This window comes from Streptomyces gilvus (assembly GCF_022513565.1).
Lineage (GTDB): Bacteria > Actinomycetota > Actinomycetes > Streptomycetales > Streptomycetaceae > Streptomyces > Streptomyces gilvus.
Genome location: NZ_JAKWBE010000010.1, coordinates 230,687 through 274,132, shown reverse-complemented (window position 1 = coordinate 274,132; position 43,446 = coordinate 230,687). Strand labels below are relative to the sequence as shown.

Below are 43,446 nucleotides of genomic sequence, written 5' to 3'. Positions count from 1 at the left end.
GAACCCCGGCTCTGTGCGACGGCCGATGACCAGTCGGCTCACTCCCTACTGCGTGGGAACGGCCGAAAGTGTTACTGGGGGGGGCGAGAAAACTTCGCGGCTTGCGTCTGCGCAGGTCAGAGCGGGTCTGACGGACGGTTCAGAGGGCGGTGTACGTCGGGGTCGGCGCCGGGGTGTGCGCGGCCAGGGGTGCGGCGGACGTGAGGAGGCCGTCGCCCGAGCCCGTTCCGCTGCCGCCGGGGCCGGGGGCTATGTGGTTGCCTTCGTCGTCGCCGCCGTGGCCGCCCTGGTCGCCCTGACCGCCGGAGCCGTTGCCCTCGCCGTGGCTGCCTTTGCCGTTTCCCTGGCCGTTGCCCCGGCCGTCGTTGCCCTTGCCGTTGCCGTTGCCGTTGCCCCTGCCCTCGTTGCCCTTGCCGCCTGTGCCGTTCCTGCCGTCACGGGCGTTGGCGTTGGCGTCGGCGCCGAGGACGGTCTTGCAGTACTTCCAGACACGGTCGGGCGTGGCGCCGCCGGCCGCGTTCTGCAGGGCCTGTCTGCGGTGGGCGTCGAGTGCCTTGCCGCCGAGCGCGTCGCGGCAGGTCGAGGGGGCCTGCTCGCGCCACCAACTCCCGGCCTCGGCACCGGACTTGGCCGTCGGGTCGTCGTTCGGCGTGCCGCCCGGCGTGCCCGCTGCGGGGGTTCCGCCGGTGGCGTCGTCGGGCGTGGGCGCGACCTGGTCTCCGCGCGGCGTGGGCGAGATCAGCGGACGGTCGGGCGTCACGCCGGCCGAGACGGCCGGGCTCGGCTCGTCACCGCCGAACGGCGTCGGCAGGATTCCGCTTGTCACCGCGGCGGCGACCCCGCCGACCATGCCGACCGCCAGCGCGGCGGCCATCCCGAACCGCGCGGGCCGGCTCCAGCGGGACCGCCGGGCGGCACTGCCGGGTGCGCCGATACTGACGAGCCCGGCGTCATGACCACCCACGGGAGGACCGCTGTGACCTGCGGGATGATCGACATCGGAGCTCTGGCGTTCGGGACCGGGACCGACGGCGGTGCTCCGGTCCGCGGTGCGGGCGGCGGACCGTTCCGCGCTGCCCGCGGTGGCGCCCCCGGCCGAGCGTGCCGCGCGGAAGGCGGCCAATGCGGCTGCCTCACCCGGGAGTTCGGCGCTGCCGGATGCTTCCGGGGTGAGCGCCTCCAGGGTTTTCGCGAGCCGTTCGGCTTGATCGCGGGCGGCGGCGTCGACAGCGTCCAGTGACCCCCCGCGCAGCAAAAGCTCCGCTGTTTCGCGGTCCAGCCACCTGTACTGCTCGTCGGCCATCACATGTCCTTCTGCGTCCGCGCGCGCAGATGCGTCACACTCGCGGACGTCACCGCACGCCCGTGCGGTTCTCGCTGGGGCGGCAGCGCGTCGAGGCCACCGCTCGATTCCGGATCCTCGCCGAGCAGTTCGGCGAGACGCTTCAGACCGCGGTGCGCGGCCGTACGGACGGCGCCCGGCCGCTTGCCGAGCGTCTCGGCCGCGCTCTTGGCGTCGAGGCCCACGACCACGCGCAGCACGACCGCCTCGGCCTGGTCCTGCGGCAGCCGGGCGATCAGGGAGAGGGTCTGGTCGGTGGCCAGGGCCTCCATGGCCTCGCCCGCCGTGTCGGACTCCGCGGGCTTGGCCGTCAGTTCCGTCTCGTCGCCGCCGATCGCGGGGCGGCGGCCGCGCATCCGTATGTGGTCGAGGGCGCGGTTGCGGGCGATCCGGGCGGCCCAGCCCCGGAAGCGGTCCGCGTCTCCGCTGAACCGTTCCAGGTCGCGGGCGATCTGCAGCCAGGCCTCGGAGGCCACGTCCTCCGCGTCCGGGTCGCCGACAAGGGTGCGGACGTATCCGAGCAGCCGGGGGTGCACGGTCCGGTACACAGCACGGAACGCGGTCTCGTCCCCGTCCTGCGCCGCAAGCACCGCGGCGGTCAGCTCCGCGTCGTCCCCCAGCACCCGTAATTCCTCAGTCGACGGTCGGCCGGTGGTCACGGCGATCATGCGAGAGCCACGCCCGGCGCGAAAGGCACGTTACGACCTGAAACCGCTGCTCGTCCATGTCCGTACAATTCTCAACCACTCCGTTACGGGACTGCTCGCACCCGGGGTGTGACAGAAACCGCACTCATGGCGCTGTAGGAGATACGGGCCGCCGCGCGGCCCGACCGCGCGACGGCCGGGGCCTCTCCTGTGGGGGGTGGCGGCCCCGGCCGTTGCTTCGGTTCCGCTCCGTACGGGAAGCCGTCGGGCCAACCTGGGGGCGCTTCGCTCGCTGCCCTCGTCAGCCGGCGTAGAGGGCGGGCAGACTGACCAGAACGAGGTCGTCACGACGACCGGCCAGGTCGACCAGGTCGGGATGGAAGCCGTACAGGGAGTACAGGGCCAGGGTTGTGCCGGCGGTGTCGTATCCCTGATCGGCGAGCAGGGCGCGGACACGTTCCAGGCGCTCCAGGACCATTCGGGTTCGAATGTCAGCCGTTCTTGCCATTGCCCTTGTCGGCGTTCTTGCCGTTGTCGGACTTGCCGGAGTCGTCGGCTCCGTTGCCCTTGCCGTTGTTGCCCGGTGCGCTCGCCGACGGCGTCGTCGTGGCCGTCTGGAGTCCCAGCTGTTCGGCGCAGTACGCCGGGACGTTCGCCTCGCCGCCCGCGGCCGTGATCAGCCGTTGCCAGGCCGTCGACTGGAGTGCCTTGCCGTTGCCCTTGACATGCTCGTACGCCTTGCAGTGGGCCTCGGTGTCCTGCGCGGTGGACGGGCGGTCCGGATGCGCGGTGCCGGGCGCGGTCGAGCCGCCGGACGGTTTGGGGGAGGCGTGGGTGGTGGGTGCGGTGGGCCGCGCCTGGGGCGGGTTGTTGTGGTCGCGGCCGGAAGAGCCGACGGTGCCGATCGCCGCGAACGCGACGCCGCCCAGGGTGAGGCCGGCCAGCGACAGGGTGAGCGTGGCCCGCAGCGAACGGCGGGCGCGGGTGCGCTGACGCGGGCGCCAGTCGTCACGGCGCCGGGTCCGCGCCCGGTGCGCGCCGGCGTCCCTCGCCTCCCGGAACGCGGCCACCGCCCGCCGCTCGGCCGCGCCGTCGACGCCACCGGACCGCATGACCCCGGCCAGCAGGAACTCCAGTTCTGGTCCGTCCGCCCGCTGCCCGGCCCCGGACACGCTGCCGTCATGGTGCGCACGCCGACGACCGGGGGCACCGCCCTCGCCCTGCCGTTCACCCATGCCCGCATCCATCCGTGTCCGACGGCCGTCCGCCGTCGCCATAACCGTCACCACCAGCACCGACCCGAAGGCCGAGCCGCGTACCCGCACAACCACCCAAGCCGCCGCGCAAGCCACCACCGACACCGACACCCGCGCCGGTTTTTGAACCGACACGTGCGCCGATCCGTGAACCGACACCGGTGCCCACGCCGGCCCGTGAACCAACACCGACACCCGCGCCGCCGACCCGCCGGCCAGGACCAGCACCAGCACCAGCACCAGCACCAGCACCAGCACCAGCACCAGCGTCACCGCCGCACGCGCCGACACCGGCATCCGGGCCACCGACCCGCCAGCCGGCACCGGCACGCGCACCGCCGACCCGCCAGTCGACACCAGCACCCGCGCCATCACGGCACGCGCCGACACCAACAGCCGCGCCACCGACACACGAGCCGGCACCGACCGCCCGGCCGCCCGACGCACCGGTGCCGATCGCCGCCCCGCCGCCCCGCGTGCCCGCGTCGATCGTCGGTCCGGCCCCGCGCGTGCCTCCGCCGCTGTCGGCTGACGTGTGCGCGGCGTCCTCGGGGGGCCCGCCGAGCCGTGCAGTCGTTCCGGTGCCGGAGTCGGTGGGTGGGGTCGCCGTGGTGTGATCGTGTGTCGGGCGGCCGGTCGGGGTCGCCGCGTCGCAGGCGTCCTCGCCGTGGTTGACGTACCTTCCGTCGCTGACGTTCATTTCGACTCCCCCAGCGTCCGGGGGTCGTCATTCGTCACACCCGGGGTGCCGAGCAGGGCGGCCAGGCGCCTCAGGCCCCGGTGGGCGGCCGTGCGGACCGCGCCGGGGCGTTTGCCGAGGACACGGGCCGCGGCGGGGCCGTCGAGGCCGACGACCACCCGCAGCAGCACGGCCTCGGCCTGGTCGCGGGGCAGCCCGCGGAGCAGTTCCAGGGCGCGCTCGGTGGACAGCGCCTCCAGGGCCTGGTCGTGGGTGCTGTGCGGCCCGGGCAGGTCCAGTACGTCCTGCTCCAGCCCCGCCGACCGGGGCCGTACCTTCTGCCGGCGCAGATGGTCCAGCGCGCGGTGCCGGGCGATGGTCGCCGTCCAGCCCCGGAAGCCCGCCCCGTCGCCGCGGAACCGTCCGAGATCGCGGGCGATCTCCAGCCACGCGTCCGACGCCACGTCCTCCGCGTCGTCGCCGACGATCCCCCGCAGATAGCCGAGCAGTCCGGGCTGCACGATCCGGTACGCCGCCGCGAACGCGGCCTCGTCGCCCTCCTGGGCCCGCGCGACGGCCGCGCCCAGCTCCCCGTCGGACGCCTGCGCGCGGCGGGGTTCCCGTCCCTGGCCCAACGACTGTCCTCGTTCGTACGCGTGCGAAGGTGGCCCTGCCGGGCCCGCCCCGTGCGGCACCTCCGTCCGTGCGCACACCTCCACGCTCATCAGCGCCAGGCGTCACGGAAGTGTCACAGCCCGTCAATCGAGGGCGCCCGAAACACCCGGGGTGACGTTTGGCCGTCGGTCAACGCTGTGTGTAAGTGCCACCTGTGCGACACGTGTGACAGGCGTCAGCGGTTTGACAGGTGTGGCAGGTGTGACAGTCACGGTCTTTCTTTTCTAGGGGTGGGGTAGTGAGTCCACGCGGCACGCGTGCGTACAGACCGCTGAGCTTCAAGCGCCGGGCGTGGCTGACGCTCGGCGCGGTGGTGCTGGGAAGCGGGGGCGTGGTGACGTACGCCGTCGCCGGCCCGTCCGCCGACCATGGCACCGGTGTCCGGGCCAAGCGCCCGGTGAAGGTCTACGACCTGGCGCTGAAGGGCACCGCGAGCGGGAAGCGGGCGCTGCCCCGCACCGAGACCAGGCAGTTCTCGATGCTCGGCGTCTCCTGGACGGGACCGACCCAGCGGCTGCACGGCACCGCCCAGGTCCGCACCCGCGGCCTGGAGACCGGCGCGTGGTCCGCCTGGCGCGACCTGGAGACGGACACCGCCCCGCTGGTGGACCCCGAGGCCGGTCCCGACGCCCGCGGCGCGTCCGAGCCGCTGTGGGTCGGGCCCTCCGACGGCGTCGAGGTCCAGGTCGTCCACAAGGACGGCTCCACCAGCGCGGGCCTGCCCAAGGGCCTGCAGGTCAACCTGGTCGACCCCGGCGTCGCGACGACCGCCGAGACGAAGGCCACCGAGCCGGCCGCGTACGTCGCGGAGGCGAGCCCGACGGACAGCACGTCCCCGAGCGACAGCACGAGCCCGAGCGACAGTCCCAGCGACTCCGTGTCGCCGACCGACTCCGTCTCCCCCAGCGACAGCGCCTCCGCGCCGGCGAGCGACTCGGCCTCCCCGTCCGCCAGTTCGTCCCCCACGGCGAGCGCGTCCGTGAGCGTTCCGCCGGCGCCGCCGTCCACCGTCCCCGAGCCGCCGATCGTCTCGCGGGCCGGCTGGGGCGCCGACGAGTCGCTCAGCCCCGATCCGTCGGAGTACAACGCCGATGTGAAGGCCGTGTTCGTGCACCACACGGACGGCTCGAACGACTACTCGTGCGCCGACTCCGCGGCGATCGTGCGGGGCATCTACGCGTACCACACGCAGACCAACGGCTGGAACGACATCGGCTACAACTTCCTGGTCGACAAGTGCGGCACGATCTTCGAGGGCCGCAAGGGCGGCGTCGACCGCCCGGTGCTCGGCGCGCACACCTACGGCTGGAACCGTGAGTCGGCCGGCATCGCGGTGCTCGGCGAGTACACCTCCACCGGCGCCTCCAACGCCGCGCTGGAGTCGGTCGCCCGGATCGCGGCCTGGAAGCTCGGCCAGTACAAGGCCGACCCGGCGACGACCGTGCAGCTCAAGTCGGGCGCCACGCAGACGAACTACTTCGGCACCAGCTTCACCGCGGGCTCTTCCTACACCTTCAACCGGATCTCCGGTCACCGCGACGGCTACAACACGCAGTGCCCCGGCAGCTCCCTGTACGCCCAGCTGCCGACGATCCGCGCCTGGGCGTCCGGCCCGGTGCAGGGCCTGAAGCTCACCTCGCTGTCCGGCGCGGCCCTGTCCGGCTCGACGTACTACACCAAGGGCGCGATCACGGCGAAGTGGTCGACCACAACGCCCGGTTCGCTGATCTCCCGGTTCGAGCTGCTGGTGGACGGCAAGGTCGCGGCCACCGCCTCCGGCACGGCCACCTCGGTCGGCGCCACGCTGCCCTCGGGCCGCCACGGCGTCGCCGTACGGGCCGTGCACCAGTCCGGCAAGACCGCGACGAGCTCCGCGCTGACCGTCGTCACCGACACCACGGCGCCCACCTTCCCGACCGCGCCGAAGATCTCCCTGCGCACCGGCACCGTCAACACCACCGCCGTCCCGGTCACGCTCGGCTGGAAGGCGGCCGACGACGCGGCCCTGAAGTCGGTGAGCCTGCTGTCGCCGACGACGGCCACCTTCGGCCCGACCACGACCAGCTCCAGCCGCACCGCCAAGTCCGGCACCGCGAGCACCTGGTCGATGAAGGCGTACGACTACGCCGGCAACACCCGCACCTCGTCGCCGTCCTACACGCCGGTGATCCTGCAGGAGACCTCGGCCGTCAAGTCCGGCAGCTGGACGGCCCGTTCGTCCAGCAGCTACCTCGGCGGGAAGTCGTACTCCAGCGGTTCCAAGGGCGCGAGCCTGACCTGGACCTTCACCGGCCGCTCGGTCTCCTGGGTGGTGTCGCGGGCGTCCAGCTCGGGTCAGGCGTACGTGTACGTCGACGGCGTGAAGGTCAGCACGGTCGACCTGAAGTCCTCGTCGACCCTGTACCGCCAGGCGATCTGGACCAAGACCTGGTCCGGGAGCGCCAAGCACACGGTGAAGATCGTGGTGGTCGGCACGAGCGGCCGTCCGACGATCACGACGGACGGCCTCGTGTACGTCAAGTAGCGCTGTCGACCGGTTCGGGCGTCCTCTCCTGCGCGGCTTGCGGAGTGGGCGCCCGGTCCGCGTTCACGACCACCCCGGCGATCAGCGCGGCCAGCAGCAGCGCGCCCATCGCCCACCAGGTGGCGACGTTGAAGCCGTGCACGGTGGCCTCGGCCGCGAGCTGCCGCCGGTTCGCCCCGGGGCCCGCGTGCGCGGTCAGATAGCGCGCGGTCACGGTCGCGGCGATGGTGTTCAGCAGCGCCGTACCGATCGAACCGCCCACCTGCTGCGCGGTGTTGAAGGTCGCGGAGGCCGCGCCCGAGTCGCGCGGCGGGACGCTTCCGGTGGCCAGCGACACGGACGTCATCATCGCCGTGCCCATGCCGAGGCCCAGCATCAGCATCGCGGGCAGGATGTGCGAGGCGTAGGCGGGTTCCACGCCCACCTGCGCGATGATCGCCAGCGCGCCCGCCGCCAGCAGCAGCCCCGGCACGATCAGCGCCCGCGGCGGCACCCGGTTCAGCAGCCGGGCGGCGACCTGCGTGGAGCCGGTGATCATGCCGACGGTGATGGGAAGGTAGGCGACTCCCGTCTTGACCGGCGAGTATCCGAGGATGCCCTGCATGTAGTAGGTGAGGAAGAGGAAGACGCCGAACATGCCGATGGTGGTCAGCAGCACGGTCAGGAACGCCCCGACCCGCTGCCGGTCCTTCACCACCGACATCGGCAGCAGCGGCACCCGGGCCCGTGTCTGCCACCATCCGAACACGGCGAGCAGGACGACCCCGGCGGCGAGCAGCGTCAGCACCAGGCCGTCCCTCCAGCCCCTGGACTCCGCCTCCGAGAAGCCGTACACGAGCGAGAGCATCCCGGCCGACCCGAGGATCGCGCCGGGCACGTCCAGACGGGCGCCGGGGTGGCGGTCGCCGGGGGCCAGCAGGGCCATGGCGCCGAAGAAGGCGATCAGGGCGATGGGCACGTTGACGTAGAGGCACCAGCGCCAGTTCAGGTACTGGGTCAGGAACCCGCCGGCGAGCAGGCCCACCGCGGCGCCCGCGCCGATGATCGCGCCGAAGATGCCGAACGCCTTCCCGCGGTCCTTGGGGTCGGTGAAGGTCGTGGCCAGCAGCGACAACGCGGACGGGGCGAGCAGCGCGGCGAAGGCGCCCTGCAGGGCGCGCGCGCCGAACAGCATCCCGGAGTTGGCCGCGGCACCGCCGAGGGCGGAGGCGGCGGCGAAGCCGAGCAGCCCGATGACGAAGGTCGTCTTCCGGCCGACCAGGTCGGAGACCCGGCCGCCGAGCAGCAGCAGCCCACCGAAGGCCAGCGTGTACGCGGTGATGACCCACTGCCGGTTCCCGTCCGACATGTGCAGCGCGGACTGGGCGGACGGAAGGGCGATGTTCACGATGGTCATGTCGAGGACGACCATCAACTGGGCGAGCGCGATGACGACGAGGGCCCACCAACGACGGTTGTCAGCCATGCCTCCATCGTGCTCCGCGTCACACTCGCTTGGGAACGGCCCCGTCTCTTATTACGGCGATTTTGCCCCCGCCCGTCACGGCGGTTCGGCTCCCGCCGATTACCGCGCCCCGGTCGCCTCCCGGCACAGCAACCGCAGCGACCCGTCGCCCAGGAAGCACCGCCTGGCCTCGTCGAGCGGGTCCCACAGCAGCCCGTCCGGCGTGCGCAACCAGTGCTCGCCCCCGGTCGCCCACCACTCGGCACCGGTCTGACGGACGATCACCTCACCCGCGTACGCCCCGAAGCCGCGCAGCACCCGCTCCACGGCGGCGTACGGCGCCCCGTCCCGGCGCATCTCGTCGATCAGACGGTCGACGCGCCACAGGCTCTGCGCCGAGTAGTCGAGGCGCAGCCGCGCCCCCTCCCGCATCGTCGCCACCGCGTCCGCCGCCCACCGCACGGGCTTCGCCGCCGCGTTCGGCCTGGTCTCCTGGAAGGTAGTCACATAGCCATGAGCGGTCCGGGCGTGCGGTGTGTCACACGAAATCCGGCCCGTCCCCGGGACCGGCGCAGGACCGCCCCAGCTCCGCCCCACCACGGTCACAGGAACCCCTCAGCTGCGCGTTCCGCCCGGGAGTGACGCCTGGCCGGTTCCGTGCGCTCCTCTCACTGATGAGCCTGTACTTCCATCTCCGCGCGGTGCCGCCCTCGGCGCTGCGCAACAGCGCCACCTGGTTGCAGCGGCTGTTCGAGGACGACTGGGACACCGTGCGCGAGCGTATGGACCGCCACCGTGAGGAGGTCCTGGACACGACCTACCTGGACCAGCACGCCCTCTACGGCCCGGAGGCCGACGTGGTCCTCGGCGGCACCTCCGTGCCCCCGTTCCTGCTGCTGACGGCGGCCCAGGTGGCCCGGGTCAGCACGTTCCTGCAGTCGAGCGACTTCGAGTCCCTCTGGCAGAAGGCGAGGGAGGACCTGCTGGCCGACTACGGCGGGCCCGACGCCGAGCCGGAACTGCACGCCCTGTTCGCGGCGGCCCACCGCGACCTCACCGCCTTCTACGCCCGCACGACGGAGTACGGCGACGCGGTGGTGAAGTGTTTGCTGCGCTGAGGGCAGTGCGTATTGCGCTCGGGGAGTGCCTACGGCACTCAGGGAGTGCCTGTCGCGCTCAGGGTCGTCGCGTCCGTGCCCGCCGCGAGACGACGGCACGCAGCACCCGCCGCCCCTCCACCGACACCTCCAGCGCCTGCCGCAACCCGGCGGGACCGTGCCCGGCGAGCAGTTCCAGAACGGTCGTCTGCCGCCGCAGCTCCGCCGCCACCAAGGGCGACATCCCCTCCGTCAGCCCCTCCCGCCGGCAGTCGACCGAGGAGGCGGCGTCGGCGAGCGGGTCCAGCAGCCGGTGTATCTGCAGCGCGGCGACCGAACACCCGTCGGCCCACACCCGCGTCTCCCTGCCCGACCGCTGAGCCGGCGCGGCGGCCAGCATCCGCCGGGCCAGCAGCGCCGCCTCGTCCTCGACGGACCCGGCGTACTCCTCCGCCCCGGCCAGCTTCCCCCGCGCCTGCTCCAGCAGCGCCCCCCACTCCGCGTCGTCCCCGGCGTCGGACAGGCTCCCCCACAGCGGCCGCAGCACCTCGTCGTCGCCGCCCAGCAGCGGCACGCAGCGATCCAAACAAGCCAGCCCGCTGGCGGCCAGTCCGCGTTCGTCGGCCTGAGCGATCAGCTCCACCAGGCTCATCCACGCCTCCCTCTGCGGGCCCCTGCGAGGCTCCACCGGGCCTTCAGCGGGTCCTTCCTTAACGGAGCCCGCACTTCCCCTTACTGCGCGCGACGGCCCGGGAGTGTCACAGGGGCACCACGCCGAGCCGGTCGAGCAGCCGGAAGAAGAGGTTTTCGGCCAAGGGGTCGGGCTCCGCGCTCAGGATCTCGACCAGCGGCTCCGCGGCCACCGCGTGCCCGGCCTCCGCGGCCCAGGCGACGGCCCGCTCGGCGGCGTCGCGCGGCTCCAGGAAGTAGTCCTCGAGGGTCAGCCCCTCGTTCCCGGCGCCGAGGTACCCGGCCATCGCGGCCCGCGCCAGACACGTGGTCCAGGCCCCGCTCCGCGGCGCCGCCGCCTCCACGACCACCGACGCGCTGTCCATGACGTACCCGAAGAGCGCCGGTGCGCCGGTCTCGGCGGCGAGGACGTTCATGTTCCCGAGCTCGCCGTCCTCGCTCGGGTACTCCCACACCTGCCAGCCGCCGGGCGCCTCGACCCGCAGCTCCATGCTCTCCTTGGCGCCGGACAGCGCGCCCAGCCCGGCGAGCGGCCGCTCGCCGCGCCCCACGACGTAGTACCCCCAGTAGCCCATGTCCGCAGCCCTACGGGAGAAGGGGGCCGGCGTCAACCCAGCCGGTTGGCCAGCGCCTTGAACCGCGTCCAGGACAGCGCCGGCCGCCCCGGGTCCCACAGCTTCTGGACGGTGGCCCGCAGCGGCATCCGGATGCCGGCCGCGACCTGGTCCTGGGTCTGTGAGTTCGACAGGTCGCACCACACGGCGAAGGAGCCGCCGAGGATCTGCCCGTCGTACCGCGAGGGGACCGCCGTGGTGCCGCGCACCACGAGCGGGGTCCACTGCTCGTAGATGCGCTGCCCGGTCGGGTAGACGAAGTTGTTGGGCTGTCCGAGCACGTAGTACAGGTACTCGTCGTTGTAGTTGACGACCTTCCGCCCCGCGCTCAGATACGCGAGCGGCTGCCGGGCCCCGTACTCCTTGCCGGTCCAGTACCCGACCTGGAGGTCCTTGGCGGGCTGCACGGAGGTGCCGCGGAGGAAGCCGTCGTTCCAGGCGCGCATCGTGCGGTCGTGGGCGCGGATCGTGTTCGCGCGGTCGTTGAGCCACCCGGTCGCCAGGTCGGAGACGGTCGCGCCGGAGCCGTACTTGTCCCGGGCCGCGGTGGCCAGCTGCGGGAAGGACGCCTCCGGGTCGGACACGACCAGCGCCTGGTACTCGTCACCGCCCAGGTTCCACTGGCCGCCGGGGAAGAGACCGGCGTACTCGTTCAGCAGGTCGTCGACGATCTTCGCCGCGGCGGGCTTGGAGATGTCGACCGCGCCGCGCACGGCGACACCCCGGACGTTGCGCAGCTGGAGATCCGGATGAGCGGCGATCACCGCCCCCAGATGCCCCGGCGAGTCGATCTCGGGCACCACGGTGATGTGCCGCGAGGCCGCGAGCGCGACGATCCGCTTCACCTCGGCCTTGGTCAGATGCGGCTGCGAGACGACCTCGGGATGGCTGCTGGACTCGATCCGGAAGCCCTGGTCGTCGGAGAAGTGCAGGCCCAGCTCGTTGAACTTCAGGTCACCGAGCTCCCGCACCCGGTCCTCGATCCACTTGGCGGTGAAGTTCTTGCGCGCGATGTCCAGCATGAACCCGCGCACCGGCTTGGCCGGCTGGTCGCGTACGACGCCCTCGGGCGCCGTACCCCCGCCGTGCACCTCCTGCTTCAGCGTGCGCGTGCCGTAGAACACCCCGGAGTCGGCGGGCCCGCTGATGCTCACCCGCCCGCCGCGCACGGTCATGACGTACGACTCCGGATTCGCGCCCTGGCCGCCGCCCAGCGCCAGCCGCACGTCCCCGGCCTTCACGTCGTTCTTCTCGCCGGCGTACGTCAGTCCCAGCTCGGAGGCGATCAGCCGGCCCTCGTCGGCCAGCCGCGGATCGCCCACCACCACGCGCTCCCCGCGCGCGGGGCGCCAGCCGGGCCCGCGCGCCGCGGTGTGCGAGCGCACGGCGGGAATGGTCTGCGGGGCCTTCGAGAGGGGGTACGTGCGGGTCGGGCTCGGCGTCGGGGTGCCCGCGCGGGGCGCGGTGGACGAGGGGTCCGAACCGCCGCCGGACTGCTGCGCCTGCTCCCGCGCGGACGCGGCGGGGGCGCTGTCGCCGCCCCCGGAGGCCCACAGTCCGAGGCTCACCCCGGCCCCGACGGTCACGGCGAGCGCCGCTCCGATCACGATCCCTGGCTTCACGTTCCGCGCCGGCCGCCGACGCCGCCTGTGCTGACTCACACCGCCAACCTAAGGCTCCCAGGCGGACGCGACGGTCCACCAAGCGTTCCGAAACTCTCCCCTGCGGGTGAAATTCGGGCATCCGTCGGACACGTCATGCCCACTGTCGATAACGTGAGGTCACACCTCTCACAGCTTCCCCTGTCGAAACACACGTGACGCCCACACACCTTCCCGGCCGAGCGGCCATACCGACGCTGCCCACGCTCCTGGACGTCTTCAACACGGCCCCGGCCGACGACGCCCGCAAACTCCTCCTGGACTGCCTCCGCAGCCCCCGCTGGGCCCACCGGGTGGCGGACCACCGCCCCTACCCGGACATCGCCGCGCTGCTGGCCGCCTCCGACGAGGCGGCGTACGACCTGAGCCCGGCGGACCTCTCGGAGGCCCTGGCCGCCGAGACCCTCCCCACGCTACCCGACGGCACCTACTCGGCCGCCCATACCGCAATGAGAGCGGCACAAGCCGCATACGAGACAAAATTCGGCCACGCCTTCGTGATCTGCGTCGCCGGCCTGACCCCGGACGAGGTCCTGGACCACGTCCTGGCAGCCATCCGGTCACGTTTGACAAACGATCCGGAGGAGGAGCGGGTGGTGGCAGCAGAGGAACTCCGGCGCCTGGCAAAGGGGCGGCTCGGCGATCTCCTGAGGGGCGCGGGGCTGTGACATGTGCGGCTACCGCCGCGTGGGCGCGACCAGCCACAACGACCCCGCACCCGGCGAATAACAGGACCCCCCTCCCCAGAAGCCGCAAAGCTCACCCATCCGCGTGCCACTTTGATCACACCGGTAGGCCCGGCGTAAGCGCCGCAGGCAACCGTCGTTAGGATGCTGGGGGCCGGTGGACCGTACCCGGCCGGGCCCGACCGACAGCACAAGCCGGCGCGGCCCCAATCCCCGCTCCCGGAGGGACTTCCGTGCCGGCTGGAACGCTGTACCGCGGCCGGGAAGGAATGTGGTCCTGGGTGGCTCACCGAGTCACCGGCGTCCTCATCTTCTTCTTCCTGTTCGTTCACGTGCTGGACACCGCTCTCGTCCGTGTGTCTCCCGAGGACTACGACAAGGTCGTAGCCACGTACAAGACCCCGATCGTGGGACTGCTGGAGTACGGCCTCGTCGCCGCCATCCTCTTCCACGCGCTCAACGGCCTGCGCGTCATCGCCGTCGACTTCTGGTCGAAGGGCCCGCGCTACCAGAAGCAGATGCTCTGGTCCGTCGTGGGCATCTGGGTCGTGCTGATGATCGGGGCGATCTACCCCGTCCTCGGCCACGCCGCTCGTGAACTGTTCGGGAGCTGACACCGATGGCCACCACCGAATCCACCGCTTCCGGCGTCGGCCCGGTCGAGGGCGCGTCCCTCTACAACGTCGACAACCCGGCACCCCTCATCGAGGTCCCGCGCAAGCGCACCAAGAAGACCCCGAAGTCCACCCGGGGCAACTTCGAGATGTACGGCTGGCTCTTCATGCGGCTGTCCGGCATCGTCCTGGTCGTCCTGGTCCTCGGCCACCTGCTGATCCAGCTCGTGCTCGACGGCGGCGTGTCCAAGATCGGCTTCGCCTTCGTGGCCGGCCGCTGGGCGAGCCCCTTCTGGCAGGTCTGGGACCTGCTGATGCTCTGGCTCGCGATGCTGCACGGCGCCAACGGCCTGCGCACGGTCATCAACGACTACGCGGAGCGCGCGAACACCCGGCTGTGGCTCAAGGGCCTGCTCTACACCGCCACGGTGTTCACCATCCTGCTGGGCACGCTGGTGATCTTCACCTTCGACCCGAACATCCGCTAGGCACGGGGCTGCGAGAATCATGAAGATCCACAAGTACGACACCGTCATCGTCGGCGCCGGCGGCGCGGGCATGCGCGCGGCCATCGAGTCCACCAAGCGCAGCCGCACCGCCGTGCTGACCAAGCTCTACCCCACCCGCTCCCACACGGGCGCCGCGCAGGGCGGCATGGCCGCCGCGCTGGCGAACGTGGAGGAGGACAACTGGGAGTGGCACACCTTCGACACGGTCAAGGGCGGTGACTACCTGGTCGACCAGGACGCCGCCGAGATCCTGGCGAAGGAGGCCATCGACTCGGTCCTCGACCTGGAGAAGATGGGCCTGCCGTTCAACCGCACCCCGAACGGCACGATCGACCAGCGCCGCTTCGGCGGTCACAGCCGTAACCACGGCGAGGCGCCGGTCCGCCGGTCCTGCTACGCGGCCGACCGCACCGGCCACATGATCCTGCAGACGCTCTACCAGAACTGTGTCAAGGAGGGCGTGGAGTTCTTCAACGAGTTCTACGTCCTGGACCAGCTGATCACCGAGGTCGACGGCGTCAAGAAGTCCGCCGGTGTCGTGGCGTACGAGCTGGCGACCGGCGAGCTCCACGTCTTCCAGGCGAAGGCCGTGATCTACGCGTCCGGCGGCTGCGGCAAGTTCTTCAAGGTGACGTCGAACGCGCACACCCTGACCGGTGACGGCCAGGCCGCCGTCTACCGTCGCGGGCTGCCGCTGGAGGACATGGAGTTCTTCCAGTTCCACCCGACCGGCATCTGGCGCATGGGCATCCTGCTGACGGAGGGCGCCCGCGGTGAGGGCGGCATCCTGCGCAACAAGGACGGCGAGCGCTTCATGGAGAAGTACGCGCCGGTCATGAAGGACCTCGCGTCCCGTGACGTCGTCTCGCGCTCCATCTACACGGAGATCCGCGAGGGACGGGGCTGCGGTCCCGAGGGCGACCACGTCTACCTCGACCTCACGCACCTGCCGCCGGAGCAGCTGGACGCCAAGCTGCCGGACATCACCGAGTTCGCGCGCACCTACCTGGGCATCGAGCCGTACACGGACCCGATCCCGATCCAGCCCACCGCGCACTACGCGATGGGCGGCATCCCGACGAACGTCGAGGGTGAGGTCCTGGCGGACAACACCACGGTCGTCCCCGGCCTGTACGCGGCCGGCGAGGTCGCCTGCGTCTCGGTGCACGGCGCGAACCGTCTGGGCACGAACTCACTGCTCGACATCAACGTCTTCGGCCGCCGGGCCGGCATCGCGGCGGCGGAGTACAGCCAGAAGGCCGACTTCGTCGAGCTGCCGGAGAACCCGGCCGAGCTGGTGGTCTCGACGATCGAGCAGCTGCGCACGTCGACGGGGACCGAGCGGGTCTCCGTGCTCCGCCGTGAGCTGCAGGAGACCATGGACGCCAACGTCATGGTGTTCCGCACCGAGCAGACGATCAAGACGGCCGTCGAGAAGATCGCCGAACTGCGCGAGCGCTACAAGAACGTCGCGATCCAGGACAAGGGCAAGCGGTTCAACACGGACCTGCTGGAGGCCATCGAGCTGGGCAACCTGCTGGAGCTGGCCGAGGTGATGGCGGTCTCCGCGCTGGCCCGCAAGGAGTCCCGCGGCGGTCACTACCGCGAGGACTACCCGAACCGCGACGACGTCAACTTCATGCGCCACACCATGGCGTACCGCGAGGTGGGCGACGACGGCACCGAGACCGTGCGCCTGGACTACAAGCCGGTCGTCCAGACCCGCTACCAGCCGATGGAGCGTAAGTACTGATGGCAACTCCGACCCTGGAGAAGGCGGACGCGGCCCCCGAGCCCGGCTTCGCCGACTCCCCCTACATCACGGTCACCTTCCGGATCCGCCGCTTCAACCCGGAGGTCTCGGCCGAGGCGGTCTGGGAAGACTTCCAGCTGGAGATCGACCCGAAGGAGCGCGTCCTCGACGGCCTCCACAAGATCAAGTGGGACGTCGACGGCACGCTGACCTTCCGCCGCTCCTGCGCGCACGGCATCTGCGGTTCGGACGCGATGCGGATCAACGGCAAGAACCGGCTTGCCTGCAAGACCCTCATCAAGGACATCAACCCCGAGAAGCCGATCACGGTCGAGCCCATCAAGGGCCTCACGGTCCTGAAGGACCTGGTCGTGGACATGGAGCCGTTCTTCCAGGCGTACCGGGACGTCATGCCCTTCCTCATCACGAAGGACACGAACGAGCCCACGCGCGAGCGGCTGCAGACGGCGGAGGACCGCGAGCGCTTCGACGACACGACGAAGTGCATCCTCTGCGCGGCCTGCACCTCCTCGTGCCCGGTCTTCTGGAACGACGGCCAGTACTTCGGCCCGGCCGCCATCGTCAACGCGCACCGCTTCATCTTCGACTCGCGTGACGAGGCGGGCGAGCAGCGCCTGGAGATCCTCAACGACCGCGACGGCGTCTGGCGCTGCCGCACGACCTTCAACTGCACGGACGCCTGCCCCCGAGGCATCGAGGTCACCAAGGCGATCCAGGAAGTGAAGCGGGCCCTGATCACCCGCCGCTTCTGATCGGGCGTCCTCGGCGCTCGCGCGTCAAAAGCCCTACGACGAGGGGCCGTTCCTCCCAGCCGGGGAGGGGCGGCCCCTCGCTCGGTATAACCTGATCCGGTTACGGCGACAGACGGGGGACGAGCATGAGCGAGCCGAATCCGTATCAGGACGGGACGGGTGAGTGGGGTCCGGGCAAGCCGCCCGCACAGCCTCCGACGACCCCTCCGACGACGCCTGCGCCGGGGTACGGCTATCCCAACTCCGCGCCCGGTTACGGCTATCCGCAGCAGCCCGCCGCACCGGCGTACGGCTACCCCGGGCAACCCGCCACTCCTGCCTACGGCTTCCCGCAGCAGCCGGGTGCGCCGGCCCCCATGGGTGGTGCGCCGGTGCTGGCCATCGGGGACATCACGGTGATGGGCGACCAGATCATCACGCCCGCCGGCACCATGCCGCTGCGCGGCGCGGTGTGGAACGCCACCGACATGTCGCACACCGAGGAGAAGATCCCGACGGTCGCCATCGTGCTCGCGATCATCTTCTTCATCTTCTGTCTGCTCGGTTTGTTCTTCCTCCTGATGAAGGAGAAGACGACCACGGGCTTCATCCAGGTCACCGTGACCAGCGCGGGCCGGCACCACTCGACGATGGTCCCGGCCCTCGGCCCGCACACCTTCCCCGCGGTCATGGGCCAGATCAACTACGCCCGTTCACTCAGCAGCATGTGACCTCACAGCTGACTGACCTCACGACTGACGGCCCGTGGCGTGTCCCTGGCGGGGTTCCGGGTGCTGCGGCCGCTGGTGCGGGAGGTGCACGAGCTGTTCACGGACTTCCTGCCGGGGATGACGAAGGCGCTGCCGCGGCCGGGGGCGGCGGGCGGTCATGATCCACGATCGGGTGAAGGGGACCTGAACGGGACGTTCGGGCCCTCACCTGCCTACGATGATGCTCTCGACACCAGCCCACGGGAGGCACGCGATGTCCGCAGCATCCGTCGAGCGGCCCCACGGCCGCCCGCTGATCGCGGAGGCGAACCGGATCTTGGATCGCCTGCCGGGCTACCGCGTCGAGATCATCGGAGGCCAGATCATCGTGTCCCCGCCCCCGGACGGCCCGCACGGCGTAGCCCTGACCGACCTCATGCTGCCCTTGATGGCCGCCGGCCTCCATGGAGTGACGTCGAAGGTGGTCCAGGGCATCGGCCTCTGGCTACCGACCGGCACCGAGGACTACGCGGTCCCGGACCTTTCCTTGGTCGATGCGGATTTCACAGACCACTACGTGGAGAACAACTGCTACGACCCCGTCTGTTTTCGTCTGGTCGTGGAGGTCACCTCCACCAACTACCGGACCGACCTGCGCGACAAGGTAAGGGCGTACGCCAGCGCCAGGATTCCTGTTTATGTGATCGTCGATCGCAAGCACCAGCGGCTCCACCTCCTGACGGATCCCGCCGGGGACGAGTACGAGAGTCACCGCCCGTACTCCCCCGGCGAGACCGTCACGCTGCCCGAGTCGATCGACGCCAAGGTCACCCTCGACGTGGACGAGGTCCTCAAGGCCGCGCAGAAGAAGGCTAGTTGACCGCGTCCACCTCACCCTCGGCCAACTCCACGTCGTACACCAGCGGCCCCTCGGCCACCACCACGTGCGCCGCCCGTGACCCGTACGACGGGGCCGTCGTCGCCAGCAGGTACGCGCCCGGTTCCGGCACCGACACGATGTACGAGCCGTCCGCGAGGGACGTCACCCGGTCCAGTTGACGCCCGCCCTTCGACAGCAGCGTCACCGAGGCGCCGTCCACCGGCTCACCGTCGACCGTCCGGATGAAACCGTGGATCACCGAGGCGGGACCCTCCCCGGTCGCCGGTGCCTCCGGTGCCTCCTCCTTCGGCTCCACCGCGAGATGCGGGAGCCGTTTGTCGAGCCGGCCCGGCAGCCACCAGTTGGAATTCCCGAGCAGATGCATCGCCGCCGGTACCAGTGCCGTACGCAGGATGAACGCGTCCAGGGCGACCGCGGCGGCCAGCCCGACGCCCGCCACCGCCGCCCCCGAGTTGCCGCTCAGGACGAAGGCCAGGAAGACGCAGACCATGATCAGGGCCGCGGAGTTGATGACCCGGCTGGTCTCCGCAAGGCCGACCCGCACCGCGCGCGCGTTGTCGCGGGTGTGGACCCACTCCTCGTGCATCCGGCTCACCAGGAACACCTGGTAGTCCATCGACAGGCCAAAGAGCAGGGAGAGCATGATGACCGGGAGGAACGCGTTGATCGGGCCCTCCTTGCCGAGGCCCAGCAGGTCCAGGCCCCAGCCCCACTGGAACACCGCGACGAGGATGCCGAAGGAGGCCGCCGCGGCGATCAGGTTCATCAGGGCCGCCGTCAGGGGGACCACCAGGGAGCGGAAGGCGATCAGCAGCAGCAGGAAGCCCAGGCCGATGATGGTCCCGATGAACACGGGCAGACGGTTGCCGGTGACCGACGCGAAGTCCTTGGAGATCGCGGTCACACCGCCCACGTGCGCTTCCGCGCCCGCCTGCGGGATCACCTTGTCCCGCAGGGTGTCGATCAGGTCGTCCGTCTCCTTGGACTGAGGTGAGGTCTTCGGGATGACCTGGATCACCGTGACGCCCTTGACGGGCGGGAAGGGCGCGACCCGGGCCACGCCGGACGTCGACTCGATCCCCTTGACCAGCGCGGACGTGTCACCGCTCTTCGTGACGACCTGGAGGGGGCCGTTGAAGCCGGGCCCGAAGCCCTCGGCGAGCAGGTCGTAGGCCTTGCGGGTGGTCGTGGACGCGTCGTCGTTGCCCTGGTCGGTGGCGCCGAGGCGCAGCGACAGCACGGGGACGGCGAGGACGGCCATGACGACCAGGGCGAGCGCGGCGATCCTGCGGGGACGCTTCTCGACGTTCGCCGACCAGCGGGCGGCGAGACCGCTGGCCCGCTCCGGCTCGGGGCCCTCGGCGGCGAGCCTGCGCCGCTGGCGGCGGCTGAGCACCCGCGGGCCCAGGAAGCCGAGCAGGGCCGGGAGCAGGGTCGTGGCGGCCAGGACGCTGAGCACGACCGTCAGGGAGGTGGCGATGACGACGCCGTCCAGGAAGCGCAGCCGCGTCACGAGCATGCCGGCCAGCGCGATGCAGACGGTTCCGCCGGCGAACAGCACGGCCCGGCCGGAGGTGTTGAGGGCCGTGACCGCCGACTCCTCGGGGTCCAGGCCGCGCAGGATGCCCCGCCGGTGCCGGGTGACGATGAACAGGGCGTAGTCGATGCCGACACCGAGGCCGATCAGGGAGGCGAGGAGCGGGGCGATGTCGGGGACGTCGGTGGTGTGGCTGAGCAGTTGGGTGGAGAACAGGCCCATACCGACCCCGAAGATCGCGATGGCGATCGGCAGCAGCATGGCGAAGAAGGAGCCGAAGGCCAGGAACAGCACGAGGGCCGCCGCGACGATGCCGACCATCTCCGACAGGCCCTGCGGGGGCTGCTCGACGCGCTGGATCGCCTGTCCGCCCAGCTCGACCTTCAGGCCCTGTCGTGCGGCGCCGTGCGCGGTGTCGGCGACGTTCTGGACGAGGTCCTTGGGCACCTCGTTCGCCTGCTTGGCGAAGGTGAGCTGGGCATAGGCGATCGTGCCGTCACGGCTGATCTGCGCCGCTCCCCGCGCTCCGGCGTACGGGCTGGTCACCGCGCCCACGCCGGGCATCTTCGCGATCCTGTCGAGGGCCGGCTGGACGCGGTCCTGGACCGCCTTGTCCCGCACCGAGCCCTGGTCGACCTTCCACACCACGGTGTCGGTGTCGCCCGAGGTGGCCGGGAAGGCCTTCTGCATCAGGTCGTACGCGCTCTTGGAGTCCGTGTCGGGGAGGGAGAAGACGTTCGCGTAGTTCGTCCCCGCCGTGGACGCCGAGAAGCCCAGGCCGAACAGCGCCCCCACCCACAGCAACAGGACCACCAGCCGGTGCCGATAGCACCACCGTGCCAATGCCGCCACGATCAAAGCTCCTTACTCGGTCGTCGGTCGGTCCCCCAGGTCCTGGCACCAGGATTGGCGGTGCCGCTCGCGCGTGGAGGGAACGCGCCATGACTCTCAAGGAACTCCAAAGAGCGTTGTGGACCCAGCTGTCAGTGGCCCGGCCGATACTGGGGGCATGACGACGGCTCCAGGCACCGTGCTGGTGGTGGAGGACGAGCCGAGCATCGCGGACGTCCTCGCCATCGCGCTGCGCTACCACCGGTTCGAGGTGATGGTCGCGGGCACCGTCCGCGAGGCCCGCGCGCTCGCCGGGCGCACCTGGGCGGACGTGGCGCTGCTCGACGTCATGCTGCCGGACGGGGACGGGCGGGCGCTCGGGCGTGAACTGCGCGCCGAGCGGCCGGAGCTGGCGCTCGTCTTCCTCACCGCGCGCGACTCGCCGGCCGAGATCGTCGGCGCCCTCGGCTTCGGCGACGACTACATCACCAAGCCGTTCAACATCGACGAGGTGGTCGCCCGCATCACGGCGGTGCTGCGCCGCACCCGCCCGGCGGACGTCCTGTCGCAGCGGCCGCCCCTGCGCTACGGCGACCTGGAGCTGGACGAGACGACGTACAGCGTGCGCCGCGCGGGCCGCAGCGTGGAGCTGACCCCCACCGAGTACGCGCTGCTGCGCTTCCTGGTCCGCAACGGCGGCCGGATCGTGCCCAAGGAGCAACTGCTGCGGCACGTCTGGCAGTACGAGCACACCCCGCAGGAGTCGACCGTCGTGGAGACCTACATCAGCTATCTGCGGCGCAAGCTGGACGCCCTGGGACCGCCGGTGATCACCACGCGGCGTGGTGTCGGATACGGGCTGGCATGAGGCTCGGGAAGGGGATCGGCCGCCGTCACGGCATCCATTCGCTGCGCGCCAAGCTGACCCTGGCGAACGTCGCCCTGCTGGCGCTCGGCATCGTCGCGGCGACGGCGGTCAGCCTGATGGGCATGCGGCACTATCTGATCGGCCAGATCGACTCCGGGCTGACCAAGACGCGCGCGTCGCTGGGCAGTTCGCAGCTCACCATGCGGCAGGTCGACTCGCTGGGCGCCCTCGCCTTCGCCCGGGACCGGCTCGCCGGTACGGACGAGCAGCCGCGGCCGGAGTCGATCTACACCGCCGTCGACGCCCGGTCCAGGCCCCTGAGCGTCTTCGGCGTCGCCCCCACCATCGCCCAGCGCGGCCTGGCCGCCGCCGTGCCCGACCCGCGCGTCCTGGTGAAGGACCCCGCGCCGCACGCGATCACCGTGAACGGCGCCACCTACCGCGCGACGGCCACCCGTCTCGCCGACGGCACGTACGTCCTGCTCGCCACTACCACGGAGCCCCTGCACCAGGGCATCGGCCAGGCCCTCAAGCTCGACCTGGCGGTCGGGACACTGCTGTTGGTGCTGCTGTGCTGGCTGACGATGCTCAGCGTCAGCCGCCGGATGCGGCCGCTGGAGGACATGGTGGAGACCTCCTCGGCGATCGCCGAGGGCGATCTGACCCGGCGCGTGCCCTCCAGCGGACATCCCACGCAGGAGGTCGAGCAGCTGCGGGTGGCCCTCAACTCGATGCTGCACCAGGTGGAGTCGGCGTACCGCACGCGCGAGCACAGCGCGGCCCAGCTGCGCCGCTTCGTCGCGGACGCCTCGCACGAGCTGCGCACCCCGCTGTCGGCGATACGCGGCTATCTGCAGCTGTACGACAAGGGGATGCTGAGCGATCCGGACGAGCGCAAGCGGGTCTGGGAGCGGGTGCTGGCGGAGACCGACCGCATGGGGCGCCTGGTGGACGAGCTGCTCACGCTGGCCCGCCTGGACCAGCGGCCCGAGCTGCGCTTCCGCAACGTCGACGTCAGCCGCCTGGTGCGGGACGCGGCCGAGGACCTGCGGGTGCAGCAGCCGGAGCGGCCCATCGAGGTGGCGGCCGACGGCTCTGTGCTGGTGCGCGCCGACGAGTCGGGGCTGAGACAGGTGCTCGGCAACCTGGTGGGCAACGTCCGCACGCACACGCCGGCCGAGGTGCCGGTGCGGCTCGGCGTGGAGCGGGAGGACGGGGTCGTACGGCTGTGTGTCGCGGACCACGGTCCCGGGCTGTGCGCCGAGGACGCGGGGCGGGTCTTCGACCGGTTCTTCCGGGCGGGCGGGGGCGCGGGCAGCGGGCTGGGGCTGGCGATCGTGCAGGGGGTGGTGCAGGCGCACGGCGGCGACGTGGCGGTGCGTACGGCGCCCGGCGAGGGGCTCGCGGTGACGGTCACCCTGCCGGCGCGGACGGCGGCCGCGGTGTCGTGACGGCCCTCGGGCGCCGGGAAGTCGGTCTCAGGTGGCGGACAGCACCAGCGCCCAGACGGTCTTGCCGTGCCGTCCTCGGGTCCACACGCCCCAGGCCGCCGCGACGGCCTCCACCAGGTGCAGTCCGCGCCCGGACTCCTCCCACTCCCCCACCACCCGCAGGCGCGGCTCGAGTTGACCCTCGTCGGACACCTCGATGAGACAGGACCCGTCGGCGAGCGCGGTCACCGCGACCTCGAACTCACGCTCCCGCAGGGGTCCGTGGCGTACGACGTTGGTGGCCAGCTCGGACACCAGCAGCAGCGCGTCCGTCAGCGCCGGGTCGTCCGGGCCGTGCCCCCAGTCGGCTAGATGGTCCCGCACCCGGCGCCGCGCCAGGCCGACGGAGGCCGGGTGCCGGGGCAGCCGGAAGGAGTTGCGTCTCAACACGTTTGCTCCTCACCCCGCGCACACCTCCGTCACACCGTCCTGCGTGGGGAGGATGCCCTGCGTCGCGGGGGCGAATGTCCCAACCTGTGAGATCGCGTCAGATCCAGTCCAGGCTCCACAAGCGGAACACACCGGTCCCGTCGTCCAGATACTGGCTGCCGCCGACGTCCTCGGTGCTGAGCACGTACTCCTTGCCCTGCCACAGCGGGATCACCGGCACGTCGTGGGCGATGTCCTCCTGCAGCGTGCTGAAGTCGGAGGCGGCGTCACCGCGGTCGGCGAACTGCCGGCTGTTCTGGATCAGCCGGTCCACGGCCTGGCTGCTGTAGCCGGTGTTCATGGTGCCGTCCGTGCCGACGAGCGGGGCGCCGAAGGTGTCCGGATCCGGGTAGTCGGCGACCCAGCCGACGGCGTACGCGTCGAGCTTCCCGGTCGCCCAGTGCTCCTGGAAGTCGGTCCACTCGTAGCCCTTGAGCGTGACCTTGAACAGGCCGCTCGCCTCCAGCTGCTTCTTGATGGCCTCGGCCTCCTCCTGGGAGGAGCCGCGGTTGACGGCGTAGCCGTAGGTGAAACGTACCGGCACCTTCACGCCCGCCTCGCTGAGCAGGGCCTGCGCGGCCTTGGCGTCGGGCTTGGGGTAGGCGTCGAAGAACGACGTGGTGTGGCCGGTGATGCCGGTCGGGATCAGCGAGTACAGCGGGTCGACGGTGCCCTCGTACACGGTGGCGGCCAGCTGCTCGCGGTTGATCAGCCAGGCCATCGCCCGGCGGACCAGGACGCTGTGCAGGGGCGAACCCGCACGGGTGTTGAGGTAGAGGTTGCGGGTCTCGGAGCTGTCGGACTCGGAGAGCCGCTGGTTGGGGTCGCTGGGCGACAGTCCGGACAGCACCTTGGGCGGCAGCTGCCGGGTGGCGACGTCGACGTCCTTGGCCTTCCAGGCCTTCTCCAGGGCGTCGGCGTTGGTGTAGTAGAGCAGGTCGACGGGGCGCGCGGCGCTCTTCACGGCGCCCTTGTAGTGGCCGTTGGGCGTGAGCACCGCCTTCTTGTTCTTCTGGTACGACGTCAGCTCGTACGGCCCGGTGCCGTCGGCGCCGGGGTCCGTGCGCAGACGGTTCTCCGGGTACTTGTGGCTGTCGACGATCGAGCCGGCGCCGGTGGCGACCTTGAACGGGAAGGTGGCGTCGGGCGCGGACAGGTGGAAGGTGACGGTCAGGCCGCTCGCGTCCACCGACCGCAGCGTGCTCAGCAGGGAGACCGGGCCGACCTCGGACTTGATCGCCTTGACCCGGTCGAAGGAGTACTTGACGTCCTCGGCGGTCATCGAGCGGCCGCTGGGGAAGGTGAGCCCCTGGCGCAGCGTGCAGCGGTACGTCGTCAGGGCGCTGCCCACGAAGTCACAGCTCTGCGCGGCGTCCGGGACCGGCGCGGTGCCGCCCGGGTCGAAGGTCAGCAGTGACTGGAAGACATTGCTGAACAGGGCCCAGGAACCCGCGTCGTAGGCGCCGGCCGGGTCGAGCGCCGTGACGGCGTCCGTCGTACCGACCGTGATGGTCTTGCCCTTGTCCTCCTGCGACGGCAGCATCTGCCAGCCGCCGACTCCCACGCCCGCCAGCACGAGCAGCGTCGCGAGAATCCGCATGCGCACGGAACGCATCGGTCTGCCCTCTCCGGGCCTTCGCGGGCCCCACCCCACACATGCCACTCCCCTAGTGGCGCGGCTCACCTAATCACAGAGGTTTCAGCCGGGGGAAGAGGGATTTGTCGAGTTGAGAAAGAACTTACGCAAGAGGTTTCAGCCAGGCTTCACAGCTCGTCCACAGAGTCTCCGGCGGACCGTTGCGACCGGCGCCCGACGACCGTCACGCGCGCGTGGAGGCCAGTTCGATCACCGTGATGTCGGACGGCGCCCCCACGCGCGTGGGCGGTCCCCAGGCGCCGGCGCCCCGGCTGACGTAGAGCTGGGTGTCGCCGTAGCGGTCGAGGCCCGCGACGGTGGGATTGGCGGCCGCCGCGATGAGGCTGCCGGGCCAGAGCTGGCCGCCGTGGGTGTGGCCGGAGAGCTGGAGGTCCACGCCGTGCTTGACGGCCTCGTGGATCTGGACGGGCTGGTGGGCGAGGAGCACGCACGCGCGTGCCGGGTCCCGGTCCCCGAGCGCCTTGGTGAAGTCGGGGCCCTGCCCCTCGCTCTCGCCCGCGAGGTCGTTGACGCCGGCGAGGTCGAACCAGGGCAGTTCGGTACGGGCGTTCTCCAGCGGGCGCAGCCCGAGGCGCCGTACCTCCTCGCCCCTCCCCCAGTGCCTTAAAGGCCTGGGGGGACCCCCAGCTCCGCGCCGGAGAAGTACTCGTGGTTGCCGGTGACGAAGTAGGAGGGCGCCGTCAGCCGCGACAGGGGTGCCGCCGCCGGGCCCAGGTTCTTCACACTGCCGTCCACCAGGTCGCCGACGACTGCGACGATGTCCGGCTGGGTGGCGTTGACGGTGTCGACGACCTTCTGCGCGAAGTCCCGGCCGAGGATCGGGCCCAGGTGGATGTCGCTGACGACCGCGATGCGGTAACCGTGCGCCGCGCGCGGGAGCTTGGCCAGCGGCACGGTGACCCGCTTCACGCGCGGGCCGCGCAGGACGCCGTAGGTGCCGTATCCGACGGTCCCGACGGCGGCCGTGGCGGCTGCCGTGGCGAGGACACGCGCGACGAACAGACGGCGGGAGGGGTCGGGGGCGGGCTCCTGGACGGGCGACGGCTCCGGGGCGGGCGACGGCTCCGGGGCGGGGGAGGGCTCCAGTTCGCCCTCAGCGGCGTTCGGCGGTACGACTCCGGCCGGGAGCGGCTCCCCCTGGCGTACGGCCGTCTCGGCGCCCGTGCGCCGCTTCGACAGCCGTCGCAGCAGCGGCCGTACGACCTCGGCCGCCACCACCGCCAGCAGCAGGTAGACCGACAGCGCCAGCCACAGGAAACCGGGTCAGGCGAGCACCTGTTGCAGCCAGAAGGGGGCGCCCGCGCGTTCGGCGACCAGGGCGCCGACGGCCAGCACCCAGCCGCCCGCGATCGCCACCGCGCCGGCCCGGCGCACGAGACCGGGGCCCCGGGTGGTGTCGCGGAACAGGCGGGGCCACAGGTGCCAGTTGGCCGTCACCAGGACGACGAGCGCCAGCAACGCGAAGACGGTGATCACTTGCGGTGGACCCCCGCTGTCCGGTTGACGGCCGTTCCGGTCGACAGCTGCCTGGTTGGCGGCTTTTGGGCGGTTATGAAGTGCGGCGCAATGCGCGCAGTCCGCGCAACCCGATGCCGCCGATGACCGTCCCCAGTACGAAGGAGACGACGGCGAGCGTCAGGTGCACCCAGAAGTACGCCGTCGGGCGACCGTCGTCGAACGCGAGCCCGCTGCTGTCCTTGACCAGGTTTTTGACGAAAGTGACCCAGATGACCCAGCTCCACACCCCGAAGGCGAGCAGGAACCAGGAGACCGGGCGGCTGAGCTTCATACGTTCAGTATCACCGGCGTCCCCGCGGCTCCGAGCCCGGGGTGGGGTGGTGGGTGGGACTTCACACGCCGTGCCCTGTACGTTCTCGTGCGTGTCCGCTCCCCAGAAGACCGCCAGGCGATCCCTGCTGGTCACCTCCGCCGCCCTGTCGTCGCTCGCGCTGACCGCGCCCGTCGCCCTCGCGGCCCCCAGTCCGTCCACCAGCCCCTCCGCCACTCCCCCGGCGCACATGTCGAGCGTCGGCGGCAGCCGCCTCGGACAGGCTGGCACCCAGGTCGACCTGGGCAGCGGCGCCCCGGTGCTGCCGAAGGACATCACGGCGCGCTCCTGGATCGTCGCGGACGCGGAGTCCGGGGACGTGCTGGCCGCGCACAACGCGCACTGGCGGCTGCCCCCGGCGAGCACGATGAAGATGCTGTTCGCGGACACCGTGCTGCCGAAGTTCCCGAGCAGCGAGAAGCACGAGGTGGCGCCCACCGACCTGGCCGGCATGGGCGCCGGCTCCAGCATGGTCGGCATAAAGGAGGGCGAGACGTACTCCGTGCGCGACCTGTGGCTGGGCGTCTTCCTGCGCTCCGGCAACGACGCCGTGCACGTGCTGTCGGCGATGAACGACGGCGTCGACAACACCGTCAAGGAGATGAACCAGCACGCCGAGGAGCTGCAGGCCCTCGACACGCACGTGGTCACCCCCGACGGCTACGACGCCCCGGGGCAGGTCTCCTCGGCCTACGACCTGACCCTGTTCGCGCGCTCCGGGCTGCAGAAGAAGGACTTCCGCGCGTACTGCTCGACGGTCCGCGCCCAGTTCCCGGGCGAGACGAAGAAGAACAAGAAGGGCAAGACCGTCCGCGAGTCCTTCGAGATCCAGAACACCAACCGACTGCTGGCCGGCGACTCCGACGTCTCCGTCTACCAGGGCATCGCGGGCGTCAAGAACGGCAACACCACCAACGCGGGCGCGACCTTCACGGGCGTCGCCGAGCGGGGCGGGCGGGTGCTGCTGGTGACCGTCATGCACCCGGAGAAGAACGAGCACAACGAGGTCTACAAGGAGACCGCCAAGCTCTTCGACTGGGGCTTCAAGGCGGCCGGCAAGGCCCGCCCCATCGGTGAGCTGGCGCCGCCCAGGAGCGCCCAGGCGAGCGCGCAGCCGGGCGCCGAAGGACAGGCCGGCGGGGCCGGCGACCCGTCCGCCGCGCCCTCGGCGAAGGCCTCCACGAAGGCGGTGGCCCAGGCCCGCTCCGGCGGCATGGGGATCGCGCTGGGCATAGCCGGCGGGGTGGTGGTGCTGCTCGCGGGCGCCGCGTTCGTGGTCAACCGCCGCTGGCCGCTGCCCGACCTGGTACGTCGTCGCCCTCGTCCCTGACCTTGCGCACCACCCCGGCCCGCTCCTCGCACTCCTCCTCGCACTCCTCCTCCCGCAGCTCCCGCTCCTTGCTCCGCGTCGCCGTCCAGGCGGCGCAGAACAGCACGAGTTTCGAGGTGAAGTTGATCCACAGCAGCAGGGCGACCGGGACGCCGAAGGCGCCGTACATGCTCTTCGCCGCCACGCCCTGCATATAGCCGCTGAGCAGCGTCTTCAGCAGCTCGAAGCCGACCGCGCCGGTCAGCGCCGCGATGGCCAGGCGGCGGCGCGGCGGCTCCACGCCGGGCAGCAGGGTGAGGACGTACAGGAGCAGCAGGAAGTCGGCCAGGACGGCGACGGCGAACGCGGCGACATACAGCAGGATCCCGCCCCAGCCGCCCTTCTCGATGCCGAGTTGCCGGGTGATCCAGCCGACCATCGCGGAGGCGACGGTGGAGGCGGCGAGGGTGACCAGGACGGCGCCGCCGAGGCCGACGAGGATGCCGAGGTCCTTGGCCTTGCGCAGGAGGAAGTTCTCCTCCGGGTCCGGCAGCTCCCAGACCGCGCGCAGACACTCCCGTGTCGAGCCGGCCCAGCCGATGCCGGTGAAGACCAGCAGGGCGCCGGCGATGAGACCGACGGTGCCGGCGTTCTGCACCAGGGCGTTGATGTCGAGCTGGTCGGAGATCCCGGGGACCTGTTCGGCGATCTTGTGCTGCAGATCGGTCTGCTGCTTCTGGCTGAGCAGCGCCGCGCCGATCGCCGCGGCCACGGTGAGCAGCGGGAACAGCGCGACGAAGCTGGTGAACGTCATCGCGGCGGCCAGCCGGGCCCATTTCACCCGCTCCAGACGCTCGAACGACCGCCACGCGTGCGTGGCCATCGCCCGAGTCAGCAACGGCCCCACGACGGGGAGCTTTTTCAGCCAGTCCATGATCCGACTCTGCCCTGGGTACGGATGCCCGACGCACGTGTACCCCGAAAGAACGCGCGTGTGACGTGTTCAGGGGTGGTTACGCATGTTCTGCACGGATCGCCCGCAGGGCGGCGATACGGTCACCGTCATGCCTGACGCCTTCGGCCTCCCCCAGTCCCTGCAACTCCCCCAGTCCCTGCTCGTCCTCGGCGGTACGTCCGAGATCGCCCTCGCCACCGCCCGCCGTCTCATCGCCCGCCGCACCCGCACGGTGTGGCTCGCCGGACGCCCCTCGCCCGCCCTGGAACAGGCCGCGGAACACCTGCGCTCGCTCGGCCCGGACGTGCACACCCTCCCCTTCGACGCGCTCGACCCCGACTCCCACGAGGCCGTCCTGGGCAAGGTGTTCGCGGAGGGCGACGTCGACATGGTGCTGCTCGCCTTCGGCGTCCTCGGCGACCAGGCACGCGACGAGCGCGATCCGGCCGCCGCGGTACGGGTCGCGCAGACCAACTACACCGGAGCGGTGTCCGCGGGCCTGGTGAGCGCAAGCGCGTTGCAGGAACAGGGCCACGGCTCGCTCGTCGTGCTGTCCTCCGTCGCCGGTGAGCGGGCCCGCCGCGGCGACTTCATCTACGGCTCCAGCAAGGCCGGCCTGGACGCCTTCGCGCAGGGCCTGGGCGACGCGCTGCACGGCACGGGCGTGCACGTGATGGTCGTGCGCCCCGGGTTCGTGCGCTCCAGGATGACGGCCGGCCTGCCCGAGGTGCCCTTCTCGACGACCCCGGAGGCGGTGGCGACGGCGATCGAACTGGGCCTGCGCAGGCGCTCGGAGACGGTCTGGGTGCCCGGCGTGCTGCGGGTGGTGATGTCGGCGCTGCGGCACGTCCCGCGCGCGGTGTTCCGCCGGCTGCCGCTGTGACGCCCGGCGGCCGCTGAAGGCGACCCGCTACCGGCCGCTACCGGCTGCTTATGGTGCCGCGCTCGACGTGCCCCGCCTGGGGAGGCACCACGGACCCGCCGAACGCGAACTCGCGGAGCTTGCGCCACACGCCGTCAGCGCCCTGCTCGTAGAGGGCGAAGCCGGTGCAGGGCCAGTCGGCCTCGTAGTCGGCGAGCTCCTCGAACGCGCGGTCCATCGCCGCCTCGTCGATGCCGTGCGCAACGGTGACGTGCGGGTGGTAGGGGAACTGCAGTTCGCGTGGCACCGGGCCGGAGGCGTCACGGACCTGCTTCTGCAACCAGGTGCACTCCTCCGCGCCCTCGACCACACGCACGTACACGACGGGTGACAGGGGCCGGAACGTCCCGGTGCCCCGCAGCCGCATCGGGAAGGGCCGGCCGGCCGCGGCGACCTCGGTCAGATGCGCCTCGACGGCCGCCAGGGCGTCGCCGTCGACCTCCGTCGGCGGCAGCAGGGTGACGTGGGTGGGGATGCCGTGCGCCGCGGCGTCGCCGAAGCCCGCGCGCAGCTGCTGGATCTGGCTGCCCTGTGGCTCCGGGACCGCGATCGACACGCCGATCGTTACGGTCCCCACGTCGTCTCCTGTCGTCGTGACGGATGTGTTCCCGGCCGTCCGGCTATCGACTGTACGGCCACGGCTGTGTTGTGGGCAGGCGCAACCCTGGTGATGTGCGGCGCTCTGCCCAGTGGTACGTCTGTGCGAGCAGACGTCAGTGCTTGGCGGGCAGGAAGCCCACCTTGTCGTACGTCTGCGCGAGGGTCTCCGCGGCGACGGCGCGCGCCTTCTCCGCGCCCTTGGCGAGGATCGAGTCCAGCGTCTCCGCGTCGCCGAGGTACTGCTCGGTGCGCTCCCGGAAGGGCGCCACGAACTCGACCATGATCTCGGCGAGGTCCGTCTTGAGCGCGCCGTACATCTTGCCCTCGTACTCCCGCTCCAGCTCGGCGACCGACTTGCCGGTGAGGGTGGAGTGGATGGTGAGCAGGTTGCTGACGCCGGGCTTGTTCTCGGCGTCGTAGCGGATGACGGTGTCCGTGTCGGTGACCGCGCTCTTGACCTTCTTGGCGGTGGCCTTGGGGTCGTCGAGGAGGTTGATGAGGCCCTTCGGCGTGGACGCCGACTTGCTCATCTTGATCGTCGGGTCCTGCAGGTCGTAGATCTTCGCCGTCTCCTTGAGGATGTACGGCTTCGGGATCGTGAAGGTCTCGCCGAAGCGGCCGTTGAAGCGCGTGGCGAGGTCACGGGTCAGCTCGACGTGCTGGCGCTGGTCCTCGCCGACGGGGACCTCGTTGGCCTGGTAGAGCAGGATGTCGGCGACCTGCAGGATCGGGTACGTGAACAGGCCGACGCTCGCCCGGTCGGCGCCCTGCTTGGCGGACTTGTCCTTGAACTGGGTCATGCGGGAGGCCTCGCCGAAGCCGGTGAGGCAGTTCATGACCCAGGCCAGCTGGGCGTGCTCGGGGACGTGGCTCTGGACGAACAGCGTGCAGCGCTCGGGGTCGAGACCGGCCGCGAGGAGCTGGGCGGTGGCGAGCCGGGTGTTGGCGCGCAGCTCGGCCGGGTCCTGCGGAACCGTGATCGCGTGCAGGTCGACGACCATGTAGAACGCGTCGTGGGTCTCCTGCAGGGCCACCCACTGACGGACGGCGCCGAGGTAGTTGCCGAGGTGGAACGAGCCTGCGGTGGGCTGGATTCCGGAGAGCACGCGGGGACGATCTGAGGCCATGCTCCCATTCTCTCAGGTCCCGGGGGCCGATCCGGAACAGGTGGGAAACAGGTGGGAACCGATCCGTCCTGCGCGGTGTAACAAGAGTGTGAGAACGCGGGAGGGGGGCCGCATCGTCGATGAGGCCGCGGTGATCGCCCGGGTGCGCGCCGGAGAGCCGGAGGCGTACGCGGAGCTGGTGCGGGCCCACACGGGCATCGCGCTCAGGGCGGCGGCGGCGCTCGGGGCGGGTGCGGACGCGGAGGACGTGGTGCAGCAGGCCTTCGTCAAGGCGTACTGCGCGCTGGGCAGGTTCCGGGTGGACAGGGCCTTCAGGCCGTGGCTGTTGTCGATCGTCGCCAATGAGACGAGGAACACAGTCCGTACGGCTGCCCGGCAGCGCACGCTCGCCGGCCGGGAGGCGGCCTTCGTGGAGGCGGAGCCGCTGATACCGGAATCGGCGGATCCGGCGGTGGCGACCCTGCAGACGGAGCGCCGTGCGGCCCTCCTCGCCGCCCTGGAGCAGCTGAGCGAGGAGCACCGCCTGGTCGTCACCTACCGCTATCTCCTGGAGATGGACGAGTCCGAGACGGCCCAGGCCCTGGGCTGGCCGCGCGGGACGGTGAAGTCCCGCCTCAACCGCGCCCTGCGCAAACTGGGCCGACTCCTGCCGGATTTCGAGCCCCGGGAAGGGGGTGAAGAGCGTGAGTGAAGGACGCGACGCGCACGGACGGGACGCGTACGGCGGTGAGGGTGGCAGCGGCCCGGTGGGAGCCGGCGGCCGGGGGCCGCGCGGCCGTGACGGCGACCGGGGTCCGGGATCGCGAGGGCATGACCGGTGGCGCCGTGAGGACGGTGCTTCCCGGCTGCCGGACGAGCTGCGGGCGCTGGGCCGGTCACTGGACCCGGACGGCGCGGAAGGCTCGGAGGGCGCGGGCCGCGGCGACGGTTCTTTCCGCTCCGAGACGATGGTCGAGCGGGTGCTCGGGCAGATACTGGCCGAGCATCTGGCGGTCCCGGTCGCCGAACCCCGGGGCTCGCGGGAGCGGCTGCGCGCGGTACGGCGCTGGACGCGCACGCGGTGGCGCTCGCTGACCGCGGCGCTGTGCGGCCTGCTGACGGTGCTCGCGCTCACGCCTCCGGTGCGGGCGGCGGTCCTGGACTGGTTCGACTACGGCGGGGTGCGGGTGCGGTACGACCCGTCGGCGGTGCCCTCGGCGGGCGCCGAGGTGCCCGGCTGCGGGACGTCGGTGTCGCTCGGTCAGGCGCGGCACCGGGCCGGCTTCGAGCCGCTGGTGCCCGACCGGCTCGGCGTGCCGGACACGGTGACGGTGGCGGGCGAGCCGCACGGCCGGTTCCTGGTCAGCCTGTGCTGGCGGGAGAGCGGGCAGGACGGGCGGACGGTCCGGCTGGACGAGTTCCCGGCCTCGCTCGACGTGGGCTTCACCAAGCGGCTGCGGGAGTCACCGGAGTGGATCGGGCTGGGTGGGGAGCCGTCGGCGTCCGGGCTGCAGCGGTACGCCCTGTGGTTTCCCCACCCGCATCTGCTGAGCTTCTGGCTGGTCGACGCGGACGGTGACCGTTTCATCCGAGAGGAGCGGACCGCGGGGCCGACACTGCTGTGGACCCACCCGACCGAGGACGGCCGCGGCGAGGTGACGCTGCGGCTGGAGGGGGTGGCGTCCAGGTCCAGGGTGGTGGAGATCGCGAAGTCCCTCGAGGCATCGACGCCGGCGCGGAGATCTTCGCCTTGATGTGCGGAGGGTGGGAACCCCGGCGGGTCGGGCGGTGTACCAGAAGTGACACGCGGCTCGCGGTGGGCCGCAGGGATCGACTGGCTGGGGGATCGCATGTGGAGGGGTCTGGTTCGTGAACTGACGGCCGTGGCGGGGGCGTTGGCGGTCGTGCTGGGGGTGGGGATGCCGGGCCGGGCCGCGGCTTCGGGGCACAACGGTGACTCCTCGGTGCCGCGGCCGTCCGAGGACGCCCCGGCGTCACCGCGGGCTCCCGGCCGGGACGTCCCGGATCTGGCGATGATCGTCGCGGGCGGCACCGGGCGGACGGCGGTGCTGCGGTCCGGTGAGCCGGCCTTCGCCCGGCTCCGGGAGCTGCTGCGGCCGACGTTCGAGGGGACGGAGCGGGTGCCGGAGGAGTGGACCGAGGGCCGCTATCCGCCGGTGGACTTCACCGTGGTCTGGGGGCTGACGGGGGTCGGGGGCTGGCCGCAGACCGACCGGGCGCCGGGCGATGACGTGGCCGTCGAGCGGCAGGACCAGCTGTTCGTGGCGCCGGACGGCACGCCCTGGATACGCAGCGATCCCGCGCCGCACGTCCCGGACGACGACATCCGCTGGCATCGGGCACCGCGCTCGGTGTTCGTCCGGCTGGAGCGGGAGAAGGTGCTCAGCGGGTTGGGCGGGGCGGAACACGGTGACAACCGGGGTGCCCAAGACGCGGCAGGGCAGGAGGCCGCGGGGGCGGAGTCCGGCCGGGACGGTGTCCGGTGGGCGGTTCCGGGGCTGGCCGTGGGGATCGCCGTGGGGGCGGGAGGCACCGTGCTGATACGCCGCGCGGCGGCCCGGCGAGGTGCGGGGCCGCCGCGGGAGGAACCACGACAGGAACTCATCGATCTGTGAAGACCGACCTGGGAGAGCCGATCTCCGAGAGTCGCCGGTCTTTGACAACTCAAGAGAGTGCGTCGGGCGTGGGGCGCGCTCAGCCCAGGTCGATCTCCGGGTACAGCGGGAAGCCGGCCACGAGGTCGGTCGCGCGGTGGGAGATCTCGTCCGCGATCTTCGGGTCCAGGACGTGCTGGGCCTTGGACGGCGCGCCCGACTTGGTGGTGCCGGGCTCCGCCGTGGTCAGGACGCGGTCGATGAGGCCGGCGACCTCGTCCATCTCGGCGGTGCCCAGTCCGCGGGTGGTCAGGGCGGGGGTGCCGATGCGGATGCCGGAGGTGTACCAGGCGCCGTTCGGGTCGGCGGGGATGGCGTTGCGGTTGGTGACGATGCCGGACTCCAGCAGCGCGGCCTCGGCCTGGCGGCCGGTGAGGCCGTAGGAGGTGGCGACGTCGATCAGGTTGAGGTGGTTGTCGGTGCCGCCGGTGACGAGGGTGGCGCCGCGTCGCAGCAGGCCGTCCGCCAGCGCCCGGGAGTTGTCGACGATGCGCTGGGCGTAGTCCTGGAAGGAGGGCTGCCGGGCCTCGGCGAGGGCCACGGCCTTGGCCGCCATCACGTGCGGGAGCGGACCGCCGAGCACCATCGGGCAGCCGCGGTCGACCTGGTCCTTGAGCGAGTCGTCGCACAGGACCATGCCGCCGCGCGGGCCGCGCAGTGACTTGTGGGTGGTGGTGGTGACGATCTGGGCGTGCGGGACCGGGTCGAAGTCGCCGGTCAGCACCTTGCCCGCGACCAGACCGGCGAAGTGCGCCATGTCCACCATCAGGGTCGCCCCGACCTCGTCGGCGATCTCCCGCATGATCCGGAAGTTCACGAGGCGGGGGTATGCCGAGTAGCCGGCGACGATGATCAACGGCTTGAAGTCGCGGGCGGACGCGCGCAGCGCCTCGTAGTCGATCAGGCCGGTGGCCGGGTCGGTGCCGTAGGAGCGCTGGTCGAACATCTTGCCGGAGATGTTCGGGCGGAAGCCGTGGGTCAGGTGGCCACCGGCGTCCAGGGACATGCCGAGCATGCGCTGGTTGCCGAAGGCCTGCCGCAGCTCGGCCCAGTCCGCCTCGCTGAGGTCGTTGACCTGGCGGACGCCGGCCTTCTCCAGGGCGGGGGTCTCGACGCGCTGGGCGAGCACGGACCAGAAGGCGACGAGGTTGGCGTCGATGCCGGAGTGCGGCTGGACGTAGGCGTGCCGGGCGCCGAAGAGGGCCTTGGCGTGCTCGGCGGCGAGGGACTCGACGGTGTCGACGTTGCGGCAGCCGGCGTAGAAGCGGCGGCCGATGGTGCCCTCGGCGTACTTGTCGCTGAACCAGTTGCCCATCGCGAGCAGGGTGGCCGGGGAGGCGTAGTTCTCGGAGGCGATCAGCTTGAGCATCTCGCGCTGGTCGGCGACCTCCTGACCGATGGCGTCGGCCACGCCGGGCTCGACGGCGCGGATCACGTCGAGGGCTGCGCGGAAGGCGGTGGACTCGGTGGAGAGGGGCTGCTGCTCTGTCATGTCGTCGGCCTCCGGGTGGCGTGGCTTGAAGCGTTCACGGTTCACGGTTGGCCCAGGCGCACGGCACTCGCTCACCCTGTCGGCGACAGGGCCTGGGCCGCTCCCCGATGGTCGGTCCCATCCCAGCGCGCCAGTCACGGCCCGTCGGCCAGCCTACCGGGCGTGCCGCACACGTGAGATCCCACGTCCACCATGCGAGCGAGGATAGGAAGAGGGACATCTGCACTCGCCGTCGTCGGCTTCATCGCAGCTCTCGGCACCGCTTGCTCTCGGCACCGTCCGCCTCTCGGCACCGTCCGCCTCTCGGCACCGTCTGGAGATCCCGTGACCGCTACGGAGACACTCATCGCCGCCGCCGACGCGCACAGCGCGCACAACTACCACCCGCTGCCCGTGGTCGTCGCCTCGGCCGACGGCGCCTGGATGACGGACGTGGAGGGGCGGCGCTATCTGGACCTGCTGGCCGGGTACTCCGCCCTGAACTTCGGCCACCGCAACCGACGGCTGGTGGAGGCGGCGAAGGCTCAGCTGGACCGGGTGACGCTCACGTCGCGGGCGTTTCACCACGACCGGTTCGCCGCGTTCTGCGCGCAGCTCGCCGAGCTGTGCGGCATGGAGATGGTGCTGCCCATGAACACGGGCGCCGAGGCGGTCGAGACCGCGGTGAAAACGGCCCGCAAATGGGGCTACCGGGTCAAGGGCGTGCCCGCGGAGATGGCGAAGATCGTCGTCGCGGGCAACAACTTCCACGGCCGTACGACGACCCTCATCAGCTTCTCCACCGACACGGAGGCCCGGGCGGACTACGGGCCGTACACGCCGGGCTTCGAGATCGTGCCGTACGGGGATGTGACCGCGATGCGTTCGGCGGTCACGGAGAACACGGTGGCCGTCCTGCTGGAGCCGATCCAGGGCGAGGCGGGGGTGCTGGTGCCGCCCGCCGGATATCTGCGGGCGGTGCGGGAGCTGACGCGGGAGCGGGATGTGCTGTTCGTCGCCGACGAGATCCAGTCGGGGCTGGGGCGGACGGGGCGGACCTTCGCCTGCGAGCACGAGGGCGTGGTGCCCGACGTGTACGTGCTCGGCAAGGCGCTGGGCGGCGGGATCGTGCCGGTGTCGGCGGTGGTGTCCAGCGCGGCGGTGCTCGGGGTGTTCCGGCCCGGGGAACACGAGTCGACGTTCGGCGGGAATCCGCTGGCCTGTGCGGTGGCGCTGGAGGTGATCGCGATGCTGCGGACGGGCGAGTTCCAGGCGCGGGCGGCGGAGCTGGGCGAGCATCTGCACCGGGAACTGGGGGCGTTGGCGGGGACGGGCCGGCTGACCGCGGTGCGTGGGCGGGGGCTGTGGGCCGGCGTCGACGTCCATCCCCGCCACGGCACCGGTCGGAAGGTGTCCGAGAAGCTGATGGCCCGGGGCGTGCTGGTCAAGGACACCCATGGCGCGACGATCCGGATCGCGCCACCACTGGTCATCACCGAGGAGGATCTGGACTGGGGCCTGGACCGGCTGCGGGACGTGCTCGGCGAGTGAGACGCCCTGCGGGTTGGACGCCCTGCATCGACCGTAGGTCTCCTCACCGGATCACATGCGGCAGGAAGCGGGCGTACTCGTCCGTGATCAGCCCCGACGACTCCCGGATGCCGAGGCCCGCCGGCTCGTCCTCGACGACCCAGGCACCCAGGACGACGTGGTTGCCGGAGAAGTCGGGCAGCGGGGCCAGCTCCTGGTAGCAGCAGGGCTCGTCGCGCGGCACCGGCTCGGTGCCGGGCTCGTGGATCGTCACCCCGGCGCCCTCGCGGCCGAGCAGGGGCTTGGCGACATGGCCCGTCGTGTGCGCGAGCTCCCTGGGGCCGTCGAGATAGGCGGGGAGGAGGTTGGGGTGGCCGGGGTTGAGTTCCCAGAGGATCGCCAGCAGCGCCTTGTTGCTGAGCAGCATCTTCCAGGCGGGCTCGATCCACAGCGTCGTGCCGGTGCCGCCGCCGTTGTCGAGGGTGTCGAGGACGTGTCCGGCGAAGGGGTCGGTGGTCAGCCACTCCCAGGGGTACAGCTTGAAGCAACTGCGGATGAACCGGAGCTGGTTGTCGACGAAGCGGCCGGACAGGGGGTCCCAGCCGATCTCCTCCATGGAGATCCAGTCGGTGTCCAGGCCGGCCTGGTCGGCGGTCTCCTTGAGGTAGGCGACCGTCATCAGGTCCTCGCCGAGTTCGTCGTCCGAGGAGTGCGCGAAGTAGAGGGGGCTGCCCGGCGGGAGCAGGGCGGCCTGCTTCCGCCAGGCGGCGATGAGGCGTTCGTGGAGGGAGTTCCACTGGTCGGCGCCGGGGAAGCGGTCCTCCATCCAGAACCACTGGGGGGAGGCGGCCTCGACCAGGGAGGTCGGGGTGTCGGCGTTGTACTCCAGGAGTTTCGCCGGGCCCGTGCCGTCGTAGCGGAGGTCGAAACGGCCGTAGAGGGAGGGGAGTTCGGCCCGGCGCCGCCAGGCCTCGGCGACCGCGTGGGCGACGCGCGGGTCGGTGATGCCGAGGTCGGCGAAGCGACCGGTGGTGACGATGTGGTCGGCGGCCCACAGGCACAGGGCGTGCAGTTCCTCGACGACTTCCTCCAGGGCCTCGACCTCGGGAAGGGTGAAGGAGTAGTAGGCGCTCTCGTCCCAGTAGGGGCGCAGGCAGCCGTCGGGGTGGCGGGTCAGCGGGTAGACGAGCCCCTGTTCCTCGACGATGCGCTGCCAGTCGGGGCGCGGGGTGATGCGGTGGCGTTCCATGGGCGGTGACGGTCCTGTCCGATGCGCCGGCTCAGCCGCCGGAGCTGCCCTTGCCGCCGCCGAAGCCGCCGCGGGAGACACCGTGGCCGCCGCCGGAGCCGCCCGAACCGCCGGACGCCTTGCGGGGCTTGGTGAAGGAACCGTCGTCGACCCAGCTGCCCTTCTTCTTGCCGCCGTAGTACCAGGTGCCGTGGGCCGAGGACTTGGTGGAGGAGCAGTTCTTGTCGGCGACGACCTTGTAGCCCTTGGCGAGGTTGTAGCTGTCGCGGTCCACGCACCGCTTGTCGGGGTCGGAGGAGCAGGCGGTGAGGGCGGCGGCGAGCAGGCCCATGCCGCCGAGTACGACCGTGCCCGACCGGAGTTGTCTGCGTGCGTCCGCCATGGTGTGTCTCCCCGTTGATGTGACTGCCGGTGTGACCGTGGGTGCGGCCGCTCGCTGCGGCCGTTCTGGACGCCAGCCTAGAGATCGGGCGGAGATCGGCCCCCGGCACCCCCACCCCGGGCGTTCTCCCCTACAGTCACTTTGTGATCTTTGGGATGGTGTGCGCGCTCGGAGCGGCGGTCTGTTTCGGTACGGCGACGGTGCTGCAGGCGGTTGCCGCGCGGGCCGCGACCACCGGTGGCGGCGGTGAGGCCGCACTGCTGCTGCGGGCGCTGCGGCAGTGGCGGTATCTGGCCGGACTCGGGCTGGACGGGCTGGGGTTCCTGCTGCAGATCGCGGCGCTGCGGTCGCTGCCCATCTACGCGGTCGCCGCGGCCCTGGCGTCCAGTCTGGCGGTGACCGGGGTGGTCGCGGCACGGCTGCTGCACGTGCGGCTGAGCCGGATGGAGTGGAGTGCGGTCGGCGTGGTGTGCGCCGGACTCGCGATGCTGGGGCTGGCGTCGGGGGCCGAGGGGGACCGTCACGGCTCCATGGCGCTGAAGTGGGCGATGCTCGCGATCGCCGTGGCGGTGCTGGCGCTCGGGCTGGTGAGCGGACGCTGGTCCGGGCGCGGACGGGACTTGGTGCTGGGGTTGGGGGCCGGGTTCGGGTTCGGGGTGGTCGAGGTGGCGGTCCGGCTGATCGACTCGCTCGCACCGCTGAAGCTCCTCTCCAATCCGGCGACGTACGCCCTGCTGATCGGCGGCGGTGCCGCCTTCCTGCTGCTCACCTCGGCGTTGCAGCGCGGTTCGGTCACCACGGCCACCGCCGGCATGGTCATCGGCGAGACCCTCTGGCCGGCGACGGTGGGCGTGGTCTGGCTCGGCGACCGGACCCGGGAGGGGCTCGCCTGGCTGGCGGTGCTGGGATTCCTCGTCGCGGTGACGGGAGCCCTGGCTCTGGCCCGGTTCGGCGAGGCCCCAACCCCGACCGAACCGGCAACCTCCCAGGACCCGACTGCGGAACCGTCGGCCTGATGGACTGAGCGACGCGCTCAGCAGCTGAAACCGGCGGGCCTTGGCAGCCGAGGCCGGTCCGCTGTACGGACAAGACCAGCGACCGACGGCCACAGCGGCCGAGACCGCCACCCTGAACCACCGAGCCCGACGCGCTCAGCAGCTGAGACCGGCGGGGCTGAGCGACCGAGGCCGGTGCGCTGAACGGCCGAGACCGACGGCCTTAGCGGCTGAAGCCGACGGCATGGGCCACTGAGACCGACGCATGAGCGGCCAAGATCGACGACCTTGGGCCAATAAGACCGACGCGCAAGCCACTGAGGCCGACGACCGACCCCCTGAGCCACTGACACCAAGGCGCGAGCGGCTGAGACCGGCGGCATGAGCGGCCGAGACCGGCAGTCGGCGGCCTTGGCGGCCGAGGCGGTGCGCTCAGCGGCCGAAACCGGCGACCGACGGCTCCAGTGACTGAAGCCGACGGCCTGAGCGACTGGGACTGACGGGCCAGCGGCCGAAACCGACGCCCTGAGCCACTGAGACCGGCGTGCCGCGCGGCTGGGACCCGCAGGCCTGAGCGACTGGGACCGGCGCGCGAGCGGCCGGGCCGGCGACCGACGGCCTTGGCGAATGGGACCCACGCGCGAGCCACTGAGGCCGGCCACCGGCGCCCTGAGCCCCTGAGACCACGGCGCGAGCGGGCGAGACCGGCGACCTGAGCCACCGAGACCGGCGCGCGAGCGGTCGAGATCGACGCCCTGAGCTGCCCGGACCGGCGCGCGGCCGGCCCGGACCGGCCGAGGCCGGCGGTGTGAGGGAGCGAGGTCGGTGCGGTGGGTGGCTCCCGGGGCCGCGTGCCGCGCTCAGCCCATCGCCTCCATGATGCCGTCCCACAGGCGTGACCTGGCCTCCAGGGCGAGGATCGCCGTCTCGACGGCCTGCTCCCAGCGGGTGTCGTCCGTGCCGCAGAGGTCCGCGACCATCTGCATGGCCATGGGGGTGTGTTCCTCGCCGTCGACCTCGATGTGGCGGGCGAGGTAGTCGCAGAAGAGCGGGAAGCGTTCCGTGCCCTCCTTCTTGATGACCTGGTCGAACATGTCGGGGATCAGGTCCTCGCGGGAGAAGGCGAAGGCGGCGGCCCGGCAGTGCAGGGGGCTGTCCTCGATGATGCCGAAGGTCGTGCGCACGAAGTCCGAAGCGGGGAGCGGGACTTGGGCGCCCCGCAGGGCCGCCGGTACGCCGTGGCCCTCCCCGATCAGGCCGAGGAACGCGTCGATGCGGGTCGTGTCGGCCCCCGCCTCCTCCATCCCGGCGCGGTAGAGCTCGAAGTGGCTGGTGAAGCCGCCGTTCAGTTCGTCGCTCTCCTCGACGAGGACGATGTCGTTGATGAGGCGCCGGCTGACCTGTGATCCGAGTGGACGCCAGGGGACGTCGACGCAGGTGAGTTCGCGTTGCAGCGACTTCAGCAGGGACATGAAGTCCCACACCGCGAAGACGTGGTGGGCCATGAACGTGGCCATGTCGGCGCGGCTGTTTATGTGCCGGTAAATCGGGTGCGCGGTCACTTCTTTCCGTGCGGATTCGATCACGGAACGGGCCCGGTCGATTCCTTCGTGCTGCATTTCCCAGTCGTACCTGGACATTGTTCTCCTTCGGTCGGGAAGATGAGGGAAAGTCGGGGGAAGGCGATCGTGCAGCTTTTACGCGTTACTCGGCAAGCGCTTCCGGGAATTCTGCGGAAGTTACCTCAAGTACGCATCCCTACAACGCATCAAGGCACCCGAAAGACTGATAAAGAGTAACGATCCGGACACTCGGAAAAACCGTCGTTGAAAATTGAACGCCCTGTGGAGATCTTGCGTACTAGACGTCGTGAGCAGCAATCCCGTCACCGTCACCGTGGCCTACCACGTGGTGCCGGGCCGTGAGGCCGACTTCCACTCGTGGGGGTGGGCGATGCTGGGCGCGAGCGCACAGCAGCCAGGCTTCCTGGGGGGTGGCGTCCTTGTCGACCGAGAGGCGGAGTGGCATGTGGTCTATCGCTTCGCCAGCGAGGGCACGGCCCGGGCCTGGGAGGACTCCGCCGAGCGGGCGCAGTGGGACGTCCGGACGGCGGGCTTCGCCAGGCAGGCGGAGCGCCGGAGCGTACGCGGATCCAAGGTGTGGTTCGACTCCCAGACCATCGCGCCGAAGGCTCCGGCCCCGCCTCCGAAATGGAAACTCTGGTTCATCAACATGAGCGCGGTCTTTCCGCCGGTGCTCCTGTTCAATCTGCTTGTCATTCCCTATCTCGGCGGACTCAATCCGCTCGTCCGCACACTGCTGTTGTGCCTGTGTGTGACGGCACTCGTCACCTGGATTCTGATGCCACGGCTTCAGCGTTTCTTCAAGAAGTGGCTGTATCCACCGCTCCAGGCGCTGCGCGGACGGCACAAAAGGCGGACCGCATAGGCCCGGAACGAAAAAAGGGAGGTGGGCGGGTGAAGACCCTGCTCATCGACAATTACGACTCGTACACGTACAACCTGTTCCAGCTGATCGCCGAGGTCAACGGCGAGGAACCGGTCGTCGTCCTGAACGACGTCGCCGACAGAATTCCCGATCTGGTGGGGTATCTCGCGGAATTCGACAATGTGGTGGTCTCGCCGGGGCCCGGGCACCCGGCCGAGCCGCGGGACTTCGGGCTCAGTGCGGCCGTGCTCGCCGCGTCCGCGATCCCCGTGCTCGGCGTCTGCCTGGGGCACCAGGGCATGGCGCTCGGCGAGGGCGCCCGGGTGGAGCCCGCCCCGCAGCCACGGCACGGGCATCTGTCCGCGGTCCGGCACGACGGACGGGACCTGTTCCTGGGGCTGCCGCAGGGCTTCACCGCGGTGCGCTACCACTCGCTGGCCGTGCGCGAGCCGCTTCCGGAGACCCTGGAGGCCACCGCCTGGGCGGAGGACGGTGTGCTGATGGGGCTCAGGCACAAGAGCCGGCCGCTGTGGGGAGTGCAGTTCCATCCGGAGTCGGTGCTGACCGAGTACGGCCACCGCATGCTCGTCAACTTCCGGAATCTGACGGC

At 71.2% G+C, this 43,446-nt stretch carries 41 protein-coding genes, 2 pseudogenes and 1 riboswitch (1 of these 44 running past the window's edge); of the genes and pseudogenes, 21 read left to right on the top strand and 22 right to left on the bottom strand.

Features of this window, described 5'->3' with window-relative positions:
* Positions 1-139: 139 nt before the first annotated feature.
* The 5 genes from MKW14_RS18380 to MKW14_RS18360 all read right to left on the bottom strand — a co-directional run bounded on the left by MKW14_RS18380 (position 140) and on the right by MKW14_RS18360 (position 4,559).
* Entirely contained in the window at positions 140-1,303 is a 1,164-nt protein-coding gene (locus MKW14_RS18380; protein WP_240863601.1) for a hypothetical protein, read from the bottom strand.
* Complete coding sequence (locus tag MKW14_RS18375; protein WP_240863600.1) at positions 1,303-1,965, bottom strand: RNA polymerase sigma factor; 663 nt, start codon at positions 1,963-1,965, stop codon at positions 1,303-1,305. The genes MKW14_RS18380 and MKW14_RS18375 overlap by 1 nt, the downstream gene beginning before the upstream one ends.
* 325 nt (positions 1,966-2,290) lie before the next feature.
* On the bottom strand, positions 2,291-2,467 hold the full coding sequence (locus MKW14_RS18370) for a hypothetical protein (protein WP_374116573.1): 177 nt from the start codon (positions 2,465-2,467) through the stop codon (positions 2,291-2,293).
* Between the two features lie 13 nt (positions 2,468-2,480).
* Entirely contained in the window at positions 2,481-3,650 is a 1,170-nt protein-coding gene (locus MKW14_RS18365) for a hypothetical protein (RefSeq protein ID WP_240863599.1), read from the bottom strand.
* 291 nt (positions 3,651-3,941) lie between these two features.
* On the bottom strand, positions 3,942-4,559 hold the full coding sequence (locus MKW14_RS18360) for an RNA polymerase sigma factor (RefSeq protein ID WP_240863598.1): 618 nt from the start codon (positions 4,557-4,559) through the stop codon (positions 3,942-3,944).
* 278 nt (positions 4,560-4,837) lie between these two features.
* On the opposite strand from MKW14_RS18360, the gene MKW14_RS18355 reads away from it, so the two are divergent.
* Positions 4,838-7,123, top strand: a complete 2,286-nt coding sequence (locus MKW14_RS18355) for a peptidoglycan recognition protein family protein (RefSeq protein ID WP_502628178.1) — start codon at positions 4,838-4,840, stop codon at positions 7,121-7,123.
* Here MKW14_RS18355 and MKW14_RS18350 read toward each other — a convergent pair.
* Both MKW14_RS18350 and MKW14_RS18345 read right to left on the bottom strand, forming a co-directional pair.
* Complete coding sequence (locus MKW14_RS18350) at positions 7,116-8,588, bottom strand: MFS transporter (RefSeq protein ID WP_240863597.1); 1,473 nt, start codon at positions 8,586-8,588, stop codon at positions 7,116-7,118. The two genes, MKW14_RS18355 and MKW14_RS18350, sit on opposite strands and share 8 nt — an antisense overlap.
* Before the next feature lie 99 nt (positions 8,589-8,687).
* Positions 8,688-9,074, bottom strand: a complete 387-nt coding sequence (locus MKW14_RS18345; RefSeq protein WP_240863596.1) for a hypothetical protein — start codon at positions 9,072-9,074, stop codon at positions 8,688-8,690.
* A 167-nt stretch (positions 9,075-9,241) separates the two neighbouring features.
* Between MKW14_RS18345 and MKW14_RS18340 the strand changes: the two genes are divergently transcribed.
* The gene (locus MKW14_RS18340; RefSeq protein ID WP_240863595.1) at positions 9,242-9,685 is read left to right on the top strand and encodes a YfbM family protein; all 444 of its coding nucleotides are present in this window, start codon (positions 9,242-9,244) and stop codon (positions 9,683-9,685) included.
* Between the two features lie 58 nt (positions 9,686-9,743).
* Here the strand turns inward: MKW14_RS18340 and MKW14_RS18335 are convergent, their stop codons facing one another.
* From MKW14_RS18335 to MKW14_RS18325, 3 genes are all read right to left on the bottom strand, one after another.
* Positions 9,744-10,316 (bottom strand): hypothetical protein, encoded by a 573-nt coding sequence (locus MKW14_RS18335; protein ID WP_240863594.1) that lies wholly within the window; start codon positions 10,314-10,316, stop codon positions 9,744-9,746.
* Positions 10,317-10,422: 106 nt separating this feature from the next.
* Entirely contained in the window at positions 10,423-10,929 is a 507-nt protein-coding gene (locus MKW14_RS18330; protein ID WP_240863593.1) for a hypothetical protein, read from the bottom strand.
* Between the two features lie 32 nt (positions 10,930-10,961).
* Positions 10,962-12,575 carry a beta-N-acetylhexosaminidase gene (locus tag MKW14_RS18325; RefSeq protein ID WP_374116572.1) on the bottom strand — a complete coding sequence of 538 codons (1,614 nt, stop codon included), beginning with the start codon at positions 12,573-12,575 and terminating at the stop codon, positions 10,962-10,964.
* A gap of 209 nt (positions 12,576-12,784) precedes the next feature.
* Between MKW14_RS18325 and MKW14_RS18320 the strand changes: the two genes are divergently transcribed.
* From MKW14_RS18320 to MKW14_RS18285, 8 genes and pseudogenes are all read left to right on the top strand, one after another.
* Complete coding sequence (locus MKW14_RS18320; RefSeq protein WP_240863592.1) at positions 12,785-13,297, top strand: 2-oxo-4-hydroxy-4-carboxy-5-ureidoimidazoline decarboxylase; 513 nt, start codon at positions 12,785-12,787, stop codon at positions 13,295-13,297.
* Positions 13,298-13,548: 251 nt separating this feature from the next.
* Positions 13,549-13,929: a succinate dehydrogenase, cytochrome b556 subunit gene (gene sdhC, locus MKW14_RS18315; RefSeq protein ID WP_133043130.1), complete on the top strand. Its 381-nt coding sequence runs from the start codon at positions 13,549-13,551 to the stop codon at positions 13,927-13,929.
* A 5-nt stretch (positions 13,930-13,934) separates the two neighbouring features.
* Entirely contained in the window at positions 13,935-14,417 is a 483-nt protein-coding gene (locus tag MKW14_RS18310; protein WP_240863591.1) for a succinate dehydrogenase hydrophobic membrane anchor subunit, read from the top strand.
* Between the two features lie 19 nt (positions 14,418-14,436).
* Positions 14,437-16,191, top strand: a complete 1,755-nt coding sequence (gene sdhA / locus MKW14_RS18305) for a succinate dehydrogenase flavoprotein subunit (protein ID WP_240863590.1) — start codon at positions 14,437-14,439, stop codon at positions 16,189-16,191.
* Positions 16,191-16,964, top strand: coding sequence for a succinate dehydrogenase iron-sulfur subunit (locus MKW14_RS18300; protein WP_133043133.1), 774 nt, complete (start codon positions 16,191-16,193; stop codon positions 16,962-16,964). Before sdhA ends, MKW14_RS18300 begins: the two co-directional genes overlap by 1 nt.
* Positions 16,965-17,089: 125 nt before the next feature.
* Entirely contained in the window at positions 17,090-17,674 is a 585-nt protein-coding gene (locus tag MKW14_RS18295; RefSeq protein WP_240863589.1) for a hypothetical protein, read from the top strand.
* Positions 17,675-17,692: 18 nt separating this feature from the next.
* Positions 17,693-17,827: pseudogene (locus MKW14_RS18290) on the top strand (TetR/AcrR family transcriptional regulator); the annotation flags it as partial.
* 100 nt (positions 17,828-17,927) lie between these two features.
* The gene (locus tag MKW14_RS18285; protein WP_240863588.1) at positions 17,928-18,533 is read left to right on the top strand and encodes a Uma2 family endonuclease; all 606 of its coding nucleotides are present in this window, start codon (positions 17,928-17,930) and stop codon (positions 18,531-18,533) included.
* On the opposite strand, the gene MKW14_RS18280 is transcribed toward MKW14_RS18285, so the two are convergent.
* Positions 18,526-20,934, bottom strand: a complete 2,409-nt coding sequence (locus MKW14_RS18280; RefSeq protein WP_240863613.1) for an MMPL family transporter — start codon at positions 20,932-20,934, stop codon at positions 18,526-18,528. The genes MKW14_RS18285 and MKW14_RS18280 overlap by 8 nt on opposite strands.
* A gap of 166 nt (positions 20,935-21,100) precedes the next feature.
* On the opposite strand from MKW14_RS18280, the gene MKW14_RS18275 reads away from it, so the two are divergent.
* Positions 21,101-21,790, top strand: a complete 690-nt coding sequence (locus tag MKW14_RS18275) for a response regulator transcription factor (protein WP_240863587.1) — start codon at positions 21,101-21,103, stop codon at positions 21,788-21,790.
* A complete protein-coding gene (locus MKW14_RS18270) occupies positions 21,787-23,241 on the top strand; it encodes a sensor histidine kinase (RefSeq protein ID WP_240863586.1) in 1,455 nt (484 codons plus the stop codon). Before MKW14_RS18275 ends, MKW14_RS18270 begins: the two co-directional genes overlap by 4 nt.
* A gap of 27 nt (positions 23,242-23,268) precedes the next feature.
* Here MKW14_RS18270 and MKW14_RS18265 read toward each other — a convergent pair whose 3' ends face one another.
* The 4 genes and pseudogenes from MKW14_RS18265 to MKW14_RS18250 form a co-directional block, all read right to left on the bottom strand.
* The gene (locus MKW14_RS18265; protein ID WP_240863585.1) at positions 23,269-23,670 is read right to left on the bottom strand and encodes an ATP-binding protein; all 402 of its coding nucleotides are present in this window, start codon (positions 23,668-23,670) and stop codon (positions 23,269-23,271) included.
* A gap of 97 nt (positions 23,671-23,767) precedes the next feature.
* On the bottom strand, positions 23,768-25,324 hold the full coding sequence (locus tag MKW14_RS18260) for an ABC transporter substrate-binding protein (RefSeq protein ID WP_240863584.1): 1,557 nt from the start codon (positions 25,322-25,324) through the stop codon (positions 23,768-23,770).
* Positions 25,325-25,529: 205 nt separating this feature from the next.
* Positions 25,530-26,842, bottom strand: a pseudogene (locus tag MKW14_RS18255) (metallophosphoesterase).
* A 73-nt stretch (positions 26,843-26,915) separates the two neighbouring features.
* On the bottom strand, positions 26,916-27,155 hold the full coding sequence (locus tag MKW14_RS18250; protein ID WP_133043145.1) for an SCO4848 family membrane protein: 240 nt from the start codon (positions 27,153-27,155) through the stop codon (positions 26,916-26,918).
* 91 nt (positions 27,156-27,246) lie between these two features.
* On the opposite strand from MKW14_RS18250, the gene MKW14_RS18245 reads away from it, so the two are divergent.
* The gene (locus MKW14_RS18245; RefSeq protein WP_374116571.1) at positions 27,247-28,524 is read left to right on the top strand and encodes a D-alanyl-D-alanine carboxypeptidase family protein; all 1,278 of its coding nucleotides are present in this window, start codon (positions 27,247-27,249) and stop codon (positions 28,522-28,524) included.
* Here MKW14_RS18245 and MKW14_RS18240 read toward each other — a convergent pair.
* Positions 28,472-29,437 carry a YihY/virulence factor BrkB family protein gene (locus MKW14_RS18240; RefSeq protein WP_240863582.1) on the bottom strand — a complete coding sequence of 322 codons (966 nt, stop codon included), beginning with the start codon at positions 29,435-29,437 and terminating at the stop codon, positions 28,472-28,474. The genes MKW14_RS18245 and MKW14_RS18240 overlap by 53 nt on opposite strands.
* Before the next feature lie 130 nt (positions 29,438-29,567).
* Here MKW14_RS18240 and dprE2 point away from each other — a divergent pair, with 130 nt between their 5' ends.
* Complete coding sequence (gene dprE2, locus MKW14_RS18235) at positions 29,568-30,341, top strand: decaprenylphospho-beta-D-erythro-pentofuranosid-2-ulose 2-reductase (protein WP_240863581.1); 774 nt, start codon at positions 29,568-29,570, stop codon at positions 30,339-30,341.
* A gap of 37 nt (positions 30,342-30,378) precedes the next feature.
* Here dprE2 and MKW14_RS18230 read toward each other — a convergent pair whose 3' ends face one another.
* On the bottom strand, positions 30,379-30,957 hold the full coding sequence (locus MKW14_RS18230) for a 2'-5' RNA ligase family protein (RefSeq protein ID WP_240863580.1): 579 nt from the start codon (positions 30,955-30,957) through the stop codon (positions 30,379-30,381).
* Positions 30,958-31,093: 136 nt separating this feature from the next.
* Positions 31,094-32,107 (bottom strand): tryptophan--tRNA ligase, encoded by a 1,014-nt coding sequence (trpS, locus tag MKW14_RS18225; protein WP_240863579.1) that lies wholly within the window; start codon positions 32,105-32,107, stop codon positions 31,094-31,096.
* 130 nt (positions 32,108-32,237) lie between these two features.
* On the opposite strand from trpS, the gene MKW14_RS18220 reads away from it, so the two are divergent.
* The 3 genes from MKW14_RS18220 (at position 32,238) to MKW14_RS18210 (ending at position 34,722) form a co-directional block, all read left to right on the top strand.
* Positions 32,238-32,798, top strand: a complete 561-nt coding sequence (locus tag MKW14_RS18220; RefSeq protein WP_240863612.1) for an RNA polymerase sigma factor — start codon at positions 32,238-32,240, stop codon at positions 32,796-32,798.
* Positions 32,799-32,853: 55 nt separating this feature from the next.
* Complete coding sequence (locus tag MKW14_RS18215; protein ID WP_374116574.1) at positions 32,854-33,840, top strand: hypothetical protein; 987 nt, start codon at positions 32,854-32,856, stop codon at positions 33,838-33,840.
* Positions 33,841-33,936: 96 nt separating this feature from the next.
* On the top strand, positions 33,937-34,722 hold the full coding sequence (locus tag MKW14_RS18210) for a hypothetical protein (protein ID WP_240863578.1): 786 nt from the start codon (positions 33,937-33,939) through the stop codon (positions 34,720-34,722).
* A 79-nt stretch (positions 34,723-34,801) separates the two neighbouring features.
* Here the strand turns inward: MKW14_RS18210 and MKW14_RS18205 are convergent, their stop codons facing one another.
* Positions 34,802-36,253, bottom strand: coding sequence for a glycine hydroxymethyltransferase (locus MKW14_RS18205; protein WP_240863577.1), 1,452 nt, complete (start codon positions 36,251-36,253; stop codon positions 34,802-34,804).
* A gap of 43 nt (positions 36,254-36,296) precedes the next feature.
* A riboswitch (ZMP/ZTP riboswitch) is annotated at positions 36,297-36,401 on the bottom strand.
* Between the two features lie 176 nt (positions 36,402-36,577).
* Here MKW14_RS18205 and rocD point away from each other — a divergent pair.
* Positions 36,578-37,783, top strand: a complete 1,206-nt coding sequence (gene rocD / locus MKW14_RS18200; protein WP_240863576.1) for an ornithine--oxo-acid transaminase — start codon at positions 36,578-36,580, stop codon at positions 37,781-37,783.
* A gap of 43 nt (positions 37,784-37,826) precedes the next feature.
* Here rocD and MKW14_RS18195 read toward each other — a convergent pair whose 3' ends face one another.
* Both MKW14_RS18195 and MKW14_RS18190 read right to left on the bottom strand, forming a co-directional pair.
* Positions 37,827-39,011 carry a glutathionylspermidine synthase family protein gene (locus MKW14_RS18195; RefSeq protein ID WP_240863575.1) on the bottom strand — a complete coding sequence of 395 codons (1,185 nt, stop codon included), beginning with the start codon at positions 39,009-39,011 and terminating at the stop codon, positions 37,827-37,829.
* Between the two features lie 31 nt (positions 39,012-39,042).
* Positions 39,043-39,393 carry a hypothetical protein gene (locus MKW14_RS18190; RefSeq protein WP_240863574.1) on the bottom strand — a complete coding sequence of 117 codons (351 nt, stop codon included), beginning with the start codon at positions 39,391-39,393 and terminating at the stop codon, positions 39,043-39,045.
* A 155-nt stretch (positions 39,394-39,548) separates the two neighbouring features.
* Between MKW14_RS18190 and MKW14_RS18185 the strand changes: the two genes are divergently transcribed.
* A complete protein-coding gene (locus tag MKW14_RS18185; RefSeq protein WP_240863610.1) occupies positions 39,549-40,409 on the top strand; it encodes a DMT family transporter in 861 nt (286 codons plus the stop codon).
* An 839-nt stretch (positions 40,410-41,248) separates the two neighbouring features.
* Here MKW14_RS18185 and MKW14_RS18180 read toward each other — a convergent pair.
* Positions 41,249-42,007 (bottom strand): DUF3050 domain-containing protein, encoded by a 759-nt coding sequence (locus tag MKW14_RS18180; protein WP_240863573.1) that lies wholly within the window; start codon positions 42,005-42,007, stop codon positions 41,249-41,251.
* Between the two features lie 250 nt (positions 42,008-42,257).
* On the opposite strand from MKW14_RS18180, the gene MKW14_RS18175 reads away from it, so the two are divergent.
* A complete protein-coding gene (locus MKW14_RS18175) occupies positions 42,258-42,836 on the top strand; it encodes a putative antibiotic biosynthesis monooxygenase (protein ID WP_240863572.1) in 579 nt (192 codons plus the stop codon).
* Positions 42,837-42,865: 29 nt separating this feature from the next.
* On the top strand, positions 42,866-43,446 hold the 5' end (the start) of the coding sequence (gene pabB / locus MKW14_RS18170) for an aminodeoxychorismate synthase component I (protein ID WP_240863571.1). The gene runs 1,678 nt beyond the window's last position; 581 of the gene's 2,259 nt are visible here — the first part of the coding sequence; it begins with the start codon at positions 42,866-42,868; its stop codon lies beyond the right edge, outside the window.

Bases quoted from the DNA above. Each gene is read 5' to 3' on its own strand.
- MKW14_RS18380 (WP_240863601.1), bottom strand. From the start codon at position 1,303: ATGGCCGACGAGCAGTACAGGTGGCTGGACCGCGAAACAGCGGAGCTT.
- MKW14_RS18370 (WP_374116573.1), bottom strand. From the start codon at position 2,467: ATGGTCCTGGAGCGCCTGGAACGTGTCCGCGCCCTGCTCGCCGATCAG.
- MKW14_RS18350 (WP_240863597.1), bottom strand. From the start codon at position 8,588: ATGGCTGACAACCGTCGTTGGTGGGCCCTCGTCGTCATCGCGCTCGCC.
- MKW14_RS18340 (WP_240863595.1), top strand. From the start codon at position 9,242: ATGAGCCTGTACTTCCATCTCCGCGCGGTGCCGCCCTCGGCGCTGCGC.
- MKW14_RS18335 (WP_240863594.1), bottom strand. From the start codon at position 10,316: ATGAGCCTGGTGGAGCTGATCGCTCAGGCCGACGAACGCGGACTGGCC.
- MKW14_RS18330 (WP_240863593.1), bottom strand. From the start codon at position 10,929: ATGGGCTACTGGGGGTACTACGTCGTGGGGCGCGGCGAGCGGCCGCTC.
- MKW14_RS18310 (WP_240863591.1), top strand. From the start codon at position 13,935: ATGGCCACCACCGAATCCACCGCTTCCGGCGTCGGCCCGGTCGAGGGC.
- sdhA (WP_240863590.1), top strand. From the start codon at position 14,437: ATGAAGATCCACAAGTACGACACCGTCATCGTCGGCGCCGGCGGCGCG.
- MKW14_RS18300 (WP_133043133.1), top strand. From the start codon at position 16,191: ATGGCAACTCCGACCCTGGAGAAGGCGGACGCGGCCCCCGAGCCCGGC.
- MKW14_RS18295 (WP_240863589.1), top strand. From the start codon at position 17,090: ATGAGCGAGCCGAATCCGTATCAGGACGGGACGGGTGAGTGGGGTCCG.
- MKW14_RS18285 (WP_240863588.1), top strand. From the start codon at position 17,928: ATGTCCGCAGCATCCGTCGAGCGGCCCCACGGCCGCCCGCTGATCGCG.
- MKW14_RS18275 (WP_240863587.1), top strand. From the start codon at position 21,101: ATGACGACGGCTCCAGGCACCGTGCTGGTGGTGGAGGACGAGCCGAGC.
- MKW14_RS18270 (WP_240863586.1), top strand. From the start codon at position 21,787: ATGAGGCTCGGGAAGGGGATCGGCCGCCGTCACGGCATCCATTCGCTG.
- MKW14_RS18260 (WP_240863584.1), bottom strand. From the start codon at position 25,324: ATGCGTTCCGTGCGCATGCGGATTCTCGCGACGCTGCTCGTGCTGGCG.
- MKW14_RS18250 (WP_133043145.1), bottom strand. From the start codon at position 27,155: ATGAAGCTCAGCCGCCCGGTCTCCTGGTTCCTGCTCGCCTTCGGGGTG.
- MKW14_RS18240 (WP_240863582.1), bottom strand. From the start codon at position 29,437: ATGGACTGGCTGAAAAAGCTCCCCGTCGTGGGGCCGTTGCTGACTCGG.
- dprE2 (WP_240863581.1), top strand. From the start codon at position 29,568: ATGCCTGACGCCTTCGGCCTCCCCCAGTCCCTGCAACTCCCCCAGTCC.
- trpS (WP_240863579.1), bottom strand. From the start codon at position 32,107: ATGGCCTCAGATCGTCCCCGCGTGCTCTCCGGAATCCAGCCCACCGCA.
- MKW14_RS18210 (WP_240863578.1), top strand. From the start codon at position 33,937: ATGTGGAGGGGTCTGGTTCGTGAACTGACGGCCGTGGCGGGGGCGTTG.
- MKW14_RS18205 (WP_240863577.1), bottom strand. From the start codon at position 36,253: ATGACAGAGCAGCAGCCCCTCTCCACCGAGTCCACCGCCTTCCGCGCA.
- MKW14_RS18195 (WP_240863575.1), bottom strand. From the start codon at position 39,011: ATGGAACGCCACCGCATCACCCCGCGCCCCGACTGGCAGCGCATCGTC.
- MKW14_RS18190 (WP_240863574.1), bottom strand. From the start codon at position 39,393: ATGGCGGACGCACGCAGACAACTCCGGTCGGGCACGGTCGTACTCGGC.
- MKW14_RS18185 (WP_240863610.1), top strand. From the start codon at position 39,549: ATGGTGTGCGCGCTCGGAGCGGCGGTCTGTTTCGGTACGGCGACGGTG.
- MKW14_RS18180 (WP_240863573.1), bottom strand. From the start codon at position 42,007: ATGCAGCACGAAGGAATCGACCGGGCCCGTTCCGTGATCGAATCCGCA.